Origin of the sequence: Paeniglutamicibacter antarcticus (assembly GCF_039544305.1) — a bacterium.
In the GTDB taxonomy this organism is placed as follows: Bacteria; Actinomycetota; Actinomycetes; order Actinomycetales; family Micrococcaceae; genus Paeniglutamicibacter; species Paeniglutamicibacter antarcticus_C.
This window is the reverse complement of the sequence record NZ_BAABLK010000024.1, coordinates 1-57,671: the sequence shown is the minus strand read 5'-3', so window position 1 is coordinate 57,671 and position 57,671 is coordinate 1. Positions and strand designations below refer to the sequence as shown.

General features: G+C 57.5%; 42 protein-coding genes, 3 tRNA genes and 3 pseudogenes (1 of these 48 running past the window's edge). 12 read left to right on the top strand and 36 right to left on the bottom strand.

Annotation, left to right across the window (positions count from 1 at the left end):
* From ABEA12_RS07430 to coaD, 5 genes are all read right to left on the bottom strand, one after another.
* On the bottom strand, positions 1-677 hold the 5' portion of the coding sequence (locus ABEA12_RS07430; protein WP_210100604.1) for an ABC transporter ATP-binding protein. It extends 208 nt beyond the left edge of the window; only the first 677 of its 885 coding nucleotides appear in the window; its start codon is at positions 675-677; the stop codon falls past the left edge of the window.
* Positions 661-1,560: an ABC transporter permease gene (locus tag ABEA12_RS07425; protein ID WP_345467296.1), complete on the bottom strand. Its 900-nt coding sequence runs from the start codon at positions 1,558-1,560 to the stop codon at positions 661-663. Before ABEA12_RS07425 ends, ABEA12_RS07430 begins: the two co-directional genes overlap by 17 nt.
* A gap of 89 nt (positions 1,561-1,649) precedes the next feature.
* Positions 1,650-2,702 (bottom strand): LCP family protein, encoded by a 1,053-nt coding sequence (locus ABEA12_RS07420; protein ID WP_210100603.1) that lies wholly within the window; start codon positions 2,700-2,702, stop codon positions 1,650-1,652.
* 142 nt (positions 2,703-2,844) lie between these two features.
* Positions 2,845-3,741 carry a UTP--glucose-1-phosphate uridylyltransferase GalU gene (gene galU, locus ABEA12_RS07415; protein WP_210100602.1) on the bottom strand — a complete coding sequence of 299 codons (897 nt, stop codon included), beginning with the start codon at positions 3,739-3,741 and terminating at the stop codon, positions 2,845-2,847.
* A gap of 49 nt (positions 3,742-3,790) precedes the next feature.
* Positions 3,791-4,267: a pantetheine-phosphate adenylyltransferase gene (gene coaD / locus ABEA12_RS07410; RefSeq protein ID WP_210100601.1), complete on the bottom strand. Its 477-nt coding sequence runs from the start codon at positions 4,265-4,267 to the stop codon at positions 3,791-3,793.
* 116 nt (positions 4,268-4,383) lie between these two features.
* On the opposite strand from coaD, the gene ABEA12_RS07405 reads away from it, so the two are divergent.
* Both ABEA12_RS07405 and ABEA12_RS07400 read left to right on the top strand, forming a co-directional pair.
* Positions 4,384-5,595: an aminotransferase class I/II-fold pyridoxal phosphate-dependent enzyme gene (locus ABEA12_RS07405; RefSeq protein WP_210100600.1), complete on the top strand. Its 1,212-nt coding sequence runs from the start codon at positions 4,384-4,386 to the stop codon at positions 5,593-5,595.
* Positions 5,596-5,597: 2 nt separating this feature from the next.
* Positions 5,598-6,377, top strand: a complete 780-nt coding sequence (locus ABEA12_RS07400; protein WP_210100599.1) for a spermidine synthase — start codon at positions 5,598-5,600, stop codon at positions 6,375-6,377.
* Here ABEA12_RS07400 and rsmD read toward each other — a convergent pair.
* From rsmD to ABEA12_RS07380, 4 genes are read right to left on the bottom strand one after another with little or no spacing between them, the layout of a single operon-like run.
* Positions 6,339-6,938, bottom strand: a complete 600-nt coding sequence (gene rsmD, locus ABEA12_RS07395) for a 16S rRNA (guanine(966)-N(2))-methyltransferase RsmD (RefSeq protein ID WP_210100598.1) — start codon at positions 6,936-6,938, stop codon at positions 6,339-6,341. The genes ABEA12_RS07400 and rsmD overlap by 39 nt on opposite strands.
* A gap of 7 nt (positions 6,939-6,945) precedes the next feature.
* On the bottom strand, positions 6,946-9,159 hold the full coding sequence (locus ABEA12_RS07390; RefSeq protein ID WP_210100597.1) for an ATP-dependent DNA helicase RecG: 2,214 nt from the start codon (positions 9,157-9,159) through the stop codon (positions 6,946-6,948).
* Positions 9,149-10,126, bottom strand: coding sequence for a DAK2 domain-containing protein (locus tag ABEA12_RS07385; RefSeq protein WP_345467287.1), 978 nt, complete (start codon positions 10,124-10,126; stop codon positions 9,149-9,151). The genes ABEA12_RS07390 and ABEA12_RS07385 overlap by 11 nt, the downstream gene beginning before the upstream one ends.
* A 7-nt stretch (positions 10,127-10,133) precedes the next feature.
* The gene (locus tag ABEA12_RS07380; protein ID WP_210100596.1) at positions 10,134-11,180 is read right to left on the bottom strand and encodes an LCP family protein; all 1,047 of its coding nucleotides are present in this window, start codon (positions 11,178-11,180) and stop codon (positions 10,134-10,136) included.
* A gap of 64 nt (positions 11,181-11,244) precedes the next feature.
* Between ABEA12_RS07380 and ABEA12_RS07375 the strand changes: the two genes are divergently transcribed.
* Positions 11,245-11,796, top strand: a complete 552-nt coding sequence (locus ABEA12_RS07375; RefSeq protein WP_345467285.1) for a DUF3515 family protein — start codon at positions 11,245-11,247, stop codon at positions 11,794-11,796.
* 68 nt (positions 11,797-11,864) lie between these two features.
* Here ABEA12_RS07375 and ABEA12_RS07370 read toward each other — a convergent pair whose 3' ends face one another.
* From ABEA12_RS07370 to leuC, 6 genes are all read right to left on the bottom strand, one after another.
* Positions 11,865-12,989, bottom strand: coding sequence for a D-alanine--D-alanine ligase family protein (locus ABEA12_RS07370; protein ID WP_210100595.1), 1,125 nt, complete (start codon positions 12,987-12,989; stop codon positions 11,865-11,867).
* Positions 12,986-14,017 (bottom strand): NAD(P)H-dependent glycerol-3-phosphate dehydrogenase, encoded by a 1,032-nt coding sequence (locus tag ABEA12_RS07365; protein ID WP_210100594.1) that lies wholly within the window; start codon positions 14,015-14,017, stop codon positions 12,986-12,988. The genes ABEA12_RS07370 and ABEA12_RS07365 overlap by 4 nt, the downstream gene beginning before the upstream one ends.
* Positions 14,018-14,785: a lysophospholipid acyltransferase family protein gene (locus ABEA12_RS07360; protein WP_210100593.1), complete on the bottom strand. Its 768-nt coding sequence runs from the start codon at positions 14,783-14,785 to the stop codon at positions 14,018-14,020.
* Between the two features lie 10 nt (positions 14,786-14,795).
* Positions 14,796-16,133, bottom strand: a complete 1,338-nt coding sequence (murA, locus tag ABEA12_RS07355; protein WP_210100592.1) for a UDP-N-acetylglucosamine 1-carboxyvinyltransferase — start codon at positions 16,131-16,133, stop codon at positions 14,796-14,798.
* Positions 16,134-16,342: 209 nt separating this feature from the next.
* Positions 16,343-16,945 (bottom strand): 3-isopropylmalate dehydratase small subunit, encoded by a 603-nt coding sequence (leuD, locus tag ABEA12_RS07350; RefSeq protein WP_210100591.1) that lies wholly within the window; start codon positions 16,943-16,945, stop codon positions 16,343-16,345.
* A 9-nt stretch (positions 16,946-16,954) separates the two neighbouring features.
* A complete protein-coding gene (gene leuC / locus ABEA12_RS07345; RefSeq protein ID WP_210100590.1) occupies positions 16,955-18,412 on the bottom strand; it encodes a 3-isopropylmalate dehydratase large subunit in 1,458 nt (485 codons plus the stop codon).
* Positions 18,413-18,524: 112 nt separating this feature from the next.
* Here leuC and ABEA12_RS07340 point away from each other — a divergent pair, with 112 nt between their 5' ends.
* The gene (locus tag ABEA12_RS07340) at positions 18,525-19,244 is read left to right on the top strand and encodes an IclR family transcriptional regulator (RefSeq protein ID WP_210100589.1); all 720 of its coding nucleotides are present in this window, start codon (positions 18,525-18,527) and stop codon (positions 19,242-19,244) included.
* Between the two features lies 1 nt (position 19,245).
* On the opposite strand, the gene thiL is transcribed toward ABEA12_RS07340, so the two are convergent.
* The 12 genes from thiL to ABEA12_RS07280 all read right to left on the bottom strand — a co-directional run bounded on the left by thiL (position 19,246) and on the right by ABEA12_RS07280 (position 30,918).
* Entirely contained in the window at positions 19,246-20,265 is a 1,020-nt protein-coding gene (thiL, locus tag ABEA12_RS07335; RefSeq protein ID WP_210100588.1) for a thiamine-phosphate kinase, read from the bottom strand.
* On the bottom strand, positions 20,252-21,892 hold the full coding sequence (locus ABEA12_RS07330; protein WP_210100587.1) for a GTPase: 1,641 nt from the start codon (positions 21,890-21,892) through the stop codon (positions 20,252-20,254). The genes thiL and ABEA12_RS07330 overlap by 14 nt, the downstream gene beginning before the upstream one ends.
* Positions 21,889-23,640, bottom strand: coding sequence for a dynamin family protein (locus ABEA12_RS07325; RefSeq protein ID WP_210102527.1), 1,752 nt, complete (start codon positions 23,638-23,640; stop codon positions 21,889-21,891). Before ABEA12_RS07325 ends, ABEA12_RS07330 begins: the two co-directional genes overlap by 4 nt.
* 171 nt (positions 23,641-23,811) lie before the next feature.
* Positions 23,812-23,887: transfer RNA gene (locus tag ABEA12_RS07320), tRNA-Glu, on the bottom strand.
* 49 nt (positions 23,888-23,936) lie between these two features.
* A tRNA-Glu gene (locus ABEA12_RS07315) sits at positions 23,937-24,009 on the bottom strand.
* A 68-nt stretch (positions 24,010-24,077) separates the two neighbouring features.
* A tRNA-Gln gene (locus ABEA12_RS07310) sits at positions 24,078-24,149 on the bottom strand.
* Positions 24,150-24,264: 115 nt separating this feature from the next.
* Positions 24,265-25,035: an HAD family hydrolase gene (locus ABEA12_RS07305; RefSeq protein WP_210100586.1), complete on the bottom strand. Its 771-nt coding sequence runs from the start codon at positions 25,033-25,035 to the stop codon at positions 24,265-24,267.
* Positions 25,036-25,054: 19 nt separating this feature from the next.
* Complete coding sequence (gene gltX, locus ABEA12_RS07300; RefSeq protein ID WP_210100585.1) at positions 25,055-26,560, bottom strand: glutamate--tRNA ligase; 1,506 nt, start codon at positions 26,558-26,560, stop codon at positions 25,055-25,057.
* A 134-nt stretch (positions 26,561-26,694) separates the two neighbouring features.
* Entirely contained in the window at positions 26,695-27,456 is a 762-nt protein-coding gene (locus tag ABEA12_RS07295; RefSeq protein WP_210100584.1) for a fumarylacetoacetate hydrolase family protein, read from the bottom strand.
* A 3-nt stretch (positions 27,457-27,459) separates the two neighbouring features.
* Positions 27,460-28,569: a UDP-glucose 4-epimerase GalE gene (gene galE / locus ABEA12_RS07290; RefSeq protein WP_210100583.1), complete on the bottom strand. Its 1,110-nt coding sequence runs from the start codon at positions 28,567-28,569 to the stop codon at positions 27,460-27,462.
* Between the two features lie 95 nt (positions 28,570-28,664).
* On the bottom strand, positions 28,665-29,759 hold the full coding sequence (locus ABEA12_RS07285; protein ID WP_210100582.1) for a branched-chain amino acid aminotransferase: 1,095 nt from the start codon (positions 29,757-29,759) through the stop codon (positions 28,665-28,667).
* Between the two features lie 100 nt (positions 29,760-29,859).
* Positions 29,860-30,918 carry a 3-isopropylmalate dehydrogenase gene (locus tag ABEA12_RS07280; RefSeq protein WP_210100581.1) on the bottom strand — a complete coding sequence of 353 codons (1,059 nt, stop codon included), beginning with the start codon at positions 30,916-30,918 and terminating at the stop codon, positions 29,860-29,862.
* A gap of 173 nt (positions 30,919-31,091) precedes the next feature.
* On the opposite strand from ABEA12_RS07280, the gene ABEA12_RS07275 reads away from it, so the two are divergent.
* Positions 31,092-32,279, top strand: a complete 1,188-nt coding sequence (locus tag ABEA12_RS07275; protein WP_210100580.1) for a sensor histidine kinase — start codon at positions 31,092-31,094, stop codon at positions 32,277-32,279.
* A 5-nt stretch (positions 32,280-32,284) separates the two neighbouring features.
* Positions 32,285-32,974 carry a response regulator gene (locus tag ABEA12_RS07270; protein ID WP_210100579.1) on the top strand — a complete coding sequence of 230 codons (690 nt, stop codon included), beginning with the start codon at positions 32,285-32,287 and terminating at the stop codon, positions 32,972-32,974.
* 124 nt (positions 32,975-33,098) lie between these two features.
* Here the strand turns inward: ABEA12_RS07270 and wecB are convergent, their stop codons facing one another.
* From wecB to ABEA12_RS07235, 7 genes are all read right to left on the bottom strand, one after another.
* A complete protein-coding gene (gene wecB / locus ABEA12_RS07265) occupies positions 33,099-34,283 on the bottom strand; it encodes a non-hydrolyzing UDP-N-acetylglucosamine 2-epimerase (RefSeq protein ID WP_210100578.1) in 1,185 nt (394 codons plus the stop codon).
* Between the two features lie 54 nt (positions 34,284-34,337).
* Positions 34,338-35,570, bottom strand: a complete 1,233-nt coding sequence (wecC, locus tag ABEA12_RS07260; protein WP_210100577.1) for a UDP-N-acetyl-D-mannosamine dehydrogenase — start codon at positions 35,568-35,570, stop codon at positions 34,338-34,340.
* A 118-nt stretch (positions 35,571-35,688) separates the two neighbouring features.
* Positions 35,689-37,479, bottom strand: a complete 1,791-nt coding sequence (locus ABEA12_RS07255) for a glycosyltransferase family 4 protein (RefSeq protein ID WP_210100576.1) — start codon at positions 37,477-37,479, stop codon at positions 35,689-35,691.
* The gene (locus ABEA12_RS07250) at positions 37,476-38,681 is read right to left on the bottom strand and encodes a glycosyltransferase family 4 protein (protein ID WP_210100575.1); all 1,206 of its coding nucleotides are present in this window, start codon (positions 38,679-38,681) and stop codon (positions 37,476-37,478) included. Before ABEA12_RS07250 ends, ABEA12_RS07255 begins: the two co-directional genes overlap by 4 nt.
* Before the next feature lie 119 nt (positions 38,682-38,800).
* Positions 38,801-40,615 (bottom strand): glycosyltransferase family protein, encoded by a 1,815-nt coding sequence (locus ABEA12_RS07245; protein ID WP_345467267.1) that lies wholly within the window; start codon positions 40,613-40,615, stop codon positions 38,801-38,803.
* A 707-nt stretch (positions 40,616-41,322) separates the two neighbouring features.
* Positions 41,323-43,320, bottom strand: a complete 1,998-nt coding sequence (locus ABEA12_RS07240; protein ID WP_210100574.1) for a heparinase II/III family protein — start codon at positions 43,318-43,320, stop codon at positions 41,323-41,325.
* Positions 43,321-43,402: 82 nt separating this feature from the next.
* Positions 43,403-45,301 (bottom strand): hypothetical protein, encoded by a 1,899-nt coding sequence (locus ABEA12_RS07235; RefSeq protein WP_210100573.1) that lies wholly within the window; start codon positions 45,299-45,301, stop codon positions 43,403-43,405.
* Positions 45,302-45,508: 207 nt separating this feature from the next.
* Between ABEA12_RS07235 and ABEA12_RS07230 the strand changes: the two are divergent.
* Together ABEA12_RS07230 and ABEA12_RS07225 are read left to right on the top strand one after the other, a co-directional pair.
* Positions 45,509-46,812 (top strand): annotated as a pseudogene (locus ABEA12_RS07230) (ISL3 family transposase).
* Positions 46,813-46,908: 96 nt separating this feature from the next.
* A complete protein-coding gene (locus ABEA12_RS07225) occupies positions 46,909-48,216 on the top strand; it encodes a hypothetical protein (protein WP_210100572.1) in 1,308 nt (435 codons plus the stop codon).
* A gap of 111 nt (positions 48,217-48,327) precedes the next feature.
* Here ABEA12_RS07225 and ABEA12_RS07220 read toward each other — a convergent pair.
* Positions 48,328-49,413: pseudogene (locus tag ABEA12_RS07220) on the bottom strand (IS110 family RNA-guided transposase).
* Between the two features lie 385 nt (positions 49,414-49,798).
* Positions 49,799-50,041: an ATP-binding protein gene (locus ABEA12_RS07215; RefSeq protein ID WP_210102525.1), complete on the bottom strand. Its 243-nt coding sequence runs from the start codon at positions 50,039-50,041 to the stop codon at positions 49,799-49,801.
* Positions 50,042-50,874: 833 nt separating this feature from the next.
* On the opposite strand from ABEA12_RS07215, the gene ABEA12_RS07210 reads away from it, so the two are divergent.
* From ABEA12_RS07210 to ABEA12_RS07195, 4 genes and pseudogenes are all read left to right on the top strand, one after another.
* The gene (locus tag ABEA12_RS07210) at positions 50,875-54,552 is read left to right on the top strand and encodes a glycosyltransferase (RefSeq protein ID WP_345467261.1); all 3,678 of its coding nucleotides are present in this window, start codon (positions 50,875-50,877) and stop codon (positions 54,550-54,552) included.
* A 224-nt stretch (positions 54,553-54,776) separates the two neighbouring features.
* Complete coding sequence (locus ABEA12_RS07205; RefSeq protein ID WP_345467258.1) at positions 54,777-55,223, top strand: transposase family protein; 447 nt, start codon at positions 54,777-54,779, stop codon at positions 55,221-55,223.
* Positions 55,174-56,166: an ISL3 family transposase gene (locus tag ABEA12_RS07200; protein WP_345467307.1), complete on the top strand. Its 993-nt coding sequence runs from the start codon at positions 55,174-55,176 to the stop codon at positions 56,164-56,166. Before ABEA12_RS07205 ends, ABEA12_RS07200 begins: the two co-directional genes overlap by 50 nt.
* Positions 56,167-56,453: 287 nt before the next feature.
* Positions 56,454-57,541, top strand: a pseudogene (locus ABEA12_RS07195) (integrase core domain-containing protein); the annotation flags it as partial.
* Positions 57,542-57,671 lie beyond the last annotated feature (130 nt).

Genomic DNA, 57,671 nt, shown 5'->3' with positions numbered 1-57,671 from the left:
AAACGCGCGTCCCCGACGGCCAAAGCCTCATCGACGATCAGGATGTCGTGCTGCTTCGAAGCGGCAATTGCGAACTTGAGCCGTGCCGACATGCCCGAGCTGTAGGTACGCATGGGCAGGTCGATGAATTCCTCAAGTTCCGCAAACTTGATGATATCCTCGCGCATCTGAGTGATTTCCTGACGCTTGTAGCCAAGCGCCAATCCACCGAGCATGATGTTTTTATCCCCCGACAGATCAGCAATCAAGGCGGCTCCCACTCCGAGCATGTTGGGCCGAGAGGATGCGTAAACAGAACCCGTCGCTGGAGTGGTCAGACCTGTAATAGTGCGCATGAGTGTGGATTTGCCTGACCCGTTTGAGCCGATGATCCCTATGGATTCGTTTTCATAGCCGACAAAGGAAACACCCTTGACCGCATGGACCTCACGAATGCCTCGCATCGAGGGTTGCAGCAAACGCTTGGCACCGGCTGAGCCAACCGATTTCCCGCTCGAGTACACCTGGTATTTGACATGCAGGTCATCAACGATGACAACCGGGGTACGTGTTTCGTCAATGTGCAGATCCGACGCAGCGACGTTCGTATCGGCAGTCTTGTCGTAGACCGGTTCTGGCTCGAATTTGGCGTGACGCCGCGGATCAATCAGGTCATCAAAACTAGTCAACTCGACCATAACGCTCCTCAGCAGCCCAGAAATAGATGGCTCCGCCTACCAGCATGACAACTGCCCAGGCCGACAAGACAATCCAATAGAAACCCGGATACTGGTACTCGGTGCCGTCCATGATGGAGCCGCGTGCAAGCAGCAATGTTTGGTAGATGGGGTGGAAATCGAATAACCGCACCAGCCCCGGGAAAGCGTTAAGGACGCGATCGATAGGGAAGAGAACACCGGAGGTGAAAAAGAGTACCCGTGTGATCACTGGCAGAATTTGAGTGAAATCGCGGACATGCACTGTCAGCCGCGCACATACAAGCGCCACTCCCATGTTGAACATCGAAAATAGAACCAGCAGGGGAATGATCATCAGCCAGCTTGCCTTAGGTGTCGTTCCCAAGACCGTGACATAGATAAACATGACGACCAGCATCGGCACCAGGGTGAGAAACTGCTGAACCACGGCCGCTATGGGCAAGGTAATTCGAGGGAAGGAGAGTGACTGGACCAGCGCAACGTTTCCAGTGATCGATTTGGCTCCGGAGTTGGCCGAACCCGTGAAGAACTCGAACAAGAACACGCCGATAACAACGAAGGAGGGGAAGTCGGGCCCTCTGCTGCCACCGAGCAATATCCCGAATATGAAGCCGTACATCAGCGCGTTCATGGTCGGCTTGATAACAACCCACAACATACCCAGACGGTTGCGCTGGTTGCTTGCTTGGAGACGGCTTTTGGCCAGCTCGTACGCGAAGTCCCGTCGGGCCCAGGCCTGCTTGAGATAGGACCCAAAGCTAGGGCGTGCACCTACCCGTATCAGGCCATGCTGCGCCGCTTGTTCGGCAGCTGTCATAGTACTTGTTACCTCGTTGGTCACGGTTTTCTCGTCTGCAGACACGGACGAACCTATTGAAGTCTAGTAGAAAGGCATGTCGAACACGTCGTGGCATCCTCTGCCTGGGGCATATGTGATCCACGCATCACGTATCAGTTCTCGAGATCCGCGCCTTCCAAGTACGTTTTCAACGTATCTGTTCTGAGCGCCTTACCTATATCCGCCAGTGCTTTTTCATCCCGAATGACGATCGATTGGCCATCGGGTGATGTCCCCGTTCCGGCTGTTGGCAGCGTGAACATTTCAATGTCGTTTCCCCGAACGTTTTTCAACTGCAGCCCCAACCCTGCTGCAGTGGCAGCGTCCAACCCGTCGTCGAGGGACAGGAATGGGGAGACCTTGTCAATGACTTCGAAGATCTTCGACGGACTGGTCAGAGTGTCCTTGGATAGCAGCTCGTTCGTGATCGCCTTGATGAATTTTTGTTGGTTTCGAACGCGTTGGTAGTCACCGTCGATGAAGGACTTACGCTCGCGCACGAACCGCAAAGCACGATCCCCGTTCAGCTTGATGTCCCCCACGGGATAGAAGTAGTCAGTGTCATTTGCGGTGAAAGCAAAGTCGTTGTGAACCTTGACGCCACCCAGTGCAGTGCTCAGTTCACGGAAACCGTCAAAGTCAATCATGGCCACATGATCGATCTTGGTGTCCAACATTGTCTCGATTGTCTGGACAACAAGAGGCACGCCACCAAGGGCCATCGTCGCATTAATCTTTTGGGGTTTGTAGCCGGGTATTTCCGTGTAGAGATCCCGCATGATCGACATGACGTAGACGCCGCTCCGATCTTCGGGAATGTGCATCAGCATCATGGAGTCTGAACGCTGGTCGGTACCTCCCCCTTCAAGCAGGTCCGAGGTCTCAGTGCCGTCTGCCCCGTGGTCGACACCCAAAAGCAGAAAATTCAGGGAGCCGTCATCCGGGTTTTTGACGGGCCGAAATTCCTCGTCAGGAAACGCTTGACCGATGGCTTGGGTTTTCGAATCGAATGTCTGAGCCAGATTGGAGAGGTAGGTAGTTGCGACGACTGCGGCCACGACGACCACAGCGATGCAGCTCAGTAGCACGATCAGACCAGTGCGTTTCTTTCGTCGGGCCAGTCGCCGCGGCACGTAGCCGCTTTCGAATTCTTTACTGTCAGTCAAGCAATGTCCTCATCAGGCCGGAACGAGAAGTCTTGAACGACTCGGGGTATTGGTTCGGTAGACAACTTTCGCACAAACAAGGCAAGGCTAACCATCGAGCCTGTGAGGATGCTGGGTTAGCCTTGCCGAAACCGAGGTCCTATTACTTCTTGGACACAAAATCCTTGAGCCACGGAAGGAGTTCCGGTCCAATGTCAGCTCGCTCCGAGGCCAAGGAAATAACCGCTTGGAGGTAGCTCAGCTTGTCACCGGTGTCATATCGACGTCCGCGGAAGACCACAGCATGAACGCCGCTACCCTCGCCGTTTTCTGCAGCAAGTGTTTCCAACGCGTCGGTCAGCTGGATTTCGTTGCCACGGCCCGGCTTGGTCTCCTCGAGCACATCAAAAACACGCGGATGCAGTACGTAGCGTCCAATAACCGCCAGGTTCGACGGGGCATCCTCAACGGCCGGCTTTTCCACTAGGCCGTTGACACGGACGTATTCCTCGCCCTCCACCTCGGTGACATCGGCGCATCCGTAGGCACTGATCTGGGAAGGATCAACTTCCATCAGAGCGATAACGGATCCGCCGGTCTTTTCCTGGACGTCGATCATGATTGAAAGCAACTCATCACGTTCATCGATAAGGTCATCTCCGAGAAGCACAGCGAACGCCTCGTCACCAACGTGCTGTTTGGCACAAAGCACCGCGTGGCCAAGACCCTTGGGGTCCTTCTGGCGGATGTAGTGGATTTCACCGAGGTCCGTTGCTTCCTGGACACGACGAAGCTTTTCCATGTCGCCCTTTGCTTCAAGGGTTGCTTCCATGAAGGGGACCCTGTCGAAGTGATCCTCAAGAGCGCGCTTACTGCGCCCGGTGATCATTAGGACATCCTTGAGTCCGGCTTTGGATGCCTCGGCCACCACATACTGGATAGCCGGTTGGTCAACTACAGGAAGCATTTCCTTGGGCATGGCCTTGGTCGCCGGCAAGAAACGGGTCCCCAAACCAGCTGCTGGAATAACGGCCTTTATCACACGCCTATTTTGAGTCATGCCCTTGACATTACTTCATGGAATACACATTCATCGAAACATTCCGGCCTTATGGCGCGCTTCTTTTTAGCCTTTTAAGCACGGTACGAGGCAAATAATCAACCACGTCTCCACCGAGCGACTGCACTTCCTTCAACAACGAGGATGAAAGATGCGAGTATCGGTTGTCAGCCGCAAGAAAAACGGTTTCCACACCGGTGAGATGGCGATTCATGGCCGCCATGGGCGTCTCATACTGGTAATCGACGGTGGAGCGAAGCCCCTTGACGATGGCATCGGCCCCATGAAGCTTGCAGAAGCCCGCAAGCAAGCCATCTCCCATCGGTTCGACGGTCACACCACGCAAACCGCCAATGGTTTCTCGGACCATCTCCAGTCGCTCTTCGGATTCGAACCGGTACTTCTTGGCGTAGTTGGTGGACACAGCCACGATCACCTCATCGAAGAGGTTGCTGGCACGGGCAATGATCTCAACATGACCATTGTGGATGGGGTCGAAAGACCCGGGGCAGACGGCACGGCGCATAGCAAGTAATCTACCAACTCGGCTTCACGCACCGTCAGTCCCCTTGGGTTCATGACTGAACGTGTCGTTTTCGACCCTTTTGCGCTGCACTCTGCCTCGGACGGGATAATGGAGCTATGTCTTCATATGAATTTCCGTGGCAACGCACGGCTGCAGGTGCCAATCTGCTCTCCGACCAAGGCGATCTCGGGGTCACCATTTTCGAGGAAATCACCGCGCTCGCCCTACAGCATGACGCCATCAACTTGGGCCAAGGATTTCCTGACACCGACGGACCACAGATGTTCAAGGACATTGCTGCTGCTGGCGTCACCGGGAGGCTCAATCAGTACGCCCCAGGTTCCGGCATCTTCCCGTTGCGCAAGGCCATTGCGCAGCACCAAGAAAGGTTCTACGGACTCGATGTCGATCCTGAGAGCGAAGTGGTTGTCACCACTGGGGCCACGGAGGCCATTGCCGCGGCAATCCTGGCTTTCGTGAACGTGGGCGATGAAGTGTTGTCCTTTGAACCGTTCTACGACTCCTATGGAGCCGCAATCGGGCTTTCCGGTGGCGTGCATAAAACAGTGGCGTTGAATGCACCGGATTTCCAGCCGAACATTACGGAGCTCCGTGGTGCCTTCAACGAGCGCACGCGCATGGTGGTCTTGAACAACCCGCACAACCCCACGGGGACGACTTTTGGCAAGGAGCTACTGGCCGAAATAGTTACCTTGGCCAAGAGACATGATTGCTTGATCGTCTCCGACGAGGTTTATGAGCACCTCACGTTTGGAGTTGATCATATTCCGATCGCCTGCCTACCAGGTGCGTGGGAGCGGACCATCACGATCTCTTCTGTGGGTAAGACCTTTTCCTTTACCGGCTGGAAGGTTGGCTGGGCGACGGGCCCTGCCAACCTCATCGCAGCGGTGCGGACAGTCAAGCAATTCCTCAGCTACTCATCGGGTACCGCCTTCCAGCCAGCTGTTGCCCAGACACTCGGCTCGGAGGCCCGCTTCTTCACCGATTTCGCCAGAGATCTTGGAGAGCGCAGCGAAGTGCTCGCCGGCGGACTTGAAGCATCCGGCATGCGCGTCTACAGGCCGCAAGGCGCCTACTTCATCGTCGCCGATGTGGCACCCCTCGGTTTCGACAATGCCCTGGACCTGGCACGCCAAATGCCAGAGACGGTAGGAGTTGCGGGAATCCCGTTGTCCGTCTTCTGCCATGAGGAAGGTGCCCGGCGCACGCGAACCCTCATGCGCTTTGCCTTTTGCAAGAAGCCCGAACTCCTCATCGAGGCCTCCCGTCGTCTGTCGACGTTGACCAGCAAGTTGGGTCGCTGAGCATGGTGCAACGGACAAGTCGCTGGCTCGGGAATCTCGGCGCCCATGCCACATTGGAGAAAGATGCCTTCGTCCCGGGCGCATGGGTGCTCACCTTGGGAGGCGCAGAGCAATCCCATGTGAATGTTGAGCACCCGGAAGAGATCTTCTACGAATACCTTCGCAGGCTCGCCAACCACGTGGACATCCATGGCGAACCGGGCCTCGCGTTAAGGGTCCTCCATCTCGGGGCAGGGGCACTGACCCTGGCCCGCTACATCGAGAAGAAGCGCCCTGGAAGTGTCCAGGTCGCAGTGGACCTGGAACGCGAATTGCTCGACTTTGTCCTCGACGCACTGCCGGTATCCGATCCGAAGAACCTCACCACCATCATTGGAGACGCGCGCCACGTGCTGAGCGAGCAACTTGCCGTTGCTCAGTTCGACATCATCGTCCTGGACATCTTCAGTGGGGCAGGGGCGCCGGAGCACCTGACATCATCCGGTTTCTACTCGGAGATGGACGCACTCCTGGGCCCAACGGGGATCGTCTTGGTGAACGTCGGCGATGATCCTCCGTTTGCTTTTGCTGATTCCCAGATCCGCGCCATGTCAAGCGTGTTTACAACGCTCATTGCCAGCGCACCGACCGAAATCTTCTCTAGGAAGTACCCGGGAAACATGATTTTGGCCGGTACGCAATCAAAAATCGACATGTCATCGATGGATCTCCTGCGTGCGGCGGGTCCGCATCCGGGCACCGTCTTATTCGGTGCCGAACTCGATGGGTTCGGCAAACCATAGGCGGGTCTCACCGTATTTCTTGTCCGCGAACTTTTCCAGTCCTTTGGGCCAGGTAGGTTCGGCCGATCTGGCGGAGCGTTCAACAACTACCGTCGCACCGGATTCGAGAACCAGAGACAGCTTCTCAAGGGTTCGAGCCAGTTCTTCATTTGTCAGGGGATACGGCGGATCCATGAAGACAAGATCCCAGCTTCTTCCGGCGCTACCGCCGGGAACCGGGGCAAAGGAATCAAGCACCGTATCAACAGACCCGCGACGCACGGAGACCAGCTCGTTGCGCATCGCTTTGTTCAGAAGACCCGCATTGGTTTGGCACACCGCGACGGCCTTGGGGGCAAGCTCCACGAGCATGACCGCGCGCGCCCCGCGGCTTGCGGCCTCGAGGCCAAGGGAACCGGCTCCGGCGTAAAGGTCGAGTACTCTGGAACCATTGAGCACGTCGTAGCTCTCCAGCCGCGAGAACAGGGCCTCCTTGACCCTGTCGGTGGTGGGCCTGGTTGAATCACCTGGAACGCTTTTCAGTTGTAGGCCTCCGGCTGCGCCGGCCACGATACGGGTCATGGTGTCCTTATCCCCTTTCCAGGAATGCTTGCATGTCTTCATCCACCCATTCCTCTACTGCTGACTGCAGCCCCGGATGGGCCTCGAGGCCGCCTCTACCCTCCACGATGGATTCGGCGGCGGACCTGGCTCCGTCTATAAGTTTGGCGTCCTTCATCACGCGCAGGACCTTGAGGGTGGATCGGGAACCCGATTGGCTGGCTCCCAGGATGTCCCCTTCGCGGCGTTCGTTCAGATCCGACTCTGCCAACAGGAACCCATCGGTGGTCGATTCCACAGCCCGCAGTCGCGTCACCGAGGGGTGCTCGGCATCCAACCATGTGGTCATGAGGCAGGTTCCCGGCAGTCCACCTCGACCGATGCGCCCGCGCAGTTGATGCAATTGCGATATCCCGAAATTTTCCGCGTCAATGATCACCATCAGCGTCGCATTGTGTACATCGACGCCTACTTCGATCACCGTGGTTGATACCAGAATACTGGCTCGACCACTGTCAAAAGCACTCATGGCAACAGCCTTTTCCTCACTCGACATACGCCCGTGAAGGGAACGGATCTCGGTGTCGGCGAAGATGGGCATCGACGTCAGGAGTTCCATCATCTTTTCCACCGTCATCGATGCGGGCTTGGGGTTGTTCTGTCCATCCGCGGTGTCGTTGGGGGCGTCCGCCGGGACCAGGAAGGTGTCTTCCTCGACCGCCTTTTCACTGATCCGCGGGCACACCACATAAACTTGGTGGCCTTTTGAGGTTTCCTCCGCCATCCGGGCAAAGAGTCGTTCCTGCATTTCAGGTACTTGAAGGGGCACGAGGTGCGTGGTAATCGGAGCCCGCCCGGGAGGAAGTGTTTTCATGAGGCTGACTTCGAGGTCGCCAAAGACAGTCATGGCTACGGTGCGCGGGATCGGTGTCGCCGTCATGACGAGCATGTGGGGTGGGGTGTCTGCCTTGGATCTCAAGGTGTCTCGCTGCTCAACTCCGAAACGGTGTTGCTCGTCAACGACCACAAGCCCCAGGTCAACGAATGAGACGACCTCCGAGAGCAATGCGTGGGTTCCCACCAGGATCCCGGTTTCTCCGGAGGCAGCACCAAGCAGTACCTTCCTGCGTGAAGCGGCACCGGCTGAGCCGGTCAGCACGTCAATGCGGGTTGCTCGGGGGTCGGAGCCCAATTCGCCTCCGGCCCCGAGGGAGCCCAGTAGCTTCCTGATCGATTGGTGATGCTGGTGTGCAAGGACTTCTGTGGGTGCAAGGAGAGCGGTTTGTCCGCCGGAGTCAATGACTTGGAGCATGGCTCTCAGTGCGACGAGTGTTTTGCCGGAGCCGACCTCTCCTTGGAGAAGCCGGTTCATTGGATGTCCGCGGACGAGGTCCTCTGCGATTTCCTTGCCGGCCAGCTCCTGTCCCTCGGTCAGGGTGTAAGGCAGCGAGGCATCGAAGGCAGCCAGCAGCCCACCTTGGGTGCCAGGACGCGCGATTGCCGGTAGCGCTCTGCGGTGTTCCCTTCGCTGGGCAAGGGCCAGCTGAAGCAAGAAAGCTTCCTCGAACGCAAATCGTTTCCGTGCAGCATAACCCTGGCCCACTGTCTGGGGCCTGTGGATGTTCTCATAAGCCGTGGCTCGTCGCGGGATTCTCTGGGTTGCCAAGATGGCCTCGGGAATGAACTCGCGAAACCCTGCTGTCCCCACGCGTGCCAGAATTATTTCCATGACCTCGCGGATTTTCCTGTTCGGCAACTTTGCCGTGGCCGGGTAAATGGGAATAGGTCGCGGGTCGGCCTCTTCCGCGGTCTCAAGCAGCGAGTATTCGGGGTGGGTTAGCTCCAGGTGGTTGCGGTACATGCCGACCTTGCCGCTGAACATGGCCGTGGAACCGATTTGCAGATCCCGCTTGGCCTCGTAGCCATTGAAAAACGTCATGCGCAGGGTGGACTGTTCAGGCCCGAGGGCGTCGCTGACAAGGACTTCGAGCAGGAAGCCGGGGCGGGACTGCATGCGCCGCTGGTTCGCCGATTTCACCTCGGCAACGATCGTGACGTCCTCCCCCAGCGGAAGCTCCGAGATCTTGGACAGTTCCCCGATTTCCATGTAGCGGCGGGGGAAATGTCCAAGCATCTGCCCCACGGTGCAATAGCCAAACGCTGTTTCCACCTTGCGTGCGGTGGCGGCACCAAGGACAGCCTCTAGCGGCGTATCGCTTGTAAAGTCCTTCTCATCCGTCATGGGTGCAAAGGTCGGTCACCGTAACATTCACTGGTGAACCTAGGCTGCGGATCATGTCCAGGGCAGTGTCGGCCTCGGGCACATGGACGTGGACCCTCCAACGGTAGCCATCTTCCGTGGAGTTCACCGGGCTCATGATGACCGAGTCTCCGATGGAATCCAGGTGCCCTCGCAAGGTCGCTGCGCCCAGCGCGTCAAGATTGATGGTGCACATGACTTCGACGCCTGTCTCGTTGGAAACCTCGTCGTGGATGTGGGGGTCCTGGATGTCGTAGCCGTGAAGACGGGAGTATTCATCCGGATCGATGATGTGCCCGAGCAGGGCGCCGCGCAACTCGTCCAGGACGATCAGCATGCCCACTGCCCCGGCGTCAACGATCTGTGCCTTGTGCAGGGCTCCGAGTTCGTTTTCCGTCGCAACGACCGCCGCTTCGGCTGCCAAGCACAGTGCGTCAAGCATTTCAACCAGTGCTGCCTTGCTTGCGGGCTCAAGGCCACTGGTCCGGTTGGTGGCCCGAGCCGTCTTTGCGACGACATCCAAGACCGACAGCATGGTTCCGGATACCGGCTCGCTCAGAGCAGACCATGCCCTGACTTTGCCCCTCTCCAGCGCGGTGGCCAAAACCGGTGCAGTCAATCGCTCCACGCCGAAGAGCGGTTCGGCCACCCCCGCCAGGAACACGCCCAGTAAGGTTCCAGAGTTTCCACGTGCCGATTCCATGGCGGCGCGTGATGCCATCGCCAAAAGCTCGCCGATGTTCTCGGTCTCCAGTTTGGAAACTGCATCGTGTGCGCTGCGAGCGGTCAGGTAGAGGTTGCTGCCGGTGTCACCGTCAGCCACCGGGAAGATATTGATCGCATTGAGGCGATCACTATGGTTTCCCAAGCTCTTGACCATTCGCTCAAGCCATTTGGACATGGCCTTGGAATCGGCGTGGATTTTCTGGTTCATGGTGGGTGTGGTCACTGGATCCTTAGAGACCGTTGTTCTCTACGAATTGTCCCACTTCGTCCTTCTTCAAGGCTTCGGCAAAGTTGGAAATCACGTTCATGTCCGGAACCACGATGGACTGTCCGTCGCCCGATCGACCGGTTCCCTTGTTGGGAAGCGTGAAGAAGTGCATGTCGTTGGAACGAACGCTTGTCATCGAGGTGCCCAGCTTGGCTACCTTGACTGCATCGAGTGTCTCATCCACCGCAACGAACGGGGCGAATTCCTTGACCGTTTCGGAGATCTTACCGGGATCGGTCAGGGTTTCCTTGGACATCATGGCTCCCATGACGGCCTTGACGTAAAGCTGCTGGTTGCGCACGCGCTGGTAGTCGCCGTCCTTGAACGCGTACCGCTCCCTGACGAAGGCCAAAGCTTCCTCCCCATCAAGGGTTTGGACGCCCTTGGGGAAAACGATGCCGTTCTTCAGGTGTTGCTTGAAGGGAATCGGGTTGTTCACTTCCACCCCGCCCAGTGCATCGGTAAGGCCCTTGAATCCCTCAAAGTCAATCGACGCAACATGATCGATGCGCGTATCCAAGAGTCCTTCAAGGGTCTGGACGGCAAGCGCCACTCCGCCATAGGCGAAGGCCGCATTCACTTTTGCTTTCCCGTGACCGGGGATGTCCAACCATGTATCGCGCATGATCGAGGTGACGTAAACGCCCTCCCTGTCCGCGGGGATGTGGACAACCATCATGGTGTCCGAGCGACCGCCATTGGGAAGTGAGGCAAAGTTCTCTTCACCTTGATCCGTGGCGCGCGTGTCATTTCCCAACAGCAGGATGTTGACAGCGTCCTTGGCAGCCTCCGGCTTTTCCGGGCGCAAGGATTCCTCGGGGAATGCACCCTCGAGCTTGGTGGTTCCGTTGTCAAAACTGCGCGCGAGCGAAAACAGGTATCCTCCGGCTACGAGCAACGCAATCAGGACCAGTGACAATGCCCCCAAGAGGATCATCAGTCCAGTGCGTTTCTTCTTCTTTGGTGATTCGTAGTCTGTGTCCTCGAAGGACCCGTTCAAATGTGTCATCCATGCCTCTCAAGCAAATACTCACTTCATACTAGTCATGTCCTACGACGGGTAAGCTCTTTAAGTGCCCAGATTGATTTTTAGTAGCCCAGATTCCCCGAACTCACAGCTGCCTCCCAGACAAGCTCCACCCAAAAAGCGCCATAAAGCTCGTTTCGCCGTCGTAGCCGTTGCTTCGATCGCAGGCGCCCTGGTCCTTTCCGGCTGCGCTTCGATCGCCAACGTCCAAGCAGCCGACGATGCAGGAAATCCGTTGTGTGCCGAAATGATGGTGTTGCTTCCCCCGGAGATCTCAGACCAGAAAAAGCGTCAAACCAACAGCCAGGCCACTGCCGTCTGGGGCGACCCCGCGCAGCTGGTGCTGCGCTGCGGCGTCACGTCCCCGCCGCCATCCACCGACCCCTGCGTCAGCGTCAATGGCGTCGATTGGTTGGCCAAGGAAGGCAAGGAAGTCTGGACGCTCACGACCTACGGCAGGGTCCCCGCCACGGAACTGGTGTTTGATCCCAATGTGATTCCCTCAAGCACGGTCCTGGCCACGCTGTCATCGGCAGCTTCCAAGATCCCTGCCGAGCGCACCTGCACGGATGTCAGCAAAAGCGTGGATGTGCCTTAGCGGCAATGATCAGCAGCAAACGAGCGGCACCTCACCGTGAGATGCCGCTCGAGTGAAGGCAGTGGTGCCTAGCGCAGGCCGGTCTTGCGGTTCAGGCCCAAGTGGATCAGTTCGTCGATGAGTTCACCGTAATCAACACCCGTCTTGGACCACATGTGCGGGTACATGCTTGAAGGCGTGAATCCGGGCATGGTGTTGATCTCATTGATGATCCATTTGCCCTCGGGGGTGTAGAAGAAGTCGACCCTTGAGAGGCCTTCGGCGTTCACCGCGTCAAAGGCCTCCGCAGCCAGGCGACGTACTTCCGCGGTGGCTTCACTGTCCAGGGACGCAGGGCAGCTGAGCTGGGCGGCAGCTCCGTTGACGTACTTGGCGTCAAAGTCGTAAAAGGTGTGGCCGGCGTCGTCAACGACGATTTCGCCGGGCATCGATGCCCTTGCCGATAACGAGCCGCGTCCCTCAAGGACACCGCATTCGATTTCCCGACCAACAATGCCGGCTTCAACGATGACCTTGGGATCGTGGATGCGCGCTTCAACAATAGCGGCGACCAACCCATCGGAGGTGTCCACCCGCGTGATTCCAACGGAAGAGCCTGCTCGTGCAGGCTTTACGAAGAGCGGGTAGGCCAGGGCCTTCACCGACTCCAGACATGCTTCTTGGTCACGTTCCCACGCCTTGTCTCCGATGACGACGTAGGGTCCAACCTCGAACCCAGCGGCTTCAAAGACAACCTTCATGAAGTGCTTGTCCATGCCGATGGCGCTTGCGGCAATGCCCGAGCCCACATACGGGACGTCCACCATTTCCAGCATTCCCTGCAGCGAACCGTCCTCGCCAAAGGGGCCATGAAGCAACGGGAAGACCAAGTCAATCTCTCCCAGGCTCCTCACGGCATGGGCGGCATCCGAGGCAAGCAGTTCGTGGCTGCCTGGTTCGCCGGTCAAACGCAGGAACTCGCTACCGGCTGTGACCTCGGGCTTCTGGTTGTTGGACAACGACCACGTACTGAAGTCCTGGTCCACGAGGGTCCAGGCTCCGTCCCGGGTGATCCCCACGGGCACGACATCGTATTTATCGCGGTCAATGGCATCGAGCACACCGGCGGCGGTCACGCAACTGACCGGGTGTTCGGATGAGCGTCCCCCGAAGAGCAGCATGACCCGGGGCTTGCGGATATTTCGTTGACTCATGTCAATTCACCTTCAGACTTTAGTTGACGCCCCAGCAGGCGTGCTCCCATGTTTTCAACGCTCAGCGTGCCTTCAAGGACCATGACCACGGCCTCTGTTATGGGCACTTCCACGTTGTGGCGTGTTGCCAGATCCAATACCGCACGCCCGGATTTGATGCCCTCGGCCGTCTGTGACATCCGGTCGTTGACCTCATCAAGGTAGAGCCCTTGGCCGAGCAACCGGCCAGCCGTGTTGTTTCGTGAGAGCGAAGAGGAACAGGTGGCTACCAAGTCCCCCAGGCCTGCCAGTCCGGAGAGGGTCTCGTAGCTTCCACCCAGGGCCAAGGCCAGACGCGTGGTCTCGGCAAGTCCTCTAGTGATGAGTGAAGACTTGGTGTTGTCTCCCATTCCCATGCCATCACAGATACCCACGGCCAAGGCAATGACATTCTTGGCAATTCCACCTATTTCAACACCGATGATGTCCGAGTTGGTATAGGGGCGAAAGTAGTCGGTCGAGCATAGTGAAGCGATCCATGTGGCTGTGTCGAGGTCGGAACAGGCCACTACGGATGCAGTGGGCTGCTTCCTGGCAATCTCCATGGCCAGGTTGGGCCCGGAAAGCACGGCGATCCGGTCAGGGGAAATATCAACTTCTGCGGCAATCACTTCGCTCATCCGTGCATCGGTATCCCGCTCGAGGCCCTTCATCAGGGACATGAGAACAGAATTTGGCTCGAGTGAGTCTTTGAATGACGATAGCTGCCCACGCACGCTCTGGGCTGGTACGGCCAGAACCACCAGGTCGGCACCGGCGAGAACCTCCGCAGCGCTGGAGGAGCACGTGATATTGGAAGGAAGCACCGTTTCCCTCAGGTAGCGGGAGTTGGTGTGTTTGGTGTTGATCTCGACCGCGACTTCGTCCCGGCGCGCCCAGATCATGATCTCGGTGCCCGCCTCGGCTCCGGAATCGGCCAGCACCTTGGCGAAGGTGGTTCCCCAGCTTCCGGCGCCCATCACAGCAATTTTCCCTGGTGCGGGTCTCATCTATTTGTCCTTCTTGCCATTAGTGGGTGACCCTCCGTCGTAGTTGCGTCCCTTGGTCGCTTGGCCGTGGTCCGCCGGGTCCCACAAAATCTCGGGAGCGGTCTGGCCGCGCAATTCGGCGACATCCTTCAGGATGGCGCGCATGATCCGCTCGGTCGCTTCAAGGAGCACCTTACGTGTCAACGGCACGCCCCGCAGGTCATCAAGGTCAACGGGATCGCCGGCGACGACGGTTACCCGTTTGCGGGGAAAGAGCTCGATGCCCTTGGCGTAGCGCGGGAACAGCTCCTGGGCGCCCCAGTGGGCCATAGGGATCACCGGTGCCCCTGTTTGCAGGGCAAGGCGCGCCGCACCTGTGTGACCGCGCATGGGCCACAGCTCGGGATCGCGTGTCAGCGTGCCCTCGGGGTAAATGATGATGACACCGTTGGCGTCAAGAACCTCACGGGCGGCCTTCAGCGACTGCGAGGCGCCGGTGGACGATCTCGCAACCGGAACCTGTCCGGTGTTGCGCAGGATGGTTCCCAGCACCGGAACCTTGAACAAGGATTCCTTGGTCAGGTAGCGGGGGTAGCGTTTGGAACTGTAGATCGCATGGCCAACTACCAGGGGGTCGATTTCCGTCACGTGGTTGGGGCACAGGATAAAGCCGCCGCTGGGCAGTTTTTCGAAATCCCGCCACGTTCGACCGATCATCAGGTTCAGGACCGGCCGAACGATTCCGGCAGCAATGGCAAACGCGGTTTTTGTACCGCGGGATTCTTTCATGCAAGTCAGCCTATAAGGATGAGGCCAGTTCATTCATCTCGACGCGCGCACCCAAGCCGGTGAGCTTCTCCATGAACTTTTCGTAGCCCCGGTTGATCAGCTCGATACCGGTCACGTGGCTGGTCCCCTCCGCGGCCAGGGCCGCAATCAGGTGCGAGAACCCGCCGCGCAGGTCGGGGATGTCAATGTCCGCGCCGGTCAACGGAGTCGGCCCGGTGATCACTGCAGAGTGCTTGAAGTTCCGCTGGCCGAAGCGGCACGGGATTGCTCCGAGGCATTCGCTGTGCAGCTGAACCCTAGCACCCATCTCCACCAACGCCGTGGTGAAACCGAAACGGTTCTCATACACGGTTTCGTGGATGATGGATACACCGCTGGCCTGGGTCAGCGCCACGACCAGGGGCTGCTGCCAGTCGGTCATGAAGCCGGGGTGGACGTCGGTTTCCAAGATCAAGGGCTTCAGTTCGCCCCCGGGGTGGAAGAATCGAATACCGTCATCGGTGACCTCGAACTCCCCACCGATCTGACGGTAAGTGTGCAAGAAGGACGTGAGATTGCGCTGTATGGCCCCCTCAACGAAGATGTCTCCCTTGGTGACCAGAGCCGCCGATGCCCAAGAAGCGGCTTCGTTGCGATCCGGCAGCGCCTTATGGTTATAACCCTTAAGTTTTTCGACCCCGGTGACGCGAATGACACGATCACGGCCGACCGTGATGAGGGCACCCATTTTTTGAAGCAGGGAAATCAGGTCGAGGATCTCGGGTTCAACGGCCGCATTTTCCAGCTCGGTGGTGCCCTTGGCACGCACGGCGGTCAGCAACACCTGTTCGGTGGCACCGACGCTCGGGTACGGCAGGGATATCTTCGCGCCGGTCAGGCCGTGCGGCGCACGGATAGTGGTGCCGAACGGGCCGGCCTTGTCGATCTCGGCGCCGAAGTGGCGCAGCACATCGAGGTGGAAGTCGATGGGACGGTCACCAATCTTGCATCCACCGAGGTTGGGGATCAAGGCCTCACCCAGGCTGTGAAGCAGGGGGCCACAAAAGAGGATCGGGATACGGGAGTCACCGGCATGGGTGTCAATCTCATTGCTGGTGGCTGTCTTGGTGCCACTGGGATCCATTGTCAGATCCCCGGTGGCCTCGTCCTTGGTGACGGTAACACCGTGGATCTTCAAGAGGCTGGTGACAACGGCAACGTCTTTGATTTCCGGGACGTTGCGCAAGACAGAGGGACAGTCGCCCAAGAGGGCAGCAACCATGGCCTTGGGGACCAGATTCTTGGCACCCCGAACTGTTACCTTGCCTTTGAGTGGCACGCCGCCGTGAATCGTTAGGACTTTCCCCATGAACTTAAGTACCTCACCAAGATTGTTAGGCCTTCGAAACCGAAGGTAAGACTAAGCAAGCATACAGCCCCCGGCAGTGCCGGAGGCTGAATGGATGATGTAACGCTGGTCGCTTCCAGAGCCCGAACAGCCGCCGTTTTATCCTCATCCCGTCGATGATCAGTGACGATCGAGGGGTCCGTGATGGCGGTTAAGCGTTCGGCTGAGGCTTAGGAAAGACGCGCCGGGAGCGTTAGTGGCTTGAACGCCGGGCGCTGGGATTCGAACACGGTGATTTCGTCCTCGTGCTGGAGGGTAAGGCCGATATCGTCGAGGCCTTCCATCAGACGCCACCGCGTGTAGTCATCGATCTCAAACGGGGCGATGATCGATCCGCAAGTGACCGTTCGCGCCTCGAGGTCCACCGTGATTTCGGTCCCCGGATTGTTCTCGATTTCCTTCCAAATCAACTCCACGTCGCTCTGCGCCACCTGAGCGGCAACTAAACCCTGCTTGCCCGAGTTGCCCCTGAAGATATCGGCAAAGCGTGAGGAAATCACGGCCCTGAAGCCGAAGTCCTTCAGTGCCCACACGGCGTGCTCGCGAGAGGATCCGGTGCCGAAGTCGCGTCCAGCTACAAGCACCGATCCCTGGGAGAACGGTTCTTGGTTCAGGATAAAGGACTCATCCTTGCGCCACCCTGCGAAGAGTGCGTCCTCGAACCCGGTGCGCGTGATGCGCTTGAGGTAGACGGCCGGGATGATCTGGTCGGTGTCCACATTGCTTTGGCGCAGCGGGACGCCGATTCCGGTATGCGTGCTGACTTTCTCCATGATGAATCCTTAGGCTACTTTGGCGGACGAGGACAGGGCATCGAGATCGGATGGCGAAGACAGAGTTCCGCGGATGGCCGTCGCGGCGGCCACGATCGGGGAGACCAAGTGGGTGCGTCCGCCCTTGCCTTGGCGCCCCTCGAAGTTGCGGTTGGAGGTCGAAGCGCAACGCTCGCCCTCGGCGAGCTGGTCCGGGTTCATCCCCAGGCACATGGAGCATCCGGCGAAGCGCCATTCGGCTCCGAACTCCTTGAAGATCTTGTCCAGGCCTGCGGCTTCGGCTTCGAGGCGGACGCGCGCGGAACCGGGCACCACGATCATGCGGATATCTGGGTCCTTGACCTGGCCCTCGATGATGGCGGCTGCCGCGCGGAGATCTTCCATGCGGCTGTTGGTGCAGGATCCCAAAAATACCGTGTCGACACGGATCTCTTTCATGGGTGTTCCGGCTTTCAGGTCCATGTACGCCAAGGCGCGTTCGCAGGCGGCCCGTGCGTTCTCGTCCTCGAAGTCTTCCGGTGCAGGCACCGAGCCGGAGAGCGAAACGCCTTGGCCCGGGTTGGTTCCCCAGGTCACGAAGGGCTCCAGGGTGTCGGCATCCAGGAACACCTCGGCATCAAAGCTCGCGCCCTCGTCGGTTGCCAGGGTGTCCCAATCGGTGAGCGCTGCGTCCCAGTCGGCGCCCGTCGGTGCGTGTGGGCGCCCCTGGATGTATTCGTAGGTGGTGGCATCCGGGGCAATCATTCCGGCGCGGGCGCCGGCTTCGATCGACATGTTGCAGATGGTCATCCGGGCATCCATGGACAGAGAGCGTATGGCGGAACCACGGTACTCAAGGACGTAGCCCTGCCCGCCACCGGTGCCGATCTTGGCAATGACCGCCAGGATGATGTCCTTGGATGTCACGCCCGGCTTCAATGTTCCCTCGACGTTGATGGCCATGGTCTTGAATGGCTTCAAGGACAGTGACTGGGTTGCCATGACGTGTTCGACCTCTGAGGTGCCGATGCCGAAGGCCAGGGCACCGAAGGCTCCGTGGGTGGAGGTGTGCGAATCACCGCAGACAACGGTCATGCCCGGCTGGGTCAACCCAAGCTGGGGCCCGACCACGTGGACGATGCCTTGTTCCTTGTCGCCGAGCGAGTGCAGGCGGACGCCGAACTCTTCGCAGTTCTTGCGCAGTGTCATGATCTGCGTGCGGCTGGTCAAGTCGGCGATCGGCTTGTCGATGTCCAGCGTCGGGGTGTTGTGGTCCTCGGTGGCGATCGTCAAATCCGCTCGGCGCAGTGGGCGCCCGGCCAGCCGTAGGCCCTCAAAGGCCTGCGGGGAAGTCACCTCGTGAACCAGGTGGAGGTCGATATAGATCAGGTCGGGCTGGCGCGCCGCGCCAGCCCCCTCGCCCTTGCGCACCACGTGTGCGTTCCATACTTTTTCTGCCAGCGTCTGTGCTGCCTGGTGTGCGGCCATGACCGACTCCCTCACTTGATAAAAATCCTATGTTCCAACTGTTCCACCGCTACACCCGTAATATCCAGTGCACCGACTTGCATCTCAAATGGTGAGACTGCAATATCATACTATGGACAATTCAAGTGGCGTGGGCGTCATCGACAAAGCGGCCCTTATCCTCAACGCACTCGAGGCGGGGCCCACTTCCTTGGCCCAACTGGTCGCGCTGACCAAGATCTCGCGGCCCACCGTGCACCGCTTGGCCCAAGCCCTGGTGCACCACCGTCTGGTCGGCAAGGACATCCACGGTAGGTTCGTCTTGGGCGGGCGCTTGGTGGAGCTGGCTTCCGCCGCGGGCGAGGACCGCCTGATAGCCGCTGCCGGACCTTTGCTTCTCCAGTTGCGCGACACCACCGGTGAAAGCACCCAGGTGTTCCGCCGGCAAGGCGCCTACCGCGTATGCGTCGCCTCCGCGGAACGGCCGGTTGGCTTGCGTGACACCATACCCGTGGGAACCCAGCTGTCCATGAAGGCCGGTTCTGCAGCACAGGTGCTGCTCGCCTGGGAAGACCACGAGCGTCTCCTTGACGGCCTGCACGGTGCAAGGTTCACCCCGACGATCCTTGCGGGAGTCAGAAGGCGTGGCTGGGCCCAGTCTTTGGGCGAACGCGAACCGGGCGTTGCTTCGGTCTCCGCTCCAGTACGCGGGCCTTCGGGTCGTGTGATCGCTGCGGTGTCCATGTCCGGACCGATAGAACGTTTGTCACGCCAGCCGGGCCGGACACACCAGGAAGTCGTGGTGCAAACGGCCAACGCGCTGAGCGAAGCCTTGCGCAAGACCGGGGATTGAGTCAGCCACCGAAATGGTCGAATCCCTGCGCGGATACCGGGGCCTCCCCATCCACTAGGACCTTCCGGTCCCCTGAACCATCGTCGGCTTCCAGGACAGTGCCTACCGCCCGGAATCCATCCGGCAGGGCTTCGGCGCTGGAAAAGGTTGCCAGCAGTCCGTGGTCCTCGCCTCCGCCCAGGACCCAGTCCAGGGGATCGATGCCCAGGCGTTGCGCTGCGGAGAGCAATTTCTGCAGGTCATCCGCGAGGGTGTTTGTCTGGAAGTTGATGCCAACTCCACTGGCCACGGCCATTCGGAGTCCGTCCTTGAGCAACCCGTCAGACAGATCCATCATGGCAGTGGCACCTGCCCTGGCTGCTTCGGGCCCGGAATCCAAGGGCGGGGACGGGCACCGTTGCCCAAACACCAGAACCCGGTCCGCCTCGGACCATTCCAAATGGGAAACCGGGGAATCAAGCAAGGCCAACCCTGCTGCGGCCATACCGAGCACACCGCATACGGCCACCACGTCCCCGGGTTTTGCACCGCTACGCAGGATTGGCCTATCGGTTGCCAAGCTCCCCGTCAGTGCTGCGGTGATCGAGAGTTCGGATCCTTGGCCCAGGTCTCCCCCGCCAATGGCGCAATAGCTAGCCCCGAGTTCCCGCATCGCGGCGCTGAACCCCTCGGCAAGGTCTTCAACCCACGACACCGGGGTTTGGTGCGGCAGCGTCAAGGAAATCACTGCAGAGGTGGCGATGGCACCCATTGCGTTGACGTCGGAAAGGTTTTGGGCCGCCGATTTCCAACCGACATCGAAGCCACTGGTTTCAAACCCGCTGGGCCAGTACAACCTGAAGTCCTGGTTTTCAACCAAGGTGTCCACGGTGAAAACGAACTTGCCGCCCGGTGCGGCAATCAGCGCAGCATCGTCCCCCGGTCCAAGCAGGGGCTTCGCACCGCGAAGACGCGGAAGGATGCGTGAGAGCAAGCCGCTTTCGCCCAGCTTCCCGACGGTCAAGACGTTATTTTCCGGCACGTGCCAAGGCTCCAATGAAGAGGTTGTGTCGTGTGAGTTCGGCGTTTACCGGTTCAACGACGGAACGGATTGCGACGGCGCCCACGGCTGCGTGGAGTGCTTTCCTGGCCTTGCGGGCCCTGCCCGCGGAACCGATGCGGGCAACGAGCCCAGTAGCAAGACCCAAGACGATACCCAGCAATATGCCGATGAACACCATCAGGGTCGGAACCGGGAAGCCCTCCACCTTGGGCGCCTCGGGAACCGTGAACTGGAAGTACTGGGCAGCAAACAAGGCGCCCAGCCACAGGGCACCCGCCAGTGCCGTGACCAGCGAAATCCATTGGATGAGAGAAACCACCGGCCACCACCAGGCTCCCTTTCGGGCTCCGATGTCGGTGTTGGCGATGGCCTGGTCCAATTCATCGGGCAGGGTGTCCCCCCCTGCTCGAGCCGCACGTCTGATGGCACCCTGCCAAGCTTCGGGTGCACCTTCGCTGGCTTCTGCGGCAAAGTGCCGAACAGCGGAGTCCGCTTGGGCCTTTTGGGCTGCGCCGGGAGCCGGGAGGGAGGTGCGGTTCAACCTCGGATTCACGTCTTGGCTCTTGAGGTTCAGCCGGCGAAGTGGATCCGGACGTACCTTGGCCAGCCAGCGCGTCAGCGGCCAGCCGGTTTTTTTGTGGGCGTCGAGCCTGTAGGAACGACGCACTGCCCCAACGACCGTATCGACTCCTGCTGCGCTTGCAAGCTCACCGGTGAGCGTCTTGGTTGCGATTTGACCCGGAAGTTTCAGTTCCTCAAGGGTGGATCCTTCGCCCATGCGTTCGGCCACGCTTGCCACGTCGGCGGTCAGCCTTCGTGTGGTGGCGCCACGTTCGGTCACCACACGGGCGATCTCCCGCGCCAAATTGTCCACACCTTCACCGGTCAGCGCCGATACACCGAGCAGTTTCGGGTTTTCCAAGCCGTCAGCCAGGAGTATGGATTGCAGCGACTCCATGACCGGTCCGCGTTCTTCGTCCCTGAGCTTGTCGATCTGGTTCAGCACCACCAGGGTGACCGAGCCATGGGTAGCCAATGGCCTGATGAAATCATGGTGGACAGCGGCGTCAGCGTATTTTTGCGGATCAAGGACCCAGATCAAGACGTCCACCTGGCCGGCAAGCTTGGTGGCTATCTCACGGTTGGCAGCCATGGTGGAGTCGAAATCGGGGAGATCCAGCAGGATCAGGCCGTTCGCTTCTTTTTCTGATCCAAAGAATCCCTTTTTTTCCAGGCGCAATGGCGAGTCAAGGGTATGCCGTTCCTGGACTCCCAGCCAGTCAAGCAATGGATCGGCCCCGTCCCGACCCCAGATTCCCGCCAACGGCTGGTTGGTGGTGGGTCGGATCGCCGCTGTCCGCGCCAGATCCTGCCCTGCCACCGCATTGAACAAGGAAGACTTGCCACTGCCTGTAGCCCCAAAGAATCCGACGACCGTATGCTCGGCCGAAAGGGTCCGGCGGGTGGAGGCACGTTCAAGGACCTGCCATGAAACATCGCAGAGGCTTGCATCGATACGAGCGGCACCTAGCTCGGTGGCTTCCTTGAGCGCTTCGAGCCTCAGTTCAAGCGGGCTGGCGGTGGTTGCTTGTCGGCGGCGGCTCATGCACCTTGCTCCCTGGCCAGTCGGCGTATTGCAGCCGAATTCTGTTTCATGGTCTTGGCCTCAACAGACGTGGGGATGCCTTCAAGGAGGGAAAGGAATCGTTGCTTCTCTTGTTCCAACAGATCCGTGCAACGGGTTGCCAGGGAGTCCTTCGCTCGTTTGGTAAGCCGACGCACTGCGTCTTCCCCGAAGATGGCCTCCAGTAGTTTCTGCCCGACAACCGCAGAGCCGCCGGCAATGCCGACTTCCAACCCCGTCAATCCTGCGGTGGAAGCAAAGACAACAACCATGAGTGCAACGGCAACACCGTTGACTCCAAAGGAAACCATCCGTGCAGTCATGCGTTTGTTGGCTCCCTCGGTGCGAATGATTTCCATCAAATCCCCCTGCCAGGCACGAACCTGTTCGGCGACCCGCTCGGAGAACCCCTCTGAGAGAGTACCCAGGTTGGCGTTGCCGGCCAGGGCGGCCCCTGCCGGGTCCGCGCGCCACCGCGCCTCGGTGGCTTCGCTGGCTTTCGCGGCTTCGGCCACGACGACGGCATGCAAGCCGCTTTCAATGGCGGCTTCGACATGCTCAACCGGCTTGGGTTTTCCGGTGAAGAAAGCGCCGATCCTGTCCCTGAGCCTACCGATCCCGGATTCCAGTGACCGGAAGAACTCGCCGGTTCCCACGAAGTCCTGCCAGCGAGCCAAGACCTCGCCGCGCAACAGGGTTCCGTCTTGCACGCTGGTCAGGATTCCGGCGTGGGCGTCTTCGAAGGCGTCCTGCGCATACTGTGCCAGCCTGCGTCCTTGGGCGCACTGCTCGCCCATGGCCATCGATATGCTCTCCCCGCGTCCGGCCAGCCTGCCAAGTGCACCTGCGAGGGTCTGGCGGGCTATGGCGGCCCGTGATTCACTGTTGTCTGCCAACGCTCCCAGCCAAGATTTCAGCGGATCCACGGTGCTGGCGGGCAGCATGTCCAATTCATCGAGGTCGAGTTCCGGGATAATGAACAGCTCGGCGTGAGAGAGTCCTTCACGTTGCAGCATGCCTCGCAGGTCGTTGGCGATCTCAACTTCGGCTCCTGCGGGCACCCGGTCCAGGACCACCGCCAGTGTGATGTTCCGGCCGGCCGCTTCGGTCAACAGTCTCCACGGGACGGCGTCGGCGTACCTGTTCGCGGTGGTGACAAAGATCCACAGGTCCGCGGCGGCGAGGAGCTGCCCGGCAAGGCGCCTGTTTTCATCGGAGATCGAGTCGATGTCCGGGGCATCGAGGATCGCGATGCCGCGCGGGACCGCGTCGTCTTGGAGCAGGATGATGGACCCGGTCACCGCCGCGTCGGGTGTCGCACCGACCCGGTTTGCCCGAAGCTGTTGGTTTGCCCCGATGGCGGTTCCGGTGATGCGGCGCAGTTCCGGGAGGATACGGTCGTTTTCCAGCCAAGCCCTGTCCAGTTCGTGGTGAAGCAAGATGGGTTGGCGGGTGGTGGGCCGGATAGCTCCGGCACGGGTCACCGGGTGGCCGATCAGTGCGTTGACCAGAGTGGATTTCCCCGCACCCGTAGAGCCTCCGACCACTGCGAGCAATGGCGCGTCCAGGGCGCGGTAGCGCGGCAGGATGTAGTCATCGAGTTGCTGTACAGCGCTGCGTGCTGCTTCCCGTTCCAGGCTAGCTCCGGTGATGTCCAGCGGAAGGATGTTCCCGGCCAGGTCGTCCCTGACAATGGTGAGCAGGTTGATGGCTTCCATGTCTGCCGGCATGGCAGTGTGCGGAGGCGAACTCTCTGGTTCGGAGCCATTACTAGTAGTCACCACTACATCATGCCAAAGAGTTGGGCTTTATAGTTGCAAGCGCGGCTTCATTGTTCGCTAAGAAACGGAAGCCGAGGTTAAATACAAAGGGTTCCAAACCGTGGTCTGGAACCTTTGCGCTGGTGACCCCAGCGGGATTCGAACCCGCGTTACCGCCGTGAGAGGGCAGCGTACTAGGCCGCTATACGATGGGGCCGCATAGCTGCAACGTTTTAGGACTGTTACCGTCCGATTCACCTGAATCGTGACCCCAACGGGATTCGAACCCGTGTTACCGCCGTGAGAGGGCAGCGTACTAGGCCGCTATACGATGGGGCCGTATGCTCTGCTCGGAGGACTTTCGCCCCCCAAGCAGACCGGTCTCCGCTTTCGCGAAGACCGTGACGCTGGGGTACCAGGACTCGAACCTAGAATGTTGGTACCAGAAACCAGTGTGTTGCCAATTACACCATACCCCACAGCGCTTGAGCTCACCCTCCGGCTCTCTTGTCGAAAGCTTTCCTGCGCCTCAGCACGAGAAATAACTATACCGGCGGATCCGCACAAAGTACAAATCAGGTGGCCACTAGGGGCCTAACGGCCCCACATCCCCGAGTTCATACGCATTTCCGTCGCGAAAGTACCCAGATTCGACAGGATTCCCGCCGACTGCGTTTTGTGATCTGCCGCACGATCCAACAGGAGTCCTTGAAGGCCCGCATTGGCGGCTCCCTGTACGTCGTTGACCGGGTTGTCTCCTACGTACAAGGTGGCACCATGGCTGCTTCCCAGCAGCCGGCACCCTTCGTGAAACGGACGAGGATCGGGCTTCGGTGCCCCAACGGTGTCCGAACCCACGAGGACATCTATCCTGTGCAGGCCAGAAAGTTTGAGCTTGTTTCGCTGGTAGCTCTCCACATTGTTGCTCACAGCCCCATAGGGGATCGAGAGCTCATCCAGGGCATCAAGACATTCGTGGACATCGGGGAAAGGCGCCCACAAACTTTGCACCACGTCCTCGTATCTGGTGCTCCAATCACCCATGGCCTCCGCCGGTGGGGCTTGAACACCCGCGAGTCCATAGGCCCGCCGGATACGCTCGACGCGCTGGCCAAGGAACGTCAGCTCACCGGTCATGTAGCGTTCGTAGGCTCCTGCGCCGTCATTGGCGTAGTCCCGGGCCACTTCCTCGCGCCGGGAAGCGGGTATCTCGCCGAAGTCCCCGCCGGTGAGCTGGTGAAAGCCTTGGATCGCCGCGGAGTTCAAGTCAACCAGGGTGTCATCGATGTCAAAGAGGACTCCCTCGATCCGAGTGGCGGTGCTTATTCCGTGAGTCGGCCCGAGGGCGTCTTTCGTGTTCTCCATGATTCTTCGCTGCTCCCGGCTACCGGGTGGCCCGGAACGCGCGTACGCGGTTCATCGAGGACTCCTTGCCCAGGATCACCATGGATTCAAAGAGAGGCGGTGAGATGCGCTTGCCTGAGACCGCCGTGCGGATGGGACCAAAAGCATGACGCGGCTTGATTCCCAACCCTTCCACCAGCGCGGACTTCAAGACGTCTTGGATGGTTTCGGCATTCCATTGTGGAGCCGCCTCCAAGGCGGCGATTCCTGCGTCCAGGACCTCGGCCGTGTTTTCCGGCAGTCCCTTCAGAGCGTCGGCCGCAGGCTCGATGGATGAATCCTCGGTGAAGAGGAACTCCAGCATTTCCGGTGCTTCGCCCAGAAGTGTGATGCGTTCCTGCACCAAGGGTGCGGCTTCGGCGAGGATCTCGTTTTGGCGATCGGTGAGCGTCTCCCCCACCAGTCCGTGCGCCTGCAGGTACGGAACCAAACGTGCGCGGAAATCCTCGGCGTCCAGCATTCGCACATGAGTGCCGTTGATGGCTTCGGCCTTCTTGATGTCAAAGCGTGCGGGGTTCGAGAGCACGTCGTGGATATCGAACTTGGCGATGAGCTCTTCGCGGGTGAAGATGTCCTCGTCCGCGCTCAAAGACCAGCCCAGCAGTGAAAGGTAATTCAACAGGCCCTCGGGGATGAACCCGCGGTCCCGGTGAAGGAACAGGCTGGATTCGGGATCACGCTTGGAGAGCTTCTTATTTCCCGCCCCCATCACGTAGGGCAGGTGGCCGAAGAGCGGCATGTATGCGGCGACACCAATAGCGATCAGCGCACGGTACAGGGCGATTTGGCGCGGCGTCGAGGAAAGCAGGTCCTCGCCGCGCAACACGTGGGTGATTCCCATTAGCGCGTCATCAACGGGGTTGACCAAGGTGTAGAGCGGCTGGCCGTTGGCGCGGACGACCACGAAGTCGGGAACCGAACCGGCCTTGAAGGTGATTTCACCGCGCACCAGGTCGGTGAACGTCAGGTCCTCGTCGGGCATGCGCACGCGCAGCACCGGCTCGCGGCCCTCTGCGCGGAAGGCAGCGACTTGTTCCTCGCTCAGGGTCCGGTCGTACCCGTCGTATCCGAGCTTCGGATCCCTGCCGGCCGCTTTGTGGCGTGCTTCGACTTCCTCGGGTGTGGAGAAGGATTCATAGACGTGCCCACCGGCGCGCAGCTTGGCAATGACGTCTTGGTAGATGTCCCCGCGCTGGGACTGGCGATAGGGTTCGTGGGGTCCGCCGACGTTGACGCCTTCATCCCAGGTGATGCCGAGCCAGTCCAGGGCGTCAAGGAGTTGGTGGTAGCTCTCTTCGGAGTCTCGCTTGGCATCGGTGTCTTCAATGCGGAAGATCATCTTTCCGCCGGTATGGCGGGCGTAGGCCCAGTTGAACAGGGCCGTGCGGATCAGGCCAACGTGCGGTGTGCCGGTCGGGGACGGGCAAAAGCGTACGCGGACGGGGGTTTCATCGGTCACGGTGGGAATGAGGGAAGCATCAGTCATGATTTGACCATTCTATGCCGCAGCAGGCAACCAGCCCGCAAGCGGCAACGCGTGTGGCCCCGGCGGCGGCAGTTAAGCGAGTGTGGCCCCGGAAATAACGGGGCCACATCGACATAAGCAGGAAGTCACCGCTGCTAGCGGCGGAAGGTGTTGGACAACGTTCCTATTCCTTCAATCTCCACTTCAACGCGTTGGCCCTCGATGACCTGGCCCACTCCCGCGGGGGTTCCAGTCAGGATCACATCCCCCGGAAGCAGGGTGAAGGATTCGGAGGCATAGGCGATGAGCTCGTTGATGCTCCACACCATCTCGGAGGTGTTGCCTTCCTGGACAACCTCGCCGTCCAGCCGCGTGGTCAGCTGGGCATCCTCGTGATCCAGTTCGGTCTGGATCCATGGACCTAGCGGGCAGGATCCGTCCCAGCCCTTGACGCGGGCCCAAGGTGCGCCGGGACGCACGGCGTCACGCGCGGTGAGGTCATTGGCGATCGTGTAGCCAAAAATGACGTCCTGGGCCTTTTCCGCCGGAACGTCCTTGCAGATGCGTCCGATGACCACAGCCAGTTCGCCCTCGTAGGCAACATCCTCCGAGTAGCTGGGCAAGGTGATCGGATCACCCGAACCGACCACCGTCGTGTTTGGCTTCAGGAACATCAAGGGCTCGGCGGGAACCTCGTTGCCTCCTTCGGCTGCGTGGTTCGGGTAGGTGCGCGCGAAGCCAACCACCTTGGAGCGGGGAATGATCGGGGCCAGCAAACGGACATCTTCAAGCTTGTGCCTGGCACCGGTTGGCTTGATTCCTTGAAAGAACGGGTCACCGGCAATGACGATGACCTCGTCATCTTCCACCACGCCGTACAGGGGGTCATTGTCAACGACAAAACGAGCAATAAGCATGGGCTAAATCCTAGTGGTTTCATCGGTTCCGGAATGCCGATTTGTTTTTTTGGGCATCTTTGGTGTGGCCTCGGTCTCGTCCTCTTGCACGGCCGGGGTTTCGTCCGGGTAGCCATGAGGATTCGACGACTGCCAGCGCCACATGTCTTCGACCATCTGCTCGAGACCACGTTCGGCTTTCCAGCCGATTTCCTCTCGGGCCAGGGCAGGATCCGCGTAACTTGAAGCAACATCCCCGGGGCGGCGGTCCACGATCTCGTAAGGTATTGCGCGCTCCGAGGTCCGAGCGAAAGCCTGGATTACCTCGAGCACCGAGGAACCGTGTCCGGTTCCGAGGTTCCAGGCGTGAAGGCCACCGTGATCGTGCAGGTATTCGAGCGCTGCAAGGTGTCCCGCACCAAGATCCAGCACATGGATGTAGTCGCGCACGCCGGTGCCGTCCGGGGTTGGGTAGTCTGCGCCGAAGACGTTGACCTTCTCGCGGACTCCCACGGCTACCTGGGCGATAAAAGGCATGAGGTTGTTGGGGATGCCCTGCGGGTCCTCACCGATGCGTCCGGATTCGTGGGAACCAACCGGGTTGAAATACCGCAGTTTCGCGATGGCCCACCGCTCATCCGAGGCCGCCAGGTCATCAAGCATGTATTCGATGTGGAGCTTGGTGCGTCCGTAGGGGTTGGTTGCCGAGAGTGCGGTGGATTCGTTGATGGGCAACTGGGTGGTTTCCCCGTAGACGGTTGCCGAAGAGCTGAAGACCAGTGTGCGCACGTCATGGGCATCCATGGCATCGAGCAGGTTCAACGTGCCGGTGACGTTGTTGCGGTAATAGGCCAAAGGCTTTGACACCGACTCCCCCACGGCCTTGAGCCCGGCAAAGTGGATCACTGCCTGGGGCGCGGTCTTTTCGAATACTTCCGCCAGATGCTTCTCATCGAGCAAGTCACCAACATGCAGCTGTGCGTTGTGCCCGGTGAGTTCGGCGACACGGCGTAATGCTTCCGGGGAGGAGTTACTCAAGTTGTCGTAGACGTGGACCTCATGACCCTCTTCAAGAAGCAACAAGACTGTGTGGGATCCGATGTAGCCGGCGCCACCGGTGACCAAAATACGCATGGGAACCATTCTATGGAAATTGAGTCGGGGTACTCCCCCAAACACTTGAAAGGGCGGAATTCGTTACGAATCCCGCCCATCAATTTTACTTGCGACTAGGCCAGTTGTTCCAACCAGCCATGGCGGTCCTCAAGGACCCCCGTCTGGATACCGAGCAGCTCGGTGCGCAGCGCCATGGTGATCTTGCCCGCCGGGGCCTCCGGGTCCCCGATGTGCTCCTCGCCGTTCTTCAGGACGCCGATCGGGGTGATGACCGCAGCGGTGCCACAAGCAAAGACCTCTTCGATCGCGCCATTGGCGATTCCCTCGCGCCACTCGCCCAGGGTGATGGTGCGCTCCTGGACGTCCATCCCGCGGTCCTTGGCAAGCTGCAAGATCGAGGAACGCGTGACACCCTCAAGGATAGTTCCGGTCAGGCGCGGGGTGACGAGCTTGCCGCCCTTCATCACAAAGAAGACGTTCATGCCGCCGAGTTCTTCCACGGCCTCGTCATTGAACGGATCAAGGAAGAGCACCTGCTTGCAACCGTGTTGTTCGGCTTCCAGCTGAGCTATCAGGGATGCAGCGTAGTTGCCTCCGCATTTGGCCGCGCCCGTGCCGCCGCGACCCGCACGTGCGTAGTTATGGGCAACCCAGATCCCGACGGGCTTGAGTTCTCCGCCAAAGTAGTTCCCGGCAGGGGAAGCGATGACCCGGTAGGAGACCTCACGGGCCGCCCGAACTCCCAGGAAGGCTTCGGTGGCGATCATGAACGGGCGAAGGTACAGGGCTTCCCCGTCACCGGAGGGAACCCAATCAACGTCAGTTGCGACCAGCCGGCGCAAAGATTCGACGAAGACGTCCTCGTCCAGCTGCGGCAGTGCCAAACGCAATGCCGAACGATTCAGCCGTGCCGCGTTGGCATGGGGGCGAAAGGTCCAGACGCTGCCATCTGCATGGCGGTAGGCCTTCAGGCCCTCGAAGATCTCCTGGCCGTAGTGCAAGACCGAGGCTGCAGGATCCATGGCGATCGGCCCATAGGCTTCTATGCGCGCATTGGCCCATGTCCCCTCAGGGCCCTCGCCGTTGGCCCTCCAGTCAATGACAGCAGTGTGGTCGGTGAAGAAATCCCCAAAACCTGGGTTGGCCAAGATGTCGGCGCGTTCCTGATCGCTTTTACGGTGTGTTGAGAGATCTTCAGTGAATTCCATGATGCCGTCAGGCTTCCTCTTCGACAGGTGGTGAGGTGGCAAGCCCATCGAGGCTTGCCACCAGCAAGATTTGGTTCCTTGAAGAACCTATCCCACCACCTTAAGCCAGAGAGGCGACGATTGCATCGCCAATTTCGGCGGTAGTGCGTGGATCGGTCATTTCATCGCGGGAAGCGATGTCGCTTTCCACAGCCTCCTCCACCCGGCGCGCAGCCTCGGACAGGCCAAGGTGGTCAAGCATCAGCGCTGCGGAAAGGATCGCGGCGGTGGGATCCGCTTTTTGCTGGCCAGCGATGTCCGGCGCCGACCCGTGGACGGGTTCGAACATCGAGGGCGCTGTGCGGTCCATATTGATGTTCCCCGAGGCAGCCAGACCGATACCGCCGGTGATAGCACCTGCCTGATCCGTGAGGATGTCGCCAAAGAGGTTGTCGGTAACGATCACGTCAAAGCGCGAGGGACTGGTGGTCATGAAGATCGTTGCGGCATCCACGTGCAGGTAGTCGTGTGTGACGTTCGGGAATTCCTGGGCCACTGCTTCAACCGTGCGTCGCCAGAGGTGCCCCGCGTAGACCAGCACATTGTGCTTGTGCACCAAGGTCACGTGCTTCCGGGGCCGCTCACTGGCACGGCGGAACGCATCGCGAACCACGCGTTCAACGCCGTGGGCCGTGTTCACCGAGACCTCCGTGGCAATTTCGTGCGGGGTTCCCACACGCAGCGCACCTCCGTTGCCAACGTAGGGACCTTCCGTTCCTTCACGGACGACGATGAAGTCGATCTCGCCCGGTTCGGCCAACGGACTCGGGACACCGGGGTAGAGTTTCGCCGGGCGGAGGTTCACGAAGTGGTCGAGGCTGAAGCGCAGTTTGAGCAGCAGTTCGCGTTCGATCAAGCCTGAAGGGATACGGGTGTCCCCTGGAGCCGCGCCCACGGCGCCGAACAGAATGGCATCATGGTTGCGCAAGGCTGACAAGGTCTCCTCGGGCAGCGTCTCGCCGGTCTTCAGCCAGTGCTCGGCGCCGAGCGTGTAGTCGGTCAGCACCAAGCGCACATCCGCGGCTTCGGTGGCCTTCTTCAGGACCTTCACGGCCTCAGCGGTTACTTCGGGACCAATGCCATCACCAGGAATGACGGCAATATTCAAGAATTCACTCATGACACATGAGTTTATCGACTCGTATCATTATGTGAACAACCCATCTCAAATGATGAACAGATCTTCATCTGATGGCACCCTGTTCTCATCCCACGGAACGACGCGCACCTTGCTCTAAGCCACGTAAACTTGGAAGCGAACGCAGGAACAGACCATCGCCAACGCAGGAATCAATGACGCCACACCGCACGATAGATAAATGGATTCGTTCGAATCCGAACAAGGTCGACCTTATTTTCGGACTCGCCGTCTGGTTGCTCTTCGGACTCCTATCCAGCGTTGCGTACGCTGCCAACGGCTACGCGCCTTTTGTCGTTATCCTGGCTTCGGCGCAGACACTTCCTCTGATCTGGCGACGCTGTCGCCCCGGATTTGCGGCCGGGATCATTATCGCTGCACATCTGGTTCAGGTCATCGTGCTGGACGAACTGATGCCTTCCCAGATTGCCGTGCCGATCACGATCTACACCATGGCCGCATTTGGCAAGCGGTGGCAATCCTACGCCGGCCTCTCCGCGGGGTTTGTTGGTGCAGTCCTTGCCAGCCTGAGGTGGTCGTACTTTGGCGGGGCCCGGAGTTTGGATGGAACTGTCGCCAATTTCATTGGCCTTGGACTTGTTGTGCTGGTTGCGTGGACCTTTGGCGATCTGGCCCGTGCCCGGAGGATCACGTTGCAAGCCCTTGAAGAGAGAACCCGCAGACTGGAAGTTGAACGGGAGCAGGAACGCGAGCTCGCGGCAGCAGATGAACGCAGCCACATTGCCAGGGAGATGCACGACATCGTGGCTCATTCACTCTCGGTGATCATTGCCCAGTCAGATGGGGCCCGCTACGCCAGTGAGAACGATCCATCTGTCGCACGCGAAACACTGGCCACTATTTCCCAAACCGGGCGTAGTTCATTGCGTGAAATGCGCCGCCTTCTCGGCGTGCTGCGCAGTGATGAGGAAGCCTCCACCCGCCCGCTGCCACGATTGGTCGATGTGCCCGAGCTTTTGGAAGCCACTCGAATGAGCGGGATAGGAATCAAATTCACGCAGACAGGAACCCCGAGACGCTCCCTCCCAGCCGGTGCAGAGCTCACAATATTTCGCGCCATGCAGGAAGCACTCACGAATGTGTTGAAGCACGCGGGGCCCGCCACCACCGCAAATGTCAGTCTCAGCTGGGATTATCGTGGCCTGCAGTTGGACGTATCAGACAACGGCCGCGGCGCAGGTGCCCTTGGTACCACCGAGGAGGGTCAAGGCCTTCGTGGCATGGCAGAACGCGTATCCCTCTTCGATGGACATGTTGATGCGAAGCCTACGGTCGGTGGTGGGTTCTACGTGGCAGTATTCATCCCCTATACCGAGGACTAGAAATCTTGACTAAAAAATACCCGATCCGCGTAGCGCTCGTCGATGACCAACTGTTGGTTCGCAGTGGCTTTCGCATGCTCATCAACTCCCAGATAGATCTTGAAGTAGTTGCAGAGGCTTCCAACGGACGCGAGGCCATAGCTTCATCCGCTCTCGCGTCGGCGGATGTCATTCCCATGGACGTGCGCATGCCGGAAATGGACGGCATTGAGACAACAGAATTTCTGCTCTCCAAACAACCGCGGAGCGGGTCCGGTCCCAAGATCATTGTCTTAACGACCTTCGACATTGATGAGTATGCGCTTTCGGCAATCCAGGCAGGCGCCAGTGGATTTCTCCTTAAGGATGCGCCGCCGGAAGAACTACTCGAATCCATCCGTACGGTATATCGCGGCGATGCAGTCATCGCTCCCTCCACCACGCGGCGGCTTCTTGACCACGTGGCGCCGATGCTGAGGCGTTCCGCCCTTCCCAACAGTGCCCACGTCACCGCGGTGGATTCGTTGACCCCACGCGAACGGGAAGTCTTTGAGCTCATTGCCAATGGCCGGTCCAATCCAGAAATCGCAACGGGGTTGTTCCTTTCGGAAGCAACTGTGAAGACCCACGTCGGACACATACTGGCAAAGCTCAGCGCCAGGGATCGGGTACAGGCAGTTGTCATCGCGTATGAGACCGGGGTCGTTACCCCCTGAATGCCCAACTCCGTCGGACAGGTTTGGGCCCTTGCCGCAGGTTAAAAACCATGCCGATAGAACAACAGAAGGCCTCGTTCCACAACCCCAAGTAGTGGAATAAGACCTTCTGCATTTGCGCTAACTAGATGCTTGCCGCATCCACGAGGCTCGACTCGGACGGCAGATTAGAGTCAAAATCATCCATGCGGATGCCAACACCGAGAAGCTCGGCAATCGCAGCAACCGTACGTTGGGCAGCCTTGCCATCGCCGTACGGATTCGAAGCCAATGCCATCTGCTCGTAGACTGCTGGATCGTTCAGCAGCAACTGGACCGACTCAAAGATCTTCTCTTCGTCGGTTCCGATCAGCTTCACAGTTCCGGCCACCACTGCTTCGGGCCGTTCGGTATTTTCGCGCATCACCAGGACAGGCTTGGCCAAGCTCGGGGCTTCTTCCTGCACACCCCCGGAGTCGGTCAAAACGATGTTCGCTGCGGCAATGAGGCGTGTGAACTCACCGTAGGCCAGTGGTTCCGTCAGAGTGATGTTTACCCGCCCCTCGATCTCCGGGAGAAGGGCTTCCCTAACGGCAGGGTTGCGGTGCAGCGGAAGGATGAATTCAACATCCGGCTGGATCGCAGCCAAGCGAGCCAACGCACGGCCAATGCCCCGCATCGGTTCGCCTTGGTTTTCCCGACGGTGGGTTGTCACCAACACAATCTTGCGGCCCGAGGCAACGAGCTGCTCAAGACCGGGATCGCTGAACGGGATGTTCTTTTCCACAACGGCGAACAACGCGTCGATCACGGTATTGCCGGTGACAGCGATGGTCTTGGGATCGATTGTTTCATTGACGAGGTTGAGTTGGCTCAACGTTGTTGGTGCGAGGTGGAGGCTGGCAATTTGGGAAGTCAACTTCCGGTTTGCCTCTTCCGGGAACGGAGAGAAAATGTCGTAGCTGCGTAGGCCGGCTTCTGCGTGGATCACCGGAATTCCCCGGTAGAACGCCGCGATGGCGCCTGCAGTCGACGTGGTCGTGTCGCCCTGGACTACTACCGCGTCCGGCTTTTCCTTCTCAAAGATCTCATCCAGACCGTTGATGGTCTTGGTGAGCAAGGAGTTCAGCGTTTGGCGGGGCTGAATGACGTCAAGGTCGTAATCTGGCGTGATGTCAAAGAGTTCGTTGACTTGGTCGAGCATTTCGCGGTGCTGCCCTGTAACGGTCACTACGCAGTCAAAGTCCGGGGATTCGATTAGGGCCTTGACGATTGGAGCCACCTTGATGGCTTCTGGCCGGGTGCCGTAAATCGGCATGATTTTCTTCACGATTACCTATTCGTTGGGGCGAATGATGGTGTTGATACGAGTATGTTGCTCAGCCTAGCGCCAAAGACCGCGGGTATCTATGATGTCCTTGCCTGCCAACGCGGTGGCCGGTACGGTCTTGAACTGGTCGTGGTCGACCAGTACCACTACGGTGGATGCGCCTTCAATGGCCTCTTCAGTGGTTGCCAACCGGACGTTGTTCAGACCGAGGAGCGCCTTGGGCAGTTCCTCGATGTGAGGTTCGACGACGAGGAATTCAACGTCACGTGCTGTGTCGGCCAGGGATCGCGCAATGGCAATCGATGGGGATTCACGCAGGTCATCGATGTTGGCTTTGAAGGCAAGACCAAGAACGGCTACCTTGCCGTTGAAGCCAGCGGTCTGGGTCGACTGGATGACCTTGTCAACAACCCAGCCGGGCTTTGCGTCATTGGTTTCCCGGGCCTGGCGAATCAGCTTCGATTCCTCCGGGGCAGCTGCCACGATAAACCACGGGTCAACCGCGATGCAGTGCCCACCAACACCGGGACCCGGCTGCAGGATATTGACGCGCGGGTGGTGGTTGGCGAGCTCAATGAGCTCCCACACATTGATGTCGAGCTTGTCGGAGATCACGGACAACTCGTTGGCGAACGCAATATTCACGTCGCGGTACGAGTTCTCTACCAGTTTCGCCATTTCAGCGGTTGTCGCATCACTGATGAGGATCTCAGCCTCACAGAAGACGCTGTAGAGGTCCTTGGCCATCTGAGCAGCCAGGGGCGTAATGCCTCCGACAATCCGGTCGTTGGTCACCAGTTCTTCCATGACGCGGCCGGGTAAAACGCGCTCAGGGCAGTGCGCGATGTGCAAGGTCGAGGAGTCCAAGTCCGGGCGAGCGGCCAACAAACGGTCGGCCATGTGCTGGGTGGCTCCTGGAGGGGAAGTTGACTCCAAGATGACCAGCTCGTTGCCGCGGAGCTGTGGGGCAATCTTGTCGGCTGCTGCCTCGATGTAGGACAGATCAGCAGTGTGGTCGCCATTGAACGGAGTAGGAACGGCCACGATGTAGGCGTCGGCAGTAGGAGTATCGAAGCTGGCGGTCAACGTGCCGGCAGCAACTGCCGCCGCAACAAAATCACCAAGTGCCGGTTCGACGAATGGAACCTCTCCGCGGTTGACTGCGTCCACCGTTCGGGGAGTTACGTCCACGCCTTTGACGATGATGCCCTTGGAGGCAAGGATGGCCGCGGTAGGTAGGCCGATGTAGCCAAGTCCGACTACGGCAACTTCTTTAATACTCGTCACTATGACGTTTCCCCTTGGTTCGAATGGTCGCACCGAGGCGTGCTAAACAACCCGCCTTGGCACTGAAGTTTACGAGGCTACGTTCCGTAGCCTCGTTCAGAATACTGCATTCATCCATTCATTGCCGTTTAGTTGTGATCTTCTGGTAAATCTCGGACAGCTTTTGGGCATTCGCTTTCCACGTCCGTTCTGCGAGCATGATCTGTCTACCGGCCTGTCCCATCGAAGCCCTCTTCGAGGGATTTTGGAGCAATGTTCTAATAGCGCCTGCTAGCAGGTGCGGATCCTCTGGCTTCACCAACAAACCCGTTACGTCATGCACCACCAACTCGCGCAGGGCAGGCAAGTCAGCTGCAATGACAGGGATTTCGCAGGCCAGCGCTTCCACGGGCTTCAACGGGGTTACCGCTCGAGTCACTGACAGGTCTCGTCGCGGCACAACGAAAATATCTAACGCACAGTGATAAGTTCGAGCGTCCTTGCGCGGGACGCGTCCAGGAAAAATGCAGTACTCTGCAATGCCTAACTGCTTGCTCAATTCAACGAGATTGTTAGTTTCAACACCGCTGCCAACTATCAGGATGCGAAGCCTCGGATTCTCCGGGATCAGCTCAGCTGCGGCTGCAATCAAAAGGTCCAATCCTTCGTATCCGACCAAGCTACTGACGGTGCCCACATACTCGAGATCAGTGGACAATCCGAGCTTTTGACGGGCGTCTTTTCGGTTCATAGGGAGGTCAAGATATTCGCCTCCGATGGCGTTTGGCGCGATGGAAATCCGGTCAGCGGGCACACCATGCTCAATCAGTTGTGATTTCATGGCTCCGCCCAACGTGATTACGTGGGAGGCTCGCGAAGCGACAAAGGCTTCTCGCTCCTTGAACAACTTGTACCGCTGGGAATCGCTCGCGTTCTTCGGCCGTGTCGAAGCCCAGGTATCCGCAAGTTGGCCGCGGACCTCGTAAATCCAAGGCAGCCCAAAAGACTCAGCAACAGCCATGACAGCTAGAGCATTAGAAAAGTCTGTCGTAGTATGCAGAACACTTGGGCGTATGCACACGACGACGTCGGCCAGGGCATCCGCCTGTTGCTGAATCTTCGATTTCATGTCCGATTTAAACTCATTTGGAAGAACGCGACGGTAGATGATCCCATCAACACTGTCTATCTGCTTGGCCATGAGCTTTCCGATGGAAATCGGATATCCAGCGCGCGTGAGCACCTCAACATGCCAGTCTTCGTCCCTTAGGGACGTCACAATCGAATGCGACCGTTGCGCGTATCCACTGCCAGTGTGCGGAAGCGAGTTTGTCAAAAAATGAAGAGTCGTTTTTTCAGTAGGCTTGGCAGTGTCACCTCCTGAAATCGAAGATACCGTCGGAAGCGCACCTTCAAAGACCTCCAGCTCGCTTTGGTAGTGCCGAAGCTGTTTGTTTCTTGAGCCGACAGCCCGCTCCAAAATGTCAATGGCACGTTGCATGTCCCCGAGGTACCAGGCGTATCTGGCTTGGGTCCGGGTATACGCCACATTCGTGGAGATCTTATTTCTCAACAAGTAGCCGCAACTGGCGGGATCCTGGATCGCGATACTCATGTCACCGAGTCTTGCCAAGTCTGAGTCAGACAATTGAGCAAGGTCGAGGTCATAAATGTAGGAAACGAGCTTAGATGTGTTTCCGGACAACAAGTGGCAGAAGGCGGTAAGAATCGTGGCGCGTTTCGGTAGAAGCTGAACACCTACCATGGCACATCTGCGGATCCAGCGTGAATCCAGCCGACGCGCAGTCTGCAAAGAGAAATAGAGAGGATCGTCAAGCAAGTTGTCGATGACGATCTTCGTGACAATCCGCGTGTTTTTGAGGAGCTGGCGAGCCTTACCTCCCGCGCTCGGTAACATCGAATGGTTCACCAGTTTTTCCTCACCCCGGGCACCTCGTTGATAAGTTGGACGTACTTCTCACCCAATTTTTCCAACGATGCTTTTTCAAAGACCCAATCACGTCCAGCAGTTCCAACCTCAACTAAGTGCCGGTCCGAGGCCAACTGCTTCCAAAGCTCCGCAATATGCTGTGGATCATGGTCGACGATGTTTCCTGCGGACGCATTGGCGATGATCTGGGCCGCTTCGCCTTTGACGATTCCCGTTATGTGACATCCGAGGGAGAGCAACTCATAAATCTTGGACGGCACAGTGTGCTCAAAGCTCTTCCAGTCGTCCCGAAGACTCACGACGCATGTATCAGCCCATTGATAGTGGGCTCTCAGTGCGTTGCCACGAACTGCCGGTTCAAATCTAACTCCAGCCCCAATGCTTTCTGCGTAACGCCGCAAACGTTCAGTAGCAGTCCCTCTGCCGACGATGCGGAGTTCGACATGGTCGCAGGCGAGGGTTGAAGCCTTAATCACGGACTCGAGCCCCTGGCTCTCCCCCAGATTGCCAAGGTAGAGAACATGAAGCTTCGGCGTTGGTGCTTTTGGTCGCGGTTGAAGTGGTTCGAAATTCCGAGTACTTATCCCGTTATGGATCGTCTGCACTGCAGCGACGCCATCGCGCTCCAGAACCTTAGCAAAGCCATCAGTAACGGTAACGACGAGCGCGGCTCGGCGTTGAACCGCGCGGACCGCTATATGCGCCAGAGCTGTCAGCCAGCGCCACCGCAGAATCCTCGATTCAGATATGAGATCAGGCCAGGCGTCGCGCATCTCAATAATCAACGGCCGTCTGAAGAACTTTGCGATGGCAAAACCGATGAACAAGGTTGGCAGAGCTGGCACTGTTGCTATGACGACGTTTGGACGTGGCTGGAAAAGTGCTCGGGGAAGCATTGCGGCGCCATCAACCGCGTGTTTGATGACCTTGCCGGCGATGGTTTGAGGTTTCCCTAGCGAAAAATAGGTCCGAATTTTCTCTCCGTGGGAACCTCGATGTCCGTTAGACCAAGGTTCTGTCCGCAGGCCGGGTCGAGCGGTTCTTGGTGTGACTACGGTAACGTCCCACCCGGAACGACGCATGATGCGAACAAATGAATCCCACCGCCGTTGCGGCGGTGAAGTCTCCGGAGCGTATGAATGCGTCAACAGTAGAACGCGCACCGCATCCCGTGACATCATCCACCTATTTCCTAGGAGGAACTCTCCTAAACTTGCTTTGAAAGGCTAACCGCAAACCAAGAACTCAGCCTACAACACTGACTCCCATGTCACTTATTTACCTCTTATGCGATATTCGATTAGAACATCACATGTTGCTCATTCAGCCCGAACGAGAAAACCACACCCGTTGCCAACAGTTCCGTTTCTTGAACAGACCAAGTATGTCCATCGCTCTCGCGCGATCTCATCTGGATGAAGTTAAAGCGATCCGCTGAATAGACCGTTCCCCCAGACGCTACAACCCGCCGCAAAAAGTTTGTGTCTTCACCCCTGCCCAAATCCGGGAACGGCACTTCCTGAAGCAAGTCCCCAGTCGTGAAAATGGTGGGGCCCATGACCAGATCGGTAAATCGATGTTCGCGCTCTTCGAATCGCAGCAATGTAGCATTTCGTTCAGCGAGGTACATGTAGTGGCCTTGTTTTCCGACAACATTAGCTCCACTATAGCGATGTGCTGCGGCTTGGTCTTGCAAGTAATGGATGCCATAAAGGTCATCATCATCCATCTTTGCCACGTAGACACCCGAGGACGCAGCTGCAGCCAGATTGAGGCAGGCACCCAAAGTGATGGAACGTGGTTGGTTCAGAAGAACTAGATGCTCAATACCGTGGTCCCGCGCTTTAGCTCGCACATCTTGTTCGTCGAGTTCGAATCCGTGGGTCAAAAGAACCAACTCGGTTTCAACATTCACTTGTTTACCTACGGTACTGAGAATGTGGCTGAGCTGTTGTGGTCTGATGGTCGAAACCAGGGCGGAGACACTCGGGGTCTTGGTCATAGATCGCCTATCTAAATGCCCAATTCCAATACCCGCAGCTACTTGCACTTGTTCAGCTCGATGAGCATAGGTGTGGTTGCGCCAAATGTTGCGTTGCCCCAAGTGGACCGTCCGGTCACGAAGCTCCTTGCTGCGCACCAAGGCTCGAACCATGCTGGCCGTCTCTTCACGTGTATTGACTTCAACGACTTCTGACTTGTCGAAGAATTTATCAATTGCCCTGCTGGGTGCAGTGACAACGGGAGTACCCGATGCCGTGATCTCAAAAATTCGGCGTGCACACATGCTCGGCGAATCAATAACTGAGTTGACGTTGAGAAAGACTTTGTAGGCCTTATACGCTGTCAGCATCTTCTTATAGGGAAGACTCCCTACAACGTGGGAGTCGAAGGGCGCTGGAAACTGGTAGTTGGCGTCGCCGCCGAGTTGTCGAGAAAAAATCTCCAGGCCGTGCTCCATCCCCCCCGCCACATCTAGAGTTCCACCCAACAGCATATCCATTTGCTGCCGGCGTTCCGGAAACTTGTGTGCAAAGTACATTCCAGCAAAAGCGACATCTCGGGCTTGGAAACCATGCTGGGGATGAACAGGATTGTGTACGGCAGGCTGAGCCGCAAAACTTAGAGTGTGAATTCGACCATGTCCGAGATCCTGCTTGTATTGTTCAATTCTTGTGGAATCCGAAGTGAAGACAGTATCGAAAAGGCGAGCTGTCTCCAAAAAATCATCATAGTGAGGTGGGTCCTCTTTGTTCCAGAAGATCGTCGGTATTCCCTTGCTCTGGCACCAAGACACAAGCTCGACGATGGCTGGACGGGGCGCAGACGTTCCGGTGAGGTGATATGACCAAGCCTTGTCGTTCCCAGCCCAAGCAGACTCCACGAATAGCATTTCCACGGGATTAACGGCCAGTTCGACTGCCCATGACTCAGGCTTAACAGCTATGCAGTCCCATTCGAAGCCCAATGCTAGAGCTGAAAAGTCATCTAGAATCACAGCCACACGTGTCTTCAACATACTTACTGGCCGATTACGCGGTTTTAGCTCCAAGAAATCCAGTACGAGAGCACCGGATTCCAACGATCTCGTCTGTATTGCGGCGATGTTATTCACACCATTGTGCTTGCCCGCTTTCTGACGTTGCTTCCAACGGACTAGCTGTGCTGGTCCGCCGCGTCGAAGATGCCAAAGGGCAGTCCGCAAGTTTTTGATGATTTATTCCTTGTGTAGAAAAGCCACAGAGTAGCTACTGATCTAGACGGCATCCGAATCCGGTAACAATACTAGACTCAAACCAAGCTCGGTTGACAGCGGCCCTGAAATCAATGGTCACGGATACTTCGGACATCAAGAATTCAAGCCTGAGTGGGATGGGCCGCACCACCATCGCGGACGGAAAGTTCGTCCGAATGGCACTTAGTGGTCACCGATCTAGTGAGCCATATCCACGCCGTGAAACAGCAGGAATCTATCCTCCAAGCTGGCGCCCGACCATTTACTTGAGTTCCGCAGCTATTGAGCATCGGGAGGCCGCGATTGGTGACGGTTGCCACACGAACGGGAAACATGGCATTTCCTGAGATGCGAGAACACCTCACTAAAACTCGGAGTCTATATCCGGGCTCGAATCTGTCGTTTCGATATGAGACGAAAAGCCATCTGAGTCTAATCAATCCCCCCTCGATCTCCAGACTTCTGAGCCCCGGGGCTGCGAGCCTCACTTACTTGATGACGCCACACTCAAAGTCTAAGGGCCGAATATATTGAATCGCGTATTGTTTCTTAAAAAATCTAGGTAAGTACTACAATTGTCAAATTATTTAAACGATAAACCAATCAGAGCTAAATGGAGAAATGTATGTTTTAGTCATTTTTGGATAAATTCTTACACGATAACTACCAGCAGGAAGTTCGTTCCACTCCATCCTGGAAAGATGACCTGCCTTCGTATCGATAAGACCAGAAGAATTATAAAGCTTAACTACTGCTCGTTCCACTAAGGCTGTATTGTTTGAGAATTTAAGAACGCTACCAATAACAACTGGATATGATGACCACTCAGCGTCTCCTCTTGTCCTTCCAGGATGCCTCGCTGAAATAACGTCGGGCAAAATGGCACTCGGCAATGGTTCATCGTTAAACATACGAGCATTATCCACACTGGTGCCTATCTCCACGCTATGGAGCGTCAGTTGACTTCGAATCGTAGAATCTGCGGCGCTGAAAGACACTGAAATCAAAGAGGCTGGGACTTTAGTGTTCATTTTAGGAAAACGCCAGCCCCTAGGACTTGTCCCTCCTACACCCTGGCGTTTCACGATTCGGATTGGCTCTGCAGATTCAAACTTCATAATGAAGATTTCACGATTCTTTAAATAACCAACAAATCCATTGTCGATAATTTTTACCATAATGGTAGGTCCAACGTTCCAATTAAGAGTATAAACATGCTCTGTTTTAGATTCAAGCACATCAAGAACTTCCACCTGGGTGAGATCATCATTGATCAGCAGTGTCCTTTTGTGGAATACACCACTAAACCTTCCATTACTCGCCGCAACCTTCCACCCCTCGGATACCCTGTCAATTCCCTCCATCCGTACGCTGTCGAAAGCACCTTCAGTTCTACCAAGACTTCTTCCATCGACTACAATATTGTTATGCGCCCATTGACTAAATCCATATTTCACAAATGGATTTTTAGAGTCATACCCAAAAGGACCACTTTCGCTTAATATTTCGTGTCCATTTGACCACAAGTAGACTTGCAAATCGTCTGAATGTTTATGATAATTCGCATTATAGGCTGCAGTGAATGCTAAAAAAGTGGAGTTGTTTTTATTCCAAGAATTCCTATGAAAAAAATATCCTGATTTGGGTTCAAACAATGTTAAATCTGTTGGTTTGGTACCATTAGTACCGGCGGAAGCTGCGAATTCGAAGTCGGAATTCTCAAAGACGTTGTTCTGGACTCCGGATAACGATATTTGTTGGGTATCACTAATCGGCAAGAAATATCCATTGGGTAAAATGGTATGAACAGAGTGATTTTTAGCCTTATCAATTATCTGATCAAGGTATTGCGACTCATCGCTGCCCAAAGCGTTCAAGAATTTACGGTGTTCGGCAACATGTCGAAGTATCATAAGATGATAGGTAGGACTATGCTCTATGTGAACCCCCTCGGACGTAAAAGAGTTTCTAAAGTATTCACTAATACGCGCAACAGCTGTCTCAAGAATGGCACGCCGTCGGTCAGAACCTCGCCAAACGGCATATACTGCGAAGTTCCGCAAAGCCATCGACTGAAACATGCCATGATTATTCAATCCCGAAAAGAACGTCTCCGATTCGAGCTTGACGGCAGTATAATCCATCATGTGCTGCAGTTTAGCGCAACGATCTTGATAACGGTCGCCAACTGATGCCATATAATGGTGCAACCTTATGGCGACGAGCATCCGCTGGGCAGTTGCCTCGTCATGGTACGCGCGACGAAACAACGGATCCGTTTCTGACAGATACAAAAAGCGGTTAATCCAGTTTTCAACAACATCATAAATGATATCTAAGTGTTCCGGACTATTCGGGAGCTGACTGACCCATTCACTGAAGAAGAGCCAGCTATGAAGTCGACGATGGACACTTGGCTGCAGGTCTTCTGACCAAATGTTGCCGAAGTCGAACCTCACTTCTCCCCAAGCCTTAACATCTATAATATCGTATTTTTTAAAATTGAGTATTTTTTGTAAGATACTTTTATCATTTTTACAAGGAAATTGTTTAATGATATATGTTTCTGCATTTAATAAGTTCATTAAATTATCCTGAATATTATATATAGTTTATAAAATCTGTAATATAAACTGAGTAATTACTCTGCCGTCACGTTACCTACGTCTAAGCGTCGACTCCGAGCCAGGCGACAAGACCATACATCGCATATACATCTCGGATTTCTGCTCGCTTCGTCAATCTGTCCTTTGCTAAATGCCATGCGTACTTGCTGTCGACTAGTCCCTCGACAGCGGACAACCCAAATTGGTTTAACGCTGACCTCAACGATTCTTGTGCGGATTCCAGTGTTGCGATGTGCCAGTAATTTAGCCCAATTTTGTTAGCCTTTTCAATTGTTGCCTTGCGTTCGTTGCCACTCAACGTGGGACTAATGACAGCCAAGCTATCCAAAGAAGACGGAAGATTCACTTTTCCACCGTGAATAATTTCGTGCGAGTCGTCAAACTCGATAGGTCCGCATCCCTCCAACTTGCGCTGTTCTGGAGCCCGCCTGAGAGTTCGATAAGCGTCGCTAAACCTTTTGGTATCAAATGGATACTTTTCCAGGTCAACGCCAAAACTTTTCATTACATCGAAACCGAGGACATTGGTCTGCCGTGAATATAGCGGCAAGCGTGCGGCAGCAGTAGCTCCCGATACTGAATACAACGGGTCGTATCTACGCCCGATGCGACTCCACAACATTGAGTTCTGACCAAAATGATATCGATTTCTAACCGACAGGTAGAACGCATCACCTATCGAATCGTGTTCATATCCTATGTCGCGTAGTCTGTTCCATTCCTGAAACATTCTTTCTCCTAGTAGTGACAGAGTCGAGTCTGCATAGATACGAGCGCTTCCCGGTGGTCGCGGTGCCAACATCTCCATGAGGCTGATCGGTGATACGTTTTTCGGATCGATAGTACTAAACCTGGAAGAAAAAGTGCTTCGGAGGAGTCCACCGTAGCCACCGCCGGCGACGACGACGCTGCTCTTCGTTTCCCCACCATTCGGCCCTGATGATGTTATCCCGCCTGAATGGTACAACGGTGCAAGTAGCTGTTCATGTACGTGTGTCAGTTGGGAAGCTGCGAGACCGCCACCAGAACTTCTTCGTAGATCAAATGTCCGGCTCAAACCATCGGCAATTTTTCTATCGGTACTTCCTGCTGGACCTGAACAGAAGTACATAAAGTCCTCGGCACAGCCTGCCGCCATCGCCGCGGCTAGCACAAGCCTCGAGTCAAACCCACCCGTAATATGTGCGATTCGTCGTTCAGTAGGGAGTCTAGAAACAGCTAGAACAGATTCACTGATCTCAGCGCTAATAGCTTGAACTGCCTCAACATAAGTCGGTTCAGACTGACTCTGCGAGTATTGATCACGTTGGACACCGTCCTTAGATACAAGCCAGTACTCGAACAACTCCAAACGATCAACATGCTCATAGCTGGACGGAATCAACCCGCCGTTCCCAAGAATAAGTCTTTCTAGCTGAAAGTCTGCCGATTTCTTCAGTGGAAGTCCCATAGCCGTCACTACATGCGTCAAAGAAACCATGTCCGTAGAAATTATTTGCACATAGTCCGAACGATATCTAAAGCACAGGGCTCCCCCCAACGGGTCGGGTAGACACAGTATTTCTTGTGCATCAGTATCGATGACGAACGCAGCGCACGGATTTTTGATGGACTCGCCCCAACGCTCCGCCACTACCTTGGCAGGTTCCTGTCGTATGTCTCGAGCAAGGAAATCGGCCACGCCCCCGCTGTCGACTATAGTTCTTGAGCCTACAATCCCGACCCCATCTAGTAGGTAAAGCTTATTGCCACGACGTGTGGCTGTTGGCCCTGGGTGACATACGGCCAAAGAGTCTCCGAGCCGAATACTCGCAGATAGATGCTTGGAGTTACCCAAAACAACGACCGGTGCACGCAGCAAATCCGAAAGTCCTGGAACTGGATTTTGTTCTGGAGTATTGGCGGATGTAGACGGGGACAGCTCAGGAGAAATCACCATTCAGATGCTAGCACCTTAGTCGATCCGAAGTCCCCATAAGTAGAGGGCTCGAAAAATGTGCTGACTGACTGAATGACAACTATCGAGGCATTTTATGGCTCTTGTGACTCTTCCGTGGGCATGACCCGCGAGCCTTAACGCCCACACGCCGCTTCCTGCCTAGGATTTTTGACTGTCAAGGAACAAAAACCACGGCCGGAAAACGGCGTGCAGAAAACAAGCACATGGGCCACCATGCTCGGTGTCGAAAAAACCAGGGTCCAAGACCTGGACTTCGACGAGGAAACCAGCGCATTCATCGCCACGGTCAGCCCACTGAAGTCGATGCGAAACCGGTGCGGTATATGTTCCCGGCGCTGTCCCCGCTACGACCGCGGCGAAGGTCCCAGAAGGTGGCGCACCCTAGATCTGGGAACCTTCCCAACGTACCTTCTCGCCGAAGCGCCACGAGTGCGCTGCCCTAAGCACGGAGTCACCGTCACCGCGGTCCCGTGGGCCCGCCACCAAGTGCGGCCATACACTGCTCTTTGACCAGCAAGTCGCGTGGCTGGCCACTCAAACATCCAAGAGCGCCGTCACCGAATTGATGCGTATCGCCTGGCGCACCGTGGGCGCGATCATTGACCGCGTCTGGAAGGACACCGCCAAGACCTTTGACCCCTTTGCGAACCTCAAGCGGATCGGCATTGACGAGATCTCCTACAAGCGCGGACACAAGTACCTGACCGTGGCCGTGGACCACGACTCCGACCGCCTCATCTGGGCATCGCCGGGACGTACCAAAGCCACGCTGCGTAAGTTCTTTGATGCCCTCGGCGCCGAGCGCAGCGCTAAGATCACGCATGTTTCGCACCGATGCCGCAAACTGGATCGCTTCTGTCGTAGCCGAACGATGCCCCAACGCCGTCCGTGTGGCTGATCCGTTTCACGTAGTCCAATGGGCCACCGGGGCCTTGGATGAGGAACGCCGAACCGCCTGGAACCGGGCCCGCCAAACAGCCACAAAAACCGAACCAGCCCGCGGCCGTGGACGACCAGCGAAAGACGCTGCACCACGACCAGATAGTGAACGGGCGAAGAAGCTGAAAAACAGTCGCTACGCGCTCTGGAAGAACCCCGAGGACCTCACCGACAAGCAACAAGTGAAGCTCGCGTGGATCGTGGAGACCGACCCGGCCTTGGGTCGGGCCTACTACCTAAAAGAAGGCCTTCGCACCGTCTTCAAGCTGCCCTACCCGGAGGCCGTAGTGGCACTGGATCGTTGGGTGAACTGGGCCAGGAGGTGCAGGATTCCTGCGTTTGTGAAACTCCAACGTAGCATCGTCAAACACCGCTCCAGCATCCTGGCATCGATCGAACACGGGCTATCCAACGGACGCATCGAATCCATGAACACCAAAATCAGACTCATCACCCGGATCGCCTTCGGATTCAAATCACCGGATGCTTTGATCAGTCTGGCGATGCTCAGCCTTGGAGGTCACAGACCGGTGCTCCCGGGACGGGGATGACCCACGGAAGAGTCAGTAGAGCCCATTTTATATGCCTAATCACGCATTCATTGGCTCATGTGAGTTTCGAATTAGCTACTCATCTAAGATTGGTTCATGTCAAGATTTCGTGATGAATCCCGCTGGGCATTCACCCATCATGTCTCAACCACAGAATTCTTAAGTGTGGAAAGGAAAACTGGAGCACATGCGATCTCCCACAGGGGACAACACTTAGATATCCTCATTGAGGACAGAAAATCGCCAGCAACTCTCGTGGTTTTCCACAGCGCAGTTGCTCCCAAAATAGTTACTTACCCCGTCTTCTCTGGTGCAGACCTCGCTAGGGATTTAGACATAAACTTGGTCAGTATTTCGGATCCGTCCATCGCTTTTCCCGGTGCCAATCTGGCTTGGCACCTTGGCAACACGACGATCGGACCACTTCGTCCGGTGATGGCACCATTGATTCACCACGCTTTGGCGTCATTATCAACAAAACGGACGATTCTATTTGGAGCCTCTGGAGGCGGCTATGCGGCCGCACATTTCGCTCCAGATTTTCCCAACTGTGTAGCACTGGTCGTCAATCCTCGCCTTACATTCAGGGCGGGCCTCGGAGACCAACTGTCAAGCTACTTCGAATTGTGCCATGGGATGACAACGACAGAAGAACTTTCTCCAGAACTCGAGAAGCAATTAAAGCCTTACGGACCCGCAAGCATTGCTGAGGTAACCGAAAAGGACATGAACTATCGACTGGCCATATATCAGAATCTCGGAGACGCTAGATTCTTGAAGCATCAGGTGCTCCCCTTTATTGAAGAAGTTGGTGATCGTTCCGGCGTATCGCTCCGTCTCAATGTTGACGATTTCGGGCACAAAGCCATTCCAGGAAAGTTGCTGCGTGAAATTATCCTCTCTTTGGCAGTCGAACCCGAACTTGGAGCAGCCCTTACAGCTTCGCGTTTCTACAAGCCTGTAGATTCCTTGCGGACTGCCCTCGCAGAATTTCCACGAATTTTGAAATCCGAGAGCGTTCTTGCACGTAAATACTCGGTGTTACAACAGCAAGCCATCAAAACTAGGAATACCATGCGGCAACAGACCAACGAACTAAACAAGGAACTAGAACTAGTGCGGCACGAACTGATAGAGGTAGTGGAGTCAGGAAGGCGCGAACTCGCGGTGGCCTCTACCAGTGATAGTCGTCTACGGAGTCAGGTTGAATCAGCGCAGGCCATCATTGCGGAACTGACTCGCGAAAACTATAGACTCCTCAACACCCCTTCGAGGTTGCATCGGTTTGTCAATTCGACTTCTATGCAGAGGGTTAGACGTATTATCCCTGCAAGAATCAAGCGAAAAATTCGAACAAGAACCCTCCGGATCAAGGCTAACGCAAAGTCCCCGACGTGGTCATGAAATAAATGCTTTTTGGCTTCCATGCGGGCTGCTTGTGGTTAATTTCCCAACTAGTATGTAGTTGATTTCGTCAAGGGGGCAGAGAAGAACGATGTGACTCTTCTATGTCTGTCAAGCCGCTTCCTGGACTTTTTTTGATTGGGCCTCGGCAGCCAGGATTCTGAAGATACGCCGGGCCAGATAGCGCTTGACGCAGCGTCAGATTTCCTTGTCGGTGTCGGTCTTGCCCTCGGCTCGGCGTTTCTCGACGTAGTCGCAGGTTTCGGTGTCGTAGGTCATCCTAGTTATCGCAGCCATGTGCAGGGCGCTGTTTAGCCTTCGATCGCCGCCCCGGTTCAGCCGATGGCGCACCGTGTTACCCGACGACGCGGTGATGGGATTCACGCCCGCCAGACAAGCAAACGCAGCCTCGCTGCGGATCCGTCCCTCGTGCGACCACGCCACCACCCATTTCGCCGCGGCCACCGCCCGGAAACCCTTCTCCTCGAGCAGGGGCGCTGCCTCTCTGACCCTGACCAGCTCATCCAGCTTCTGCTCGTTAGACTTCAGCTGCCCATCCAGGTCCAGGATATGTTTTGCGAGGCGGACCGCCTCTGCACGGGCGATACCCAGGGCCAGTTCTTCCTCGCGCTCGCGCCACCGGGAAATCTCCTAGATCTGGACCGGGGTGAGCTTCCTGCAGGCATCGATGTCGAGGTCGTTGCTGCGCACCAAGGCGTTCAAGGCATTGACCGAGCGGGTCCGGTCCTTGGTCATGGATTCGCGGGCGGTCACCAAGATCCGCAAACCCTGACGGATCCCTTCATTCAGTCGGGGACGGCGCAGTCTCTCCACCGCCAACGGCAGCACGCCCATGGCCATCCGGTGGGAGTCCAGGGCGTCGCTTTTGCCGACGCCCCGGTTCTTCTTGGCGTCCATGCGCGGGGCCTCGGCAACGGGGAATCCGTGGGTGGCCACGGTGCCGGCAAGGATCGCTCCGTAGGACGCCGCCCCCTCGATGACCCAGAGGGTGTCGGCGTTCGCGTTGGTGCGGCGTGCCACCCATGCGATGGCCCGGTTGATGCCGGCCCCGGTAGTCGGGAAAGACTGCGTATCCAGTAATACGCCGTTGGCGGCGTCAAGAATGACGTAGACATGGTTGCGTGCGTGAGTGTCGACACCCACGACAAAGGGGTGGCAATGAGAGACGATAGACATGGCGGTCACCGCGCTTTTCCTCTTGAGATGGACGTGGTCGGTGGGCGTTAGCGGCCGGGACCAGTCCGGGTCGGAATCACGACGGAACAGAACTGTGAGGGGTCCCACCCGTGAGAGTGGACAATCTTCTAATCAAGCTACCGTGGTGGGCCGGACGGGTACCGGCCGACCACCTCCGTGGACGGACAAATCACACGAAAGACACTCTGAGGGTCAGTTTCGTCATGAGTCACATCCAAAGGATGGAACGGCCGGTTCCTATCCTGCCAGCGAGTCCCAGAGCAGCTAAAACAAGTCTCACAGTTTCGTCAACTTTAAGTCGGCCGTTTCAGCGCTAAGAATCAGGCCACCTCGGCACGGTTTCCGGCCATGTTGGCGCTAGCGACTATTTCATCAAGGCGTTCTTGACCTTGTAGGACTCACCACGGAACTGCAGTAGCCGGCCATGATCGCCGATCCGGCCAAAAGCCGCTGCTGCCATGTTGTCAACCCCGATGACGGTTCCCCACCGCGAAAACTCCAAATTTGTGCTGATCACCAGACTACGCTTTTCGTAGTCATCGGCGATGACTTGGAACAAAAATCTCGCCCCCTCAGTATCGATCGGAAGGTAGCCAAGTTCGTCGATCTATTTGGACATCCGCATGGATCGACGATCTGGGTTGCTTATTGCACTGTTAAGATGGATATCAATCTGTCTAGAACTCTCTTGGAGCCAACGAACCTTAAATGCACAACGACTCACAACCCCCTATGACGCCGGCCAAACAGCCATTCACCTTAACGGACCGCGATAGCCAACAATCGAGTACCGTCCCAAAGCCCGATACGGAGCAGCAACTCCGGAAAATATCACGGCAACTTGCCGCCGCTGAACGATCCGTTGCCCAGCTCAAGGCTGAGACCTACACGCTTCAGAAACGTCGCAACGAATTAATTGAACGTACTGCCGACCTTTCCAAACAGCTTGATCGGGAAAAGCACAGCCGCAGAAACGAATACAGGGCACGTGTTGCCCTGGAAGAGCGCCTGGCAAAAGAGATCGAACGGGCCAACAAATTCAGATCAGCCTACGACCGTTTGAAGTCCCACCCGGTGCTTCGCTTGGCCCGGAGTGTGACCATGCCAATCAAGGGTCTCTCGAGCTCCCTGAGCCAAAAAAGAGTCTTGCCGCTCGAAGCTTCTCCTGTCCTCGTATTGGAGCCGAAGCCTGCGATGGCTGCATCTGGGTCATCTCCGCAGGTACCCGTCGACGAGAGCATAGGTACATCGTACCGACGGGCCGGAAAGGTCTTCGACGCGCAGGATCTGATCCGGTCCCTGCCGGAGGATTTTCAACCGAATTCCTCAGAGAAAGTTCTCTTTGACCAAGTAGCTGGCGCAGTTAGGCTGCTTACCGCCAATCCATCCGTACCGTCGCGGGCCGACGGCATCGGCTACGTTCCGCAGCCTGGCCGGTTGATGTACTGTGCCCACAGTACGGGAGCCTTCCACAGCAATGGCTACTCGACGAGGACTTCCGGACTGACCAAGGCCTTGGTCGGACTCGGTACGGACATCGTCGTGGCCGCTCGCCCCGGATATCCGTGGGATGTGAGAACATCCCACAAACCTAAGACACAATCACGTTTCGAATCCACCGTCGATGATGTGAAGACCGTTTACAACCCAGGTACTTCATGGTCGCGGTTGGCCTTGGACGAGTACATCCATGAGGCAGCGGACATCTATGCCCGTGAAGCGATGATTAATCGTCCTTCACGCATCGTTGCAGCCTCTAACCACGTCACTGCCCTGCCTGCGCTCATCGCTGCCCGCCGTCTAGGAGTTCCTTTCGCTTATGAGGTCCGTGGTCTCTGGGAGGTCACTGAAGCCTCGGGAACCGAAGGTTACGACCAGAGTGACCGTTATGCCCTGGCCGTTCAGCTGGAAACCCTCGTCGCCACCGAAGCAGACCACGTCTTCGCCATCACTACCCAGGTGCGCGACGAGTTGGTCCGCCGCGGTGTTGATGTGTCAAAGATCAGCCTGCTACCCAATGCTGCCTATATCTATGAATTCTCCCCCTTGCGCCCCGACCCCGCCCTGGCAGCCAAACACCGCCTCCAGGACGGTCTGACCATCGGGTACGCCGGGTCAGTCTTGGACTACGAGGGACTCGACCTGGTCATTGAGGCCATAGCACAGCTGCACGCTGACGGCGTGGCAGCCAAGTTAGTCATCGTTGGCGACGGGCCGGCACTCAAGGGACTCAAGGAGCTGACCCGGGAACTTGAGGTCAGCCACCTGGTTGAATTCATCGGAAGGGTCCCTGCCAAGTCGGTGCCGCGCTTCATCGAGATTTTCGATGTCGTCGTGTGTCCCCGGGTAAGCTCAGTGGTCACCGAGATGGTTTCGCCGCTCAAACCGCTGGAGGCCATGTCCGCCGGCAAGACCGTGATCGGCTCCAATGTTGCCCCCTTAGTGGACCTGTTGGGAACCGAGGGAACACGAGGCATGCTCTTCAAAGCCGGAGACAGCGCGGACCTTGCCCGGGTAATCACCAACGTCTCCCAGGACCGGGCACTGCGCGAGCAAATCGGCCGCGAAGCACGCCAATGGATCTGCAAGAACAGATCCTGGGAAAGAATTGCCCGCGACCAGCTCTCCGGTCTCGGCCAAATCGCCGTGCCCAAGACCGGTGCACGGGACAAAGCCCTCTCTGGTGTGACCATCGCCCTGATATCCGATGAATTCACCCGAACCAGCATCGGAAACGATGTCACCCTGGTAATGCCGACCCCGCATAACTGGAAGGCGCTTCTCGAGGAGAAGCCCGTCGACGTCCTTCTGGTGGAATCAGCGTGGGAAGGAAACGACGGGGAATGGCACCGCAAGATCGGCTACTACGACGACGAAGAATGCACGGACCTTCGTGAGCTTTTGGCCTACTGCGCCTCCAGAGACATCCCCACCGTCTTTTGGAACAAGGAAGATCCGGTGCACTTCAACCGCTTCCGCACAACCGCCAGCTTCTTCGACCATGTGTTCACCACCGACGCCAACTGCCTCAAGGACTACTGGGCACACCGCGGTCCACGCCTGAAGACAATGGCCTCGCTGCCGTTTTGGGCGCAGCCGGCATTGCACAACCCCTTGTCCACAGGCGAGGAGCAAGATCATTCCGTCGCCTACGGCGGTTCCTACTACGGCCAACGCTTCGCCAAGCGCTCCCAGGAACTGGTCACCTTGTTGGATGCGGCTATCCCCCATGGCCTGAAGATCTACGACCGCCAGTTTGACAACCCGGATTCGCCGTACAGGTTCCCGGAGCACCTTCAGGAATTCGTCCAAGGCGGGCTGCCCTACGCGGAAATGGTCAAGGCATATAAGAACCACGCGGTCCACATCAACGTCAATTCCGTGTCCGACTCCCCCACCATGTTCTCCCGCAGGGTCTTCGAACTGGCCGGTTGCGGCACCCCGTGCGTTTCCGGCCCGGGACTGGAACACGGCGGCATATTTGGCATCACGGACGCGACCTCGTTCACCAAGGCATCGGTAGCTGCAAAGCTCGATCGCTGGATGACCGATGAATACACGCGTCTTAGGGATGCCCAGGACGCGATGCGTATTGTTTACCGTTCGCACCTGTCCATCCACCGCCTAGCCTACCTCCTGCGCACCGCCGGGATCCCTGTAGCTGCGCAGGGACTTCCCTCCTACGTACTCCAGCTGGCAGAGCTGGACCACCGTACTGCGGAACTCGTCCTGGGACAGTCGCATCCACCTCTTGCCGTGGTTACCAGAGCCGTACCTTCCGCTGAAATTCTCGCGATGTTCGCCGCGCACCACGTGGAGGTCCTGAAAGCCATACCAAACGATCCGGAACTGTTCGTTGCGGACTTCACCGAGTCGTTCGAGGATCCCTTGGCCGCAGAGGATCTGGCCACCGCCATCCGACATACACACGCCAATGCCGCCCGCATCAACGTTGCGGACTTCGTCGCATATCCCATGCCTCTTTGGGATTGGAGCTCGAATGCTTCGAAAGCAATCAACATGCATCGGGTCGGCCACGACCAAGATCCAGCCATTGGTGTCCTGCAGTTGCCCAGCCCGGCACAAGTCGATGAGGTTCCGGACCAGCTCTTTTCTCTGCGCGAGGGAGAACCACGCAATGTCCTCATCGCCGGCCACGACTTGAAGTTTGCCGGCGCGATCATCGAGGGCCTGAAATCAGCTGGCCACAATGTCACGGTTGATCAATGGACCGGGCATTCGCAGCACGATGAGGCAAAAAGCCGTGAACTGCTGGTGGACGCCGACGTGATCTTCTGCGAATGGTCCTTGGGCAACTTGGCATGGTATTCGAAGAATAAACTACCCGATCAGCGTTTGGTGTCGCGCTTCCACTTCCAGGAGATCATTACGAAGTATCCGGCAGAGGTTGACTACGCGAATGTGGACGAACTGATCTTCGTGGGCGAGTATCTTCGCCGCACGGCAATCACCAAATTCGGGATTCCGGAGAATCTGACAAAGGTGGTATTCAACACCGTTGACGTGACTGGTCTTGATCGTCCCAAAACCGCCGACGCCCGCTTCAACCTGGGATTGGTCGGCATGGTGCCGGAGCACAAACGGCTGGACGTTGCCTTAGACCTTGTTGCGAAACTTCGCTCAACGGACTCGCGTTACCACCTGTATATCAAGGGAAATAGACCCGAAGAGTACTCGTGGATGGCCGCACGTCCACAAGAAATGAAATTCTACGAAGAACAATATACGCGCATAGAAACCGATCCCCTCCTGCGGGACGGGGTGACGTTCGACGGTCATGGTTCCGATATGCAAGATTGGTACCAGAAAATCGGTGTGTCATTGTCGGTAAGTGATTTTGAGTCCTTCCATTACACGATTGCAGACGGTGCCGCTTCAGGAGCAGTCCCGATGAGTCTGGCTTGGGCAGGGGCCGACCAGATCTATCCCGCTCATTGGCTTGCCAATTCAGTCGCAGACATGGCCGAGCGGATCATTGCCAGTACCGCTTCAGAGAGCATGTTCCATGCTTCGGGAACCGATGCACAGAACTTTGCGAAGTCTGCCTTTTCCAAGCCAAACACGGAAGATATTTTGATCGCAAACATCGTCGGCTGATCCCGCCTGTGAAGCGACTAACTGCCAGCAATCGGTCCCCTCACGATTTGGGATCGGTCGCTGGCCGACTTTAGGGCTCTTCGGATTTGAGCGTGGTGCGGGCGCCTTGACGCCGTAATCTTGTAGGCATCTTTCGGGGCTTCCGGCGTGCCGGGTCCCGGATAGACGTCAGGGCCTTCTTGAATGGTTATCGACTAAGAACACCTTCAAGAAAGACCCTGACAGTGAACCATTCTAGCTCTGCCTGCGTGCTGCCCGCGGCACCAAGGAAACCCAAAGAACCACTCCCTGTGGATGCCGCCGAGAACCTGGTGGCCAGCTCCTGCGGGACCGGCCCATGGTGCAACAGGGCCGACGCCTTCCTGGGCCTGGAAGGCCTGCACGTACTCGAGGTGGACCGCCGAGATCCGACCCGGCTCGTCGTGGCAGTGGAAACACCCAAACGCACCGCCTGGTGCCGCGGATGCGGCGCCCAGGCAAAATCCCACGCCCGGCGCCCCGTGCCCATCCACGACATCCCCTCCCACTGCTCACCGGTGGTCCTGCACTGGAACAAACGGGTGTTCCGCTGCCACGAAAAACAATGCCGCACGGTGACGTTCACGAAAAGAACACCACCGCATCGGACCACGGGAGAAACTCACCGTACGGGCCTGCCACTGGGCCCATGAGCAGCTGAAGAAACAAGACATCGCGGTCTCGGCGATCGCCCGGCAACTCGGCGTGGACTGGCACACGATCTGGGAGAACATCAAGGCACTGGCCCAGCTGGAACTCGCCGACCCCAAACGGCTGGAGGGTGTCAGAACCCTGGGCGTCGACGAACACATCTGGAGGCACACCGGCTTCCCCAGTGGCCGTGTCCTGACCGGGTTCGTGGACCACACCAGGGACGCTAAGGGCAGGATACGTGCCCGTCTTCTGGACCTGGTGCCCGGGCGCAGCGGGAAGGCTTATGCCGATTGGCTCAAGGCCCAACCCGAGGGCTTCAGACCCGGGATCAAAGTCGCGACCCTCGACCCATTCCGCGGCTACGCCAACGCCATCGACGAGGAGCTTCCCGACGCCGTCATGGTCTTGGACGCGTTCCACGTCGTCAAGCTCGGATCCGCCATGGTCGATGAGATCCGGTGCCGCGTCCAGAAGGAGGCCACCGGCAAACGTGGAGTGAAGGATGACCCTCTCTACCGCTCCCGCCGGCTCCTGCTGCAGGGGGCCGAACACCTGAAGAAGAAGCAACGCGACCTGCTCACCGAACTGCTCGAGGCCGGCGACAAGGACGGCGAGGTCACCATCGCCTGGAGCGCCTACCAGGAACTACGTTTGATCTACTACGTCCCGCATGCCGAGGGTCCCAAGCACGTCCAAGACCTGCTGAACAAATACGCTGATTGCCCGATTCCGGAGATCAAGCGGCTTTGCAAGACCCTGAAGAAATGGCAGAAGGAAATCATCGCCTACTTCGCCACCAAAGGTGCCTCCAACGGCCCAACCGAAGCGATCAACGGTGTCATCGAAACCACCCGAAGAATTGCCCGAGGATTCCGCAACTTCGAAAATTACCGCATCCGCTCACTGCTCTCCGCCGGCGGCCACCGGCACTCCCGAACTTAGGGGAGACTCACCACGCCAAATTCCGAAGAGCCCTAAAAGCCATGCTCACTCGATGTCTAGACCCCTGATTGGCAAATATGCCTAGACGGTACGGATATTCCGCGTACCCGGTGTGTAATCTCGCAACATCGTAGACACTGGATCTCGTCACTTCGTTGACAACCGATCTCACGGCTTCGTGTGTCCTGTCTCAGCGCATCGTGGACACACGATCTTATGACATCGTGGACACCATGTCTCAATACATCGTAGACAGTTCTTGCAGGTTCTTCTGGCAGTTTCAAGGCATGAACAATCCACTGCCACCGCGCATACGCGCCATGGTCATCAACTACGACCCTACCCAGCCCGACGCCCTGACGATCAGCGAATTCTGCAAAACCCAGAAGATCTCCCGCAGCATTTTCTATCGGATCCGCTCCCGGGCATCCACCGAGTCCGCATCAGCACTCCATCCGCGTTCCAGGGCACCTCACCACCCTGCACGGCGCTACGGACCCGAGGTTATCAACGAGCTGGTCCGCATCCGCAAACAGCTCAAGAAAGATGGGTGGGACTACGGACCGAAAACGATCCACCACGAAGCGACCATCCAAGATGGTTTACCCGGCGGACAGGTCCCATCGATTGCCACGATTGCCACGATTGCCCGGCTGCTCGCAGGTGTGGGCCATGTTGACCGGAACCCGCGCAAGCGACCGAAATCCTCGTATCTGCCCTTTGCCCGGTCCACGGCAATGGCCTTGTGGCAGCTGGACGCCTTCGAATACCGGACCGGCGACGGGAAGGTGGGCACCGTCTACCAGCTGATCGACGATGCGACACGTTACGACGTCGGGTCATGGGCGTACCGGCAGCACGAGAACAGCCATGACGCCCACGACCTGCTCGCCCGGGCCATCAAGTCCCATGGGGCACCCCAGGAGCTGCTCAGTGACAATTCCAAGGCATTCAACCAACTGCGCAGCGGCACGATCGGTGCGGTANCTTCCTGGACGCCAACAAGCCGAAGGACCTTGCCGACCTGCACAGGCTCATCACGCGCTATCGCGAGCATTACAACCGGCGCAGGCCGCACCAGTCGCTGAATCAGTCCACACCCGAAATCGCCTGGCAGACCCTGGAGCACACCCCGGCGAGCGAGCCGTTGCACTTGTCGGTGCTCGAAGCCAAAGCCGCAGAGTATCTGAGCAAGCGCAGGCTCAAGCAGGTCGCCCTCGGCACGGCGAGCGTTGCGGTCTCCAAGTCTGGCGAGATCATCGATGCCGGGTTGTTCCCGGAACCCGCCACGGGCCTGGCCGCGAATCAGGTCCTGATTGAGATCGTGAAAGACCAGTGCAAGGTCTTCTACCAGGGCCAGCAGATTTCCGTCCCCTCGTGCTAAATAGCGTCTGAAGGTACTCATGTTCCGGCTTGTTGGTACTTCCGTTCTGCTCACACGGTACCGCTCGAGCACTTTTCATGATCATCTGATTTGATCGCCACACAACACGGTGCGGCGAGCC

Coding starts and splice junctions, on each gene's coding strand:
- ABEA12_RS07400 (WP_210100599.1), top strand. CDS start 5,598: ATGGTGCAACGGACAAGTCGCTGGCTCGGGAATCTCGGCGCCCATGCC.
- ABEA12_RS07305 (WP_210100586.1), bottom strand. CDS start 25,035: ATGGAGAACACGAAAGACGCCCTCGGGCCGACTCACGGAATAAGCACC.
- ABEA12_RS07370 (WP_210100595.1), bottom strand. CDS start 12,989: ATGAGTCAACGAAATATCCGCAAGCCCCGGGTCATGCTGCTCTTCGGG.
- ABEA12_RS07275 (WP_210100580.1), top strand. CDS start 31,092: ATGACGCCACACCGCACGATAGATAAATGGATTCGTTCGAATCCGAAC.
- ABEA12_RS07225 (WP_210100572.1), top strand. CDS start 46,909: ATGTCAAGATTTCGTGATGAATCCCGCTGGGCATTCACCCATCATGTC.
- ABEA12_RS07235 (WP_210100573.1), bottom strand. CDS start 45,301: ATGGTGATTTCTCCTGAGCTGTCCCCGTCTACATCCGCCAATACTCCA.
- gltX (WP_210100585.1), bottom strand. CDS start 26,560: ATGACTGATGCTTCCCTCATTCCCACCGTGACCGATGAAACCCCCGTC.
- ABEA12_RS07330 (WP_210100587.1), bottom strand. CDS start 21,892: ATGAGCCGCCGCCGACAAGCAACCACCGCCAGCCCGCTTGAACTGAGG.
- ABEA12_RS07250 (WP_210100575.1), bottom strand. CDS start 38,681: ATGATGTCACGGGATGCGGTGCGCGTTCTACTGTTGACGCATTCATAC.
- leuC (WP_210100590.1), bottom strand. CDS start 18,412: ATGGCCGCACACCAGGCAGCACAGACGCTGGCAGAAAAAGTATGGAAC.
- coaD (WP_210100601.1), bottom strand. CDS start 4,267: ATGCGCCGTGCCGTCTGCCCCGGGTCTTTCGACCCCATCCACAATGGT.
- galE (WP_210100583.1), bottom strand. CDS start 28,569: ATGCGTATTTTGGTCACCGGTGGCGCCGGCTACATCGGATCCCACACA.
- ABEA12_RS07340 (WP_210100589.1), top strand. CDS start 18,525: ATGGACAATTCAAGTGGCGTGGGCGTCATCGACAAAGCGGCCCTTATC.
- ABEA12_RS07325 (WP_210102527.1), bottom strand. CDS start 23,640: ATGCCGGCAGACATGGAAGCCATCAACCTGCTCACCATTGTCAGGGAC.
- leuD (WP_210100591.1), bottom strand. CDS start 16,945: ATGGAGAAAGTCAGCACGCATACCGGAATCGGCGTCCCGCTGCGCCAA.
- ABEA12_RS07240 (WP_210100574.1), bottom strand. CDS start 43,320: ATGAACTTATTAAATGCAGAAACATATATCATTAAACAATTTCCTTGT.
- ABEA12_RS07295 (WP_210100584.1), bottom strand. CDS start 27,456: ATGCTTATTGCTCGTTTTGTCGTTGACAATGACCCCCTGTACGGCGTG.
- ABEA12_RS07210 (WP_345467261.1), top strand. CDS start 50,875: ATGTACTGTGCCCACAGTACGGGAGCCTTCCACAGCAATGGCTACTCG.
- ABEA12_RS07360 (WP_210100593.1), bottom strand. CDS start 14,785: ATGAAAGAATCCCGCGGTACAAAAACCGCGTTTGCCATTGCTGCCGGA.
- ABEA12_RS07285 (WP_210100582.1), bottom strand. CDS start 29,759: ATGGAATTCACTGAAGATCTCTCAACACACCGTAAAAGCGATCAGGAA.
- ABEA12_RS07405 (WP_210100600.1), top strand. CDS start 4,384: ATGTCTTCATATGAATTTCCGTGGCAACGCACGGCTGCAGGTGCCAAT.
- murA (WP_210100592.1), bottom strand. CDS start 16,133: ATGGGGAAAGTCCTAACGATTCACGGCGGCGTGCCACTCAAAGGCAAG.
- ABEA12_RS07365 (WP_210100594.1), bottom strand. CDS start 14,017: ATGAGACCCGCACCAGGGAAAATTGCTGTGATGGGCGCCGGAAGCTGG.
- ABEA12_RS07280 (WP_210100581.1), bottom strand. CDS start 30,918: ATGAGTGAATTCTTGAATATTGCCGTCATTCCTGGTGATGGCATTGGT.
- ABEA12_RS07390 (WP_210100597.1), bottom strand. CDS start 9,159: ATGACGGATGAGAAGGACTTTACAAGCGATACGCCGCTAGAGGCTGTC.
- ABEA12_RS07380 (WP_210100596.1), bottom strand. CDS start 11,180: ATGACACATTTGAACGGGTCCTTCGAGGACACAGACTACGAATCACCA.
- rsmD (WP_210100598.1), bottom strand. CDS start 6,938: ATGACCCGTATCGTGGCCGGCGCAGCCGGAGGCCTACAACTGAAAAGC.
- galU (WP_210100602.1), bottom strand. CDS start 3,741: ATGACTCAAAATAGGCGTGTGATAAAGGCCGTTATTCCAGCAGCTGGT.